Consider the following 56,300-nt stretch of genomic DNA (forward strand, 5'->3'; position numbering starts at 1 on the left):
GTTGTTTCATACTATAAAGGTACAAAAATATGATGAAATGAGCAAACTTTGAACAATGAGTTTTGCAGAGGTCTCATTACATGGACGAAAACAAATCCACCGCCTAACATATCTTGCCGTTACTTTACATTCTCAACAGAGTTTATTATTTGGGCTCGTAAATCTCCTAAGGTACCTCATTATTTTAATTATGCTTTGATGAAAAAGCTGAATGGAGATAAACAGATGACCGACGTGTGGCAATTACCTTCTATAGGAAAGTGGGAAAAATCGTGCGGTAAGCATCCTACTCAAAAGCCTTTGGGTGTATTGGTTAGAATTATTCAGGCGAGCTCTGAGCCTCATTCGTGGATTCTCGATCCATTTAGCGGTAGTGGTAGTACGGGTATTGCTGCAAATCTGTTAGGCAGAAACTATCTTGGTTTGGAAAAGGCTGAAGACTTTTTGCTCATGAGTAAAAAACGAAGGGAAGAAATGGAAAATCCAAGTGTCCGAATTAATTATCTAAAACATTTAGAGAAAAATGGAATGATATCTCAATCAGAAGATTTTCTTTTGTCGGACAGTTCTGTATTACAATATGGAATCCCTTGGCTTTAAATACGTAAAGTTGGTATTGGATGGTGTAACCGTTACATATTGGTTTTGTGGGTATAACACCCCACCCCCTACAATAGGGAGTGGGGGAGAAAGCTATAAACACTTAGTGTATATGGTTTGTGATGCCAATAATGTGCCATGCTATGTCATGGATTTCTTCCTGACTTTAAATTTGTCAAATCCTAATCCATAAACGCCAATGACCGAACTTTGAGATACGAAAGCAGCAGGATCTATTTCGTCAATGGTTTGGAATATCATCGCAGATTCGGTTTGTTTGGCTAATACGAATAACATTTTAATGTTGCGTCCAGAATAGAAACCATTGGCATTGATGGTGGTACATCCTCGTGGCACTTGAGTGTTGATGGCACTCCCAATCTCTTTGTATTTATCTGAAATAATGAAAAACTGGACAGAACGTCGACTCATGTTCACTACCTTGTCTACACAAGCGGAGGAGACGATGAGGACTACGTATCCATATAATACTTGCTGCCAGTCATGTAACACCAAGTAACTCGAGGTAATAATAGATATGTCACAACACAAAATAATCTTGCCTAAGGAGATGTCATGATATTTGTGAATCATTGCGGCAATGACATCCGTTCCGCCTGTGCTACCATTGCAGGAGAGTCCCAATCCAACGCTACTACCCAAGAGCACTCCGCCTAACACCGCCGCCATAAAAGGTTCATCACGAATAATGGCTTGGTCATTAGTTAGATGTCTCATGAGCGAAACGAATAGTGAGAAAACAATGGCGGCATAAATGGTCTTCAGACAGAAACGCCAACCTAAAATTTTTAGCGCGAAAGAAAGCAGAAACGCGTTGAATGCTAAATAACTTAATTCTACAGGGATGTTCATTCCCCAAAACAGTACGGAGGAGATTCCTGCAATTCCTCCAATTCCAATATGATTGGGTAATAGAAAAACCGTCCATCCAATACTGCCGATGAGCATGGCTAAGGTCAAAATAATATAATCTTTTAGCTCTGTTGACTTTTTTCTCTGCATGACTACTTATTTTATTGTGCAAAAAATAATTGTTATCTTATTTATTAGAAATGTGGTGCAAAGTTACAAAAAAGTTGTTTATCTTTTCGATAATTGTCATCTAAAAACAAGTTATTGCTTTGTTCAATGAAGTGGTGGTTCTCTGCGATACCTCTTTGTTATGTACTATCAAATCCGCAAACGTATGAGGACTCGCTTGAACACTAATAAAAACGTCAATGGTGTGATAAAAAGCTCGTGTTGTTAGGGAAATTGAAAAAATATGTCTAAATTTGAATGCTCATTATCTTAACGATTAAATAAATAAAAAATGGAAGAGAATAATCAACCACAAGGTTTGCAGCTTGAGTTATCCCCAGATGTTGCGGAAGGGAAGTATGCCAATTTGGTTTTAATATCACATTCAAACACAGAATTTGTTTTAGACTTTACCAGTATGTTACCTGGTTTGCCGAAGCCACAGGTTGTGAGTAGGGTGGTGATGGCTCCCGAGCATGCTAAACGTCTTCTATTGGCTTTACAAGAAAACATGTACAAATACGAGCAACAGTTTGGTAAAGTATTATTGCCCGAAGCTGCAGGTAAAACCATAGCTCCTTTCGATAAACATAAGGGAGAGGCGTAGCCCATTGAGTTTTGAGGACTTACCAAGTAGATGCACTTTGGTGGACATCCCTATTTCATACATTGCATTGTTGCGGTAAGCGTCAATAAATGCCTAATTTAGCAAGTTAAAAGTTATTTTTAGTTAAAAATAGAGAACTCGTAAAAAACAGAAACATACTTAGTAGGTGGTATTCATATTTTTTTGTACCTTTGCAGCCCGAAAAGGCTTATTTTGTCTTGTCGTAAAAGATGGAATGCCTGAATCGCACTGTTTTGATAATATACAAATAAATATATAAATAAAAAAGTAAAATTATGCCTACTATTTCACAATTAGTAAGAAAAGGCAGACGTGTGATTGAAGAGACGAGTAAGTCACCAGCGTTGGACAATTGTCCTCAGCGTCGTGGTGTCTGTGTTCGTGTTTATACAACCACACCAAAGAAGCCTAATTCAGCAATGCGTAAAGTTGCTCGTGTACGTTTGACCAATCAAAAGGAAGTGAACTCTTACATTCCTGGAGAGGGACACAATTTGCAAGAGCACAGTATTGTGTTGGTTCGTGGAGGTCGTGTTAAAGACCTTCCAGGTGTTCGTTATCATATTGTACGTGGTACATTGGATACGGCAGGTGTAGCAAATCGTACACAGCGTCGTTCTAAGTACGGTGCAAAACGTCCTAAGGCTGCAAAGAAGTAAACATGGCAGCAACGGGTTTCTAAATCACCGAGTTCTGCAGTTGGTAAGAATGTAGCAGATACATAACTTCAGAACGTGAAGTGCAAAAAGCTTCGAGAACTCGATGATTTAGAAATTTTACTTCAAAGAAATATTCATCGTTTTGCTGGAGAATTATTATCAAGGTTGAGTAAATGCTCAGGAGTGAGTGTTGAAGAACAGTAAATAACAGCCTCCGCAGACATAAATTAATAAAAAAAATGAGAAAAGCAAAACCAAAGAAGCGTGTGATCTTGCCAGATCCAGTTTTTAATGACCAAAAGGTTTCAAAATTCGTTAATCATTTAATGTATGATGGGAAGAAGAGCATTTCTTATGCTATTTTTTATCAAGCTCTCGAAACGGTAAAGGAAAAGATGGCGAATGAGGAGAAGTCTCCCCTTGAAATTTGGAAACAAGCTCTTGATAATGTGACACCACAAGTAGAAGTAAAAAGTCGCCGTATTGGAGGTGCTACTTTCCAGGTGCCAACAGAAGTACGCCCAGAGCGCAAACAAAGTATTTCAATGAAAAACTTGATTCAGTTTGCACGTAAGCGTAGCGGCAAGAGTATGGCTGAGAAACTCGCAGCAGAGATTATGGATGCATACAACAATCAGGGTGGTGCTTATAAGCGTAAGGAAGATATGCACCGTATGGCAGAGGCAAACCGCGCATTCGCTCACTTCAGATTCTAACATAATAAATAAGGTAAAAGACAATGGCAAATCGCGATTTACATTTGACTCGTAACATCGGAATTATGGCGCACATCGATGCCGGTAAAACAACCACTTCTGAGCGTATCTTGTTCTATACAGGAAAAACTCATAAGATTGGTGAAGTGCATGATGGTGCTGCTACAATGGACTGGATGGCTCAGGAACAAGAGCGTGGTATTACTATTACCTCAGCTGCAACAACATGTAATTGGAATTACCTCGGCAAAAAATTTAAGATTAACTTGATTGATACTCCGGGACACGTTGACTTTACAGCAGAGGTTGAACGTTCGCTGCGTGTATTGGATGGTGCGGTAGCAACCTATTCCGCTGCAGATGGAGTACAACCACAGTCAGAGACTGTATGGCGTCAAGCTGATAAATATAACGTTCCACGTATAGGTTATGTAAACAAGATGGATAGATCTGGTGCAAATTTCTTTGAAACAGTGCAGCAGATGAGAGATATCTTAGGTGCTAATCCATGTCCTATCCAAATTCCTATTGGTGCAGAAGAAAACTTCAAGGGTGTAGTTGACCTTATTAAAATGAAGGCGATGTACTGGCATGACGAAACAATGGGTGCCGAGTACGATATTGCTGAAATTCCCGCAGAATTAGTGGATGAGGCTAATGAATGGAGAGAGAAGTTATTAGACTCGGCTGCAAGCTTCGATGACGACCTGATGGAGAAATACTTAGAAGGTGAAGAAGTTTCAGAAGAGCAACTGATCAAAGCTATCCGCAAAGGAACTTGTGCCATGGAGCTTACTCCAATGGTTTTGGGTTCTTCTTATAAGAACAAGGGTGTTCAGCCTTTGTTGGACTATATTTGTGCTTTCTTGCCTTCTCCATTGGATACAGAAGCTATTGTGGGCACGAACCCTGATACAGAGGAGGAAGAGGATCGTCAGCCTTCTGATGATGCACCTACTTCAGCATTGGCATTTAAGATTGCTACCGACCCATTCATGGGACGTTTGGTATTCTTCCGTGTTTATTCAGGAAAGATTGAAGCAGGTTCGTATGTGTACAACCCTCGCTCGGGAAAGAAAGAACGTATCAGTCGTTTGTTCCAAATGGATTCTCACAAGGAAATTCCTATGGATTCTATCGATGCTGGTGATATTGGCGCTGGTGTAGGATTTAAGGATATTCGTACAGGTGATACTCTTTGTGATGAAGCTCATCCTATTGTATTGGAGTCTATGTCGTTCCCTGATACGGTGATTTCTATTGCAGTTGAACCTAAGAGCCAGGCTGACATTGCCAAGTTGGACAACGGTTTGGTTAAGTTAGCTGAAGAAGACCCTACTTTCACTGTACGTACAGATGAGCAGAGTGGACAGACGATTATCTCTGGTATGGGTGAGTTGCACTTGGATATCATTATTGACCGTTTGAAGCGCGAATTCAAGGTAGAATGCAACCAAGGTAAGCCACAGGTGAACTACAAGGAAGCTATTACCAAAGACGTTACACTGCGTGAAGTTTATAAGAAGCAGAGTGGTGGTCGCGGTAAATTTGCTGACATTATCGTTACAGTAGGTCCTAAGGACGAGGATTACACAGAAGGCGACTTGCAGTTTATCAACGAGGTTAAAGGCGGTAACGTGCCCAAGGAATTTATTCCTTCAGTACAAAAAGGTTTCCAAGACTGCTTGAAGAGTGGTGTTCTCGGTGGTTTCCCTGTAACTGGTTTGAAGGTGACTTTAACGGATGGCTCGTTCCACCCTGTGGATTCTGACCAGTTGTCGTTCGAACTTGCTGCACACAACGCATTTAAGAACGCATGTCCTAAGGCAGCACCCGTGCTGATGGAGCCTATCATGAAAGTAGAAGTCGTTACTCCAGAGGAAAACATGGGTGATGTGATTGGAGACTTGAATAAGCGTCGTGGTTTGGTTCAGGGTATGGACGAAGCACGTAGTGGCGCACGAATTGTGAAGGCTATGGTTCCATTGGCAGAGATGTTTGGTTACGTAACTGCATTACGTACCATTACTTCAGGTCGTGCAACAAGTTCTATGGAATACGATCACCATGCACCGGTTTCAACTTCTATTGCTAAAGAAGTTTTGGAAGAGGTAAAGGGTAACGCAAATCTATTATAATTTAAGCTAATGAGAATGGAGAGCACGCTTTAGCGTATGACTCTTAAAACGTGCCTTCATTCTTCAATATATTCATTCAATTATAACAAACATGAGTCAAAAAATTAGAATTAAGCTGAAGTCTTACGACCACCAGTTGGTTGACAAATCAGCAGAGAAAATTGTGAAGGCAGTAAAGGCAACAGGTGCTATTGTTAGCGGTCCTATTCCATTGCCCACACACAAAAGAATTTACACAGTAAATCGAAGCACTTTCGTAAATAAAAAAGCTCGTGAGCAGTTTCAGCTGTCGAATTACAAACGTTTGATAGACATCTATAGTTCAACAGCAAAAACAGTTGATGCACTGATGAAACTTGACTTGCCCAGTGGTGTTGAGGTTGAAATTAAAGTATAATTAATGAGCTTTCTGAGTAAAGAAGTGATAGAGTTTAAACGTTGAATGTAAATACGTTGAGATGAAATGTGAGGAAATTGATTGAGTAATCCACTCATTGACTCTAAAACTCTAAAACTCGTAAACTTGTAAACTCGTAAACTAACAAACTAATTATTAATATTTATTGAAATGCCAGGATTAATAGGAAGAAAAATCGGAATGACATCCGTTTTCAGTGCCGACGGTAAAAATATACCGTGCACTGTTATCGAAGCTGGTCCTTGTGTTGTAACGCAGTTAAAGACTGTTGAGAAAGATGGTTACAAGGCTGTTCAATTAGGTTTTGGAGAGGCAAAAGAGAAGAGAACTTCTAAGCCTCTGATGGGAACCTTCAAGAAAGCCGGCACAACACCTAAAAAGCACTTGGCCGAGTTCAAATTTGAAGAGGAGTATAACCTCGGTGATACTATTACAGTTGATCTGTTCAGCAATGCTGACTTTGTTGATGTAGTAGGAGTCTCTAAAGGTAAAGGCTTCCAAGGCGTTGTTAAACGTCATGGATTCGGTGGTGTAGGACAGTCCACACACGGACAAGATGACCGCGCTCGTAAGCCGGGAGCTATTGGTGCATGTTCATACCCTGCTAAAGTGTTCAAGGGAATGCGCATGGGTGGCCAGATGGGTGGTGACAGAGTAACTACCCAGAACCTGAGAGTATTAAAAGTAATCCCAGAACAGAACTTACTGATTGTGAAAGGTTCTTTCGCTGGATTCAATGGTTCAACTGTTTTAATTGAGAAATAATGGAAGTTAGCGTATTAAATATCAATGGTCAGGAGACCGGAAGAAAGGTTACGTTGAACGAATCAATCTTCGGAATAGAACCTAACGATCATGTGCTATATCTTGATGTAAAGCAGTATCTTGCCAACCAACGTCAAGGAACAGCCAAGACCAAAGAGAGAAGTGAATTAAGTGGTTCTACACGTAAATTAGGACGACAAAAAGGTGGCGGTGGCGCTCGCCGTGGTGACATTAATTCGCCAGTACTTGTTGGTGGCGCACGCGTTTTTGGTCCTAAACCTCGTGACTACGGTTTCAAACTGAATAAAAAAGTAAAACAGCTTGCTCGTAAATCTGCGCTTTCTTATAAGGCACAAGAAAATTCGATTTTAGTTGTTGAAGACTTCAATTTAGATGCGCCAAAGACTAAAGATTTTGTAAATTTCACTAAAAATCTTAAAGTTGATGGTAGAAAGACGCTTTTGGTTTTGCCAGAAGTAAATAAAAATGTATATTTGTCAGCTCGTAATTTGCAGCAGGCTGAAGTGATGACAGCGTCTACACTCAATACTTACAAAGTTTTGAATGCAGATGTTTTGATTGTGACAGAAAACTCGCTGAAGGCGATCGATGAAATCTTAATAAAATAAAGGAGACAATAGAATATGGCATTTATCATTAAACCTTTGGTCACTGAGAAGATGACTAAGATTACAGACAAGTCTTCTATTGAAAAAACTTACCGAGTAAAGGGCGAAGACCGTAAGAAAGTAGCGGAAATCAAATATGGATTTATTGTTCGTCCCGATGCAAGTAAGCTCCAAATTAAGAAAGAGATTGAAGGCCTGTACAATGTTACAGTAATAGATGTGAACACAGCTCGTTATGCGGGTAAGCGCTCAAGCCGCTATACTCGTGCTGGTCTGGTGAAAGGACAGAAGTCTGCGTTCAAAAAGGCTATCGTCACTTTGAAAGAGGGCGATACGATAGATTTTTACAGCAATATTTAAATAAAAAATGGCAGTACGTAAATTAAAACCGGTAACTCCGGGACAAAGACACAAGATTATTGGCACGTTCGAGGATATTACTGCATCCGTGCCAGAGAAGTCTCTCGTTTTCGGTAAGCGTTCTTCAGGTGGTAGAAATAACACTGGTAAGATGACCGTTCGCTATATTGGTGGCGGTCACAGAAGAAAATATCGCCTTATTGACTTCAAGCGTGAGAAAGATGGTGTTCCAGCTGTAGTGAAGACAATCGAATACGATCCGAACCGTTCGGCTCGTATCGCGTTGTTGTATTATGCTGATGGTGAAAAACGTTACATTATTGCTCCTAATGGACTGCAAGTGGGTGCAACATTAATGTCGGGTGCAGATGCTGCTCCCGAAGTTGGAAATGCACTTCCACTGGCAAAGATTCCTGTTGGTACGGTAATTCATAACATTGAATTACGTCCTGGACAGGGTGCTTTGTTAGTTCGTTCGGCTGGTAATTTTGCTCAGTTGACTTCTCGTGAGGGCAGTTATTGTGTGATTAAGCTCCCTTCTGGCGAATCTCGTCAGATTTTGAGTACTTGTAAAGCAACGGTAGGTAGTGTTGGTAACTCCGACCATGCATTGGAACAATCAGGAAAGGCTGGTCGTTCACGCTGGTTAGGTCGTCGTCCACACAACCGTGGTGTTGTTATGAACCCTGTGGATCACCCAATGGGTGGTGGTGAAGGTCGCCAAAGCGGTGGTCACCCACGTTCACGTAAGGGCTTGTATGCAAAGGGTCTGAAGACTCGTGCACCAAAGAAGCACTCTAACAAGTACATCATTGAAAGAGCAAGTAAATAACAAGTAAACAAAGAGTAAATTATGAGTCGTTCACTTAAGAAAGGTCCTTATATCAACGTTGCTTTAGAAAAGAAAATTCTCGCTATGAACGAGAGTGGCAAGAAGAGCGTTGTTAAGACATGGGCCAGAGCATCAATGATATCCCCTGAATTCGTGGGACACACTGTTGCAGTTCATAACGGAAATAAATTTATCCCTGTTTACGTTACAGAGAACATGGTAGGACATAAGTTCGGTGAGTTTTCTCCGACTCGACGTTTCGGTGGCCATGCTGGTAACAGAAAGTAAAAGGGACAAACCATTTAAAAAGTTTAATTAATAATGGGAGCAAGAAAGCATATAGCGGCTGAAAAGTTAAAAGAAGCCCGCAAAAATCTATACTTCGCAAAGCTTAAAGGCGTTCCTTCTTCCCCTCGAAAAATGCGCTATGTGGTAGACATGATTCGTGGTTTGGAAGTAAATCGTGCCCTTGGAGTATTGCGATTCTCCAAAAAGCAAGCAGCGCAGGATGTTGAAAAATTACTCCGTTCAGCTGTTGCTAACTGGGAGGCAAAGAATGATCGTAAAGCTGAAGATGGCGAGTTGTATATCAGCCGTGTCTTCGTTGATGAAGGCGTTACGATGAAGCGTATGAGACCGGCACCACAGGGTCGTGGATACAGAATACGTAAGCGTAGTAACCATGTTACATTGTTTGTTGATGCCAAAACTAATGACGAAAAATAATTAATAGAATGGGACAGAAAGTTAATCCAATAAGCAATCGACTTGGAATTATCCGTGGTTGGGATTCAAATTGGTTCGGTGGCAAGGACTTCGGTGACAACCTCGTTGAGGACAGAAAGATTCGTAAGTATCTGAATGAGCGTTTGGCTAAAGCAAGCCTTTCGCGCATTATCATCGAACGTACCTTGAAGCTCGTTACCATTACTATTTGTACAGCAAGACCTGGTATCGTCATTGGTAAAGGAGGTCAAGATGTAGATAAGTTGAAAGAAGAGTTGAAAAACCTCTTTCATAAAGACATTCAAATCAATATATTTGAAGTTAAGAAACCTGAGCTTGATGCAATCATCGTGGGTAATAACATCGCTCGCCAAGTAGAGGGTAAGATCGCTTACCGTCGTGCTATTAAGATGGCCATTCAGAATACGATGCGTGCTGGAGCAGAGGGTATCAAAATTCAGATTACTGGTCGTTTAAATGGTGCCGAAATGGCTCGCAAGGAGATGTATAAAGAAGGACGTACTCCTTTACATACATTCCGTGCCGACATTGATTACTGTCAGACAGAAGCACTTACTAAAGTAGGTCTGCTTGGAATCAAAGTTTGGATTTGCCGTGGCGAAATTTATGGTAAACAAGAACTTACCCCGAATTTCTCACAAGAAAAGGCAAATAATTCTCGTTCAAACTCTGGTAGAAACGGTCGTGGTAATCGTAGAAGAAACAATAACCGTTAAAAGTAGAAGCTATCATGTTACAGCCAAAAAGAGTAAAATATAGAAGACCTCAAGATGGGCGTGGAAATAAAGGAAACGCTCATAGAGGTACACAATTGGTTTTCGGTTCGTTTGGTATCAAGACTCTTGAGCCCAAATGGATTGATAGCCGACAGATTGAAGCTGCACGTGTTGCTGTGAATCGATACATGCAACGTGAAGGTCAAGTCTGGATTAGAATTTTCCCAGATAAGCCAATTACTCGTAAGCCTGCCGATGTCCGCATGGGTAAAGGTAAAGGTGATCCTATGGGTTGGGTTGCGCCGGTTACACCCGGTCGTATCCTTTTCGAGGTTGAAGGTGTGAGTTTAGATGTTGCAAAAGAGGCTTTGCGCCTTGCTGCACAGAAACTACCTGTGAAGACCAAGTTTGTTATACGACGTGATTACGATAAAAACGCTTAAGCTATGAAGATGACAGAATTGAAAGCACTCGCAGACAAAGACTTGCGCGAGAAGTTGGAGAATGCAGTAGAAGCATACAACCAACTTAAATTAAACCATTCAGTGTCTCCATTGGAGAACCCTTCGCAGATTAAGATTGCTCGTCGTGATATCGCTCGTTTGAAAACAGAACTTCATCAGCGAGAACTTAATAAATAACAATGGTTCAGATGGAAACAAGAAATTTAAGAAAAGTAAGACAGGGTGTCGTTTTGAGTAACAACATGGATAAGACCATTGTTATTGCTTCTAAATTTAAAGAGAAACACCCAATATATGGTAAGTTTGTTCAAAAGACAAAAAAATACCATGTACATGATGAGAAGAATGAGGCTAATGTAGGTGATACAGTACTCATTATGGAGACTCGTCCTTTGTCTCGTACAAAGCGATGGAGATTAGTTCAAATTGTAGAAAAAGCTAAGTAATTATGATACAGGCAGAATCAAAACTTACAGTATGTGATAACAGCGGCGCACGTGAAGCTCTTTGCATCCGTGTCCTTGGAGGTACTGGTCGCCGTTATGCAAGTGTGGGAGACGTTATTGTCGTTTCAGTCAAAAACGTTATTCCATCAAGTGATTTGAAAAAAGGTGCAGTATCTAAGGCTTTAGTCGTTCGTACCAAGAAAGAGATTCGTCGTGCAGATGGGTCATACATTCGTTTCGATGACAATGCATGTGTATTGCTGAACAATGCGGGTGAAATTAGAGGTAGCCGTATCTTCGGCCCTGTTGCTCGTGAGCTTCGTTCGGTGAACATGAAAGTCGTTTCTTTGGCACCAGAGGTACTTTAATATTTTAAAAGATTAATCAATGAGTAAGTTACATATTAAGAAAGATGATACCGTTATTGTTCTTACCGGACAGGATAAGGGCAAAACAGGTAAGGTGCTCAAAGTATTGGTCGCTGACGAACGTGCTATAGTAGAAGGTGTCAATATTGTTACAAAGAGTGCTAAGCCTTCTGCGAAAAACCCACAAGGGGGCATCGTGAAGCAAGAGGCTCCTATACATATCTCTAATTTGAGCTTAATAGACCCAAAGAGTGGTAAGGCTACTCGAGTTTCCGTTAGACGTGATGGAAAGAACGTGGTACGTATTGCTAAAAAGTCAGGGGAGGAAATCAAATAATGGATACAGCACAGTTTAAAAAAGCATATAAGGAGAAGATTGCTCCAGCATTAAAAGAACAGTTCAACTATTCTTCATCCATGGAAATCCCTGTTCTCAAGAAGATTGTTATCAATCAAGGATTAGGAGATGCTACAGAGGATAAGAAGATTATAGACGTAGCTGTGAATGAGATATCAACAATCACTGGTCAGAAGGCCGTTGCTACTTATTCTAAGAAAGACGTTGCAAACTTCAAACTTCGTAAAAAGATGCCTATTGGAGTCATGGTAACACTTCGCAGAGAGCGTATGTACGAATTTTTAGAGAAATTAGTACGTGTTGCTTTGCCTCGTATCCGAGATTTCAAAGGTATTGCGAGCAAGTTTGATGGTCGTGGCAACTACACCTTAGGTATTGAAGAGCAAATTATCTTCCCAGAAATAAACATCGATTCTATTGATCGTATTCAGGGAATGAATATCACTTTTGTAACGTCTGCCAAGACGGATGAAGAGGGTTACGCTTTGCTCAAAGGCTTCGGACTACCTTTTAAGAACGCTAAAAACGATTAATAGATATGGCAAAAGAATCAATGAAAGCTCGTGAAGTAAAGCGTGCCAAGTTAGTAGCTCGCTATGCTGAAAAGCGTGCCGCACTGAAGGATATCATTGCGAAGACAGATGATCCAGCTGAAGCTTACGAGGCTGCACGTAAATTGCAGTCTATTCCTAAGAACGCTAACCCTATTCGTTTGCACAATCGTTGCAAGGTTACGGGTCGTCCAAAAGGATATATGCGTCAGTTCGGACTCTCACGTATTCAGTTTAGAGAGATGGCTTCGGAAGGCTTGATTCCAGGAGTGAAAAAAGCAAGTTGGTAATTGTCTTACGTGATGAGTTACAATTACACAATACAAAAAAGAAGCTAATTTAATATTGTCGGGGTAGTCCCGATTAATTAAACATTTATAAAATGACAGATCCAATAGCAGATTATCTGACAAGACTCAGGAATGCAATTATGGCTCATCATCGTGTGGTGAACATACCTGCGTCTAATTTGAAAAAAGAGATCACTAAGATCCTTTTTGAGAAGGGATACATTTTGAACTATAAGTTCATCGAAGATGGTCCCCAGGGTACAATTAAAGTGGCTTTGAAGTACGATCCTACGACAAAGCAAAGCGCTATCAAGCATTTGAAGCGAGTGTCTACACCAGGTTTGCGTCAGTACACCGGGTATAAGGACATGCCGAGAGTAATTAACGGACTAGGTATTGCAATATTATCTACGTCACAAGGTGTAATGACAGATAAAGAGGCTACTGCCCAGAAAATCGGCGGTGAGGTTCTTTGTTTCGTATATTAATTGGAGGTTCGAATATGTCAAGAATAGGAAAATTGCCAATTAGCATTCCATCAGGAGTGACTGTTAATTTTGATGAGAAAACAAATATCATTAAGGTGAAAGGCCCTAAAGGTGAACTCACCCAAAAGATTGACCCTTCTATTAAGGTAATACAAGATAATGATACTTTGTCTTTTGAAGTAGATGAGAAGAGTCCTGTAGATTACAAGCAAAAGCAGGCTTACCATGGTTTATACCGTTCCTTAGTGAATAATATGGTAGTGGGCGTGAGCGAAGGCTATACCAAAACATTGGAGCTGATTGGTGTCGGTTTTCGTGTTTCTAATCAGGGGAATCTTGTAGAGTTCTCTTTGGGTTATACCCACCCAATCTTTATTCAGCTTCCTAAGGAAGTGAAGGTTGAGACTAAATCAGAAAGAAACCAAAACCCACTTATTACGTTGGAGTCTTGCGACAAGCAATTGTTGGGACTCATTTGTGCAAAAATTCGTTCTTTCCGTATGCCTGAGCCTTATAAAGGAAAAGGAATTCTCTTCCAAGGCGAGGTTATCCGCAGAAAGTCTGGTAAGACAGCTGCAGCTAAGTAATTTTAATGGTTTACGATTATGACAACAAAGAAAGTAGAAAGACGAATAAAAATCAAGTTTCGTATTCGCAAGAATGTAAACGGAACAGCTGAGCGTCCACGCTTAAGTGTATTTCGCTCTAATAAGCAAATCTACGCTCAGGTAATTAATGATATAACTGGTACAACTATTGCTTCTGCATCTTCGCTTGGACTTGAGAAGTTACCCAAGTCAGAACAAGCTCAGAAAGTAGGAGAGCTGATTGCAGAAAATGCAAAGTCAGCTGGTGTAACGACTGTAGTTTTCGACCGTAATGGTTATCTTTACCATGGTCGTGTAAAAGAATTGGCTGACGCTGCTCGCAAGGGTGGTCTTAATTTTTAAACGATTATGGCAATGAATAAAGTAAAAATAAATAGCGACGTAGAATTAAAAGATCGTTTGGTAGCTATCAACCGTGTTACGAAGGTAACTAAGGGAGGACGCACCTTCACTTTTGCTGCTATTGTCGTAGTTGGTGATGGCAACGGTGTGATAGGTTATGGTCTTGGTAAAGCTGGAGAAGTTACAGCTGCCATTGCTAAAGGTACTGAAGCTGCAAAGAAAAACTTGGTGAAAGTTCCAGTTTTGAAAGGTACTATTCCTCACGAGATCGAAGCTCGTTATAGTGGTGCTCAGGTGTTCTTAAGACCTGCTGCTGCTGGTACGGGTTTGGTTGCTGGAGGTGCAATGCGTGCCGTATTGGACAGTGCTGGTATAACAGATGTATTAGCTAAGTCGAAAGGTTCTTCTAACCCCCACAACTTAGTAAAAGCTACCATCTTGGCATTAAGCCAAATTCGTGATGCTTATACCATTGCTGGCATTCGTGGTGTCGATATGAATAAGGTATTTAACGGATAAAGGAGAAATAAAATGGCAACAATTAAAGTAAAGCAAATTAAGAGTAAGATTGGTGCACCTATAGATCAGAAACGAACACTTTCTTGTTTAGGATTGCGCAAGATTTCTCAAATTGTTGAAGTTGATGACACTCCAAGTATTCGTGGTATGATTCGTAAAGTGCATCATCTTGTTACAGTAGTTGAATAGTATAACTTTTAAGAAGCAAAAAGATGAAATTAAATAGTTTGAAACCAGCAGAAGGTTCTACGCATTCACGTCGTCGTATTGGTCGCGGTCCCGGCTCTGGCTTAGGAGGTACCTCTACACGTGGACACAAGGGTGCAAAATCTCGCTCTGGTTATAAGAAGAAAGTCGGTTTTGAAGGAGGTCAAATGCCACTCCAGCGCCGCGTTCCGAAAGGAGGCTTTAAGAATATCAATCGAAAGGAATATTTTGCAGTAAACCTTGGTACATTACAAGCCCTTGCAGAAGATAAAAACCTGACAAAGATTGGTATTGCAGAACTCGTTGCAGCAGGTCTGACAAACGGTAAGAAACTGGTGAAGATTTTGGGTACTGGCGAGTTAAAAGCTAAAATTGATGTAGAAGCTAACGCATTCTCTAAGACTGCTGAAGAAGCTATCAAGGCAGTAGGTGGTAACACAACTATAATCTAAGTAATGAAAAAGTTTATTGAGACACTAAAGAACTGTTGGAAGATTGAGGATTTGCGTCAGCGTCTCCTTATTACACTTCTGTTTACGGCCATTTATCGTTTTGGCTCGTTCGTAGTACTTCCGGGTATTAATCCTGCTTCCTTAGGACAACTCCAAAAGCAGACAGAAGGCGGCTTGATGTCGCTCCTCGACATGTTCTCTGGTGGTGCATTTTCTAATGCGTCAATCTTCGCATTAGGAATTATGCCATACATCTCAGCTTCTATCGTTATGCAACTTCTTGCTGTCGCTGTACCTTATTTTCAAAAGATGCAGCGAGAAGGAGAGAGTGGTCGGAAAAAAATAAGTATGTACACTCGCTATTTGACAGTATTTATCTTACTGTTACAAGCACCGAGTTATCTTATGAACCTGAAGTTCATGGCATCACAGGCCTTGTCAACGGGTATCTCATGGACTGTGTTCATGATTCCGGCTACCATTATCCTTGCAGCAGGAAGTATGTTCATCCTTTGGTTGGGAGAACGCATAACCGATAAGGGGATAGGAAATGGTGTTTCATTGATTATTATGATTGGTATTATCGCTCGTCTCCCTCAAGCGTTTGCACAGGAATTGGGTTCTCGCTTGCAGGCAATTAGCGGTGGTGGATTGGTCATGTTTATCGTTGAAATATTAATTCTCTTTGCAGTTGTATGTGCAGCAATCTTATTGGTACAGGGAACTCGTAAGGTTCCAGTACAATATGCCAAACGGCTTGTCGGCAACAAGCAATATGGAGGTGCGCGTCAGTACATTCCATTAAAGTTGTTTGCTGCAAACGTAATGCCTATCATTTTTGCACAGGCATTGATGTTTATACCGTTGCAAATTGTCCAGTATCAATCTGATAATGCATCTCCCATCTTGCGCTCTCTGATGGACACTCATAGTTTGTTGTATAACACAATCTATGTAATACTGATTATAGCATTTACTTACTTCTATACAGCTATTACACTGAATCCGACACAGATGGCTGAGGATATGAAACGTAACAATGGGTTTATTCCTGGGATTCGTCCAGGGAAAGAAACAGCAGAGTATATTGATGGAATCATGTCTCGTCTAACTCTTCCTGGCTCGTTGTTCATTGCATTCATCGCTATTATGCCAGCTTTGGCTCATCTCTTAAATGTTCAACAAGGATTTGCACAGTTCTTCGGAGGTACATCCTTGCTCATTTTAGTTGGTGTTGTGATTGATACTTTGCAACAGATAGAGAGCCACTTGCTCATGCGCCATTATGATGGATTACTGAACTCTGGTCATACTCGGGGCGGTAATGTGTCTGCCTACTAATCATCAACACTGAAAGAACTCTTATCTCTGATTGATGTTTTATGGCAAAGTGTTCTCAAGAGGATGGGCAAGCTTGAAATGCACTTGCTTATATGATTCAAAACAAGTAAGTCAAATATAGTTCGTGCATAAGGAAAAAATATCATGCTCGTCTATTGTGGTAGAAGATTAGCAATGAAACATTCAGTTAAGATTAGGAATTAACTTTTAGAAAGAAAATAATTATTATGGCAAAACAATCCGCTATTGAGCAAGACGGAACAATTGTTGAAAGTTTATCAAATGCAATGTTCCGTGTAGAACTTGAAAACGGTGTAGAGATAATTGCGCACATCTCTGGAAAGATGAGAATGCACTATATCAAGATTCTCCCTGGCGATAAAGTAAAGGTCGAAATGAGTCCTTACGACTTGACAAAAGGTAGAATCGTTTTCAGATACAAATAATCAAGTAAAGATATGAAGACAAGAGCATCACTAAAGAAACGCACACCCGACTGTAAGATAGTACGTCGTAAAGGTCGCTTGTTCGTTATCAACAAAAAGAACCCTAAGTTTAAATTACGTCAGGGCTAAATCAAGAAATGGTGGATTTCTTGTTCAATGTGAATTGAACAACTACCGCCCAATTTAAAACAATTATTTAATTAATTATCAACAAATGGCAATAAGAATTGTTGGAGTAGATTTGCCCCAAAATAAGCGTGGCGAAATCGCATTGACCTATATCTATGGTATTGGTCGAAGTAGTTCAGCAAAGATATTGGATAAGGCAGGCGTCGACCGTGATTTGAAGGTTAGCGAGTGGACTGACGACCAAGCTGCAAGTATCCGTGAAATTATCGGCGCTGAATTCAAAGTAGAAGGTGATCTCCGTTCAGAGGTCCAAATGAATATCAAGCGACTGATGGATATTGGTTGCTATCGTGGAGTTAGACATCGTAATGGTCTTCCTGTTCGCGGTCAGAGCACTAAGAATAATGCTCGTACACGTAAGGGTAAGAAGAAGACTGTTGCTAATAAGAAGAAGGCTACTAAGTAACATTTAGTTGTTAGTTGAACGTTGGAATCTTCAAGGTTCTGATCTTTAAAACTTCTAACTTTTAAACTAAAAGAAATTATGGCAAAGAAAACAACAGCTTCTAAGAAAAGAAATGTGCGAGTTGATGCTATCGGTCAATTACATATCCATAGCTCATTCAATAATATTATCGTTTCTCTTGCAAACAGCGAGGGACAAATTATCTCATGGTCTTCTGCAGGTAAGATGGGCTTCCGAGGTTCTAAGAAGAACACTCCTTATGCTGCTCAAATGGCGGGTGAAGATTGTGCAAAAATTGCTTATGATTTAGGTTTACGCAAGGTTAAAGCTTACGTAAAGGGTCCAGGCAATGGTCGTGAATCTGCTATCCGTGCCGTTCATGGTGCAGGAATTGAGGTAACCGAAATTATTGATGTAACTCCATTACCACATAATGGTTGTCGTCCACCTAAGAGACGTAAAGTATAAATTTATTCACTGGAGAATTGATGTGATGATTAATTCTCCAGTATATTCATTATTTTATTATATATTATGGCAAGATACATAGGTCCGAAATCTAAGATTGCACGCCGATTTGGTGAACCCATTTTTGGCGCTGACAAAGTTTTGTCCAAGAGAAACTTCCCTCCTGGACAGCATGGCAACAACCGTCGCAGAAAAATGTCTGAGTACGGAGCCATGTTGGCAGAGAAGCAAAAGGCAAAGTACACTTATGGTGTACTCGAACGCCAGTTCCGTAATATGTTTGAGAAGGCAGCTAAAGCTGATGGCATTACTGGTGAGGTACTGTTGCAGAACTTAGAGAGTCGTCTTGACAATATCGTTTTCCGCTTGGGAATCGCACCGACTCGTGCAGCTGCCCGTCAGATGGTTGGTCATAAGCACATTGTGGTAGATGGAAAGGTTGTCAATATTCCTTCTTATGCAGTTAAACCTGGTCAGATTGTAGGTGTTCGCGAGAAAGCAAAGTCTCTCGAAGTTATTGAGGAATCTTTGGCAGGTTTTAACCACAGTAAATATCCTTGGATAGAATGGGATGAGAGCTCAAAGAGCGGTAAGTTTTTACATCAGCCCGAGCGAGCTGACATTCCAGAGAACATTAAGGAGCAGTTAATCGTTGAGTTGTACTCTAAATAAATCATTAAATTAATGGCGATATTAGCATTTCAAAAACCTGAAAAAGTAGTAATGCTGGAGGCTGATGATAAGTTCGGTAAGTTCGAATTCCGACCATTAGAGCCTGGCTTTGGTATTACCATTGGTAATTCATTGCGCCGCATTCTCCTTTCATCACTCGAAGGTTATGCTATCAACACTATGCGAATTGCAGGGGTTGAGCATGAATTTTCTTCAGTACCTGGTGTAAAGGAAGATGTAACCAACATTATCTTGAATCTCAAGCAAGTGCGATTCAAGCAAGTAGTAGAAGAATTCGAGAATGAGAAAGTTAGTATCACCGTAGAGAATTCTACAGAATTCAAAGCTGGTGATATTGGTAAGTATCTGACTGGATTTGAAGTGTTAAACCCTGATTTGGTGATTTGTCATTTAGATGCCAAAGCTTCAATGCAAATTGATTTGACCATTAATCAGGGACGTGGATACGTTCCTGCTGATGAGAATCGTCAATTCTGCACAGATGTTAATGTACTCCCAATCGATTCGATCTACACCCCAATCCGTAATGTTAAATACTCAGTTGAACCGTATCGTGTAGAACAGAAAACCGACTACGACAAACTGGTGATTGAAGTCACTACGGATGGTTCCATATCTCCTAAGGATGCGCTGAAAGAGGCTGCAAAAATTCTCATCTATCACTTCATGTTGTTCTCTGATGAAAAGATTACACTTGAGAATCCTGATCAGGATACCAACCAAGAGTTTGATGAGGAAGTGTTGCACATGCGTCAATTGCTGAAGACTAAGTTAGTGGACATGAACTTAAGTGTTCGTGCACTCAACTGTCTGAAGGCAGCCGATGTTGAGACACTTGGTGACTTAGTGCAATATAACAAGACAGACCTCTTGAAGTTCCGCAACTTTGGTAAGAAATCGCTTTCAGAGCTTGATGATTTGCTCGAGAGTCTGAATCTATCATTTGGAACCGATATTTCAAAGTACAAACTGGATAAGGAATAAGATGAGTTTTTAGTTGATAAGTTTTTAAGTTTAGAATTCTTTCTTCTTAATGGATAAGTTAAGATTATCATTCTAAAAACTTGCAATGCTGAAAAAACAAGCGATTCCAACTCCACAAATGAACAAAACAAAAAATGAGACACAATAAAAAATTCAACCACTTAGGTCGTACTGCATCTCACCGCAACGCTATGCTTGCAAACATGGCTTGCTCGCTGATTATGCACAAAAGAATCACTACGACCCTCGCCAAAGCCAAAGCTTTGAAGAAATATGTAGAGCCACTGATTACACGCTCTAAGGACGATACCACTAATTCGCGCCGTGTTGTATTCCGTTATTTGCAAGACAAAGTTGCTGTTTCGGAGCTTTACAAAACCGTTGCTCCTAAAGTAGGTGACCGCCCAGGTGGTTATACTCGTGTTATAAAATTAGGTACTCGTCAAGGCGATGCTGCTCAAATAGCATTTATTGAGTTAGTAGACTTTGATGAAAATATGGCAAAAACAGAAAAGACTGCTAAGAGAACTCGTCGTAGTCGTCGTTCTACTGGTAAGAAAGATGAAACTGCAAAGGTTGAAAATTCTGTTGAAACAGCTGACGCTACTGAAGCAGTATCTGCTGAAGATGCACCAAAGGAAGTTTCAGAAGAAAAAGCACAAGAAGAAAAAGCAGCTGAGTAAGTTTTCCGTATCTCTTTCAATATTAACGCTCTCATCCAATTTGGTTGAGAGCGTTTTTATTATTCTCTCTTCTGAAATTGCAACGTATAGAAGTATATTTCAGCTTCTACTCCTTAATAATGAAAATTCTTATTTGCGTGTCATTATTTTGTAGTATATTTGTCATGTAAAACCTTTGTTGTCATAAAAATGTCTAATCGCAAGCGTTCTTTTAGTCGAACGTCTCATCATACTGAAAATGATTATTCTTTCGATGTTATATTTAAACTTTACTATCCTAAAGTCAAGAACTTTGTGTATGGGTTTGTTGGCGTGGAGAGTGAAGCTGAAGATATTGCGCAGGATATTTTTCTTAAATTATGGATGAAGCGAAACAACATCCAAATCATGACAAATTTTGAAGCCTATCTTTATACTATGGCACGTAACTGCACTCTTAATGCCTTAAAATCCTCCAGTGTACGGCATAAGATTCAATCATTAACCGATGCAGATGTTGAAGACGATGCCGATGTAGAAGGCATCATCTTTAGTGAAGAATTACAAGAACTTATCAACCGCGTGACAAGCCAAATGCCTGACCAGCGGCGCAGAATCTTTACAATGAGTAGGTTGGACGGTATGAGTAATGAAGAAATTGGGCACAGGTTGAATATCAGTAAACGAACTGTAGAAACGCACATCTCCCAAGCACTTGCGCAAATTAGGCGACTGCTCGTATGTTTTATCCTCTTTCACTATCTCTAAATTTGTCCATAACGACCGTGAATATATAGCTCGGAATGCTGATTTTTGGAAATTGACGAGCTACAGCAATTGCATCGGACTGTCTATCAAATGTTGAAGTCAGTCTTGAATTACCATCGCCCTTTATGCCTCACTTATCTCCAGCGGGAACGTTATGTTGGTTTTTTCTCATTTATTACACCTCCTTTCTGCACCCAGTTTTGACAAACATGTCATAGCACCTTATATTTACTGTGCAAATATTCAGACAAAGACAAATTTCTATATAATAGTGCTAATAACTGACAGGATAACGGAGCTTAGTGTAAATATTGTCATATTTACACATATTTAACGTATGTATCCGTCTGTATTCTCAAATAATTTGTTATTTTCGCATCGAAATTTCACGAAATATCAAACATCATTATGTTATTGTCAGCCAAATTTGAAAATATTTACTCGTTTAACGAGGAAACGCGTATCTTGTTCACAGCCAGCAAGAGCGACCAATTGCCGTTGCAAGTGTCACGGGCAGAAAAACGGGATGATATATCCGTGCTCCGTATGGGATTGATTTATGGTGCCAATGCTTCCGGAAAGTCAAACATCATAAAATGTTTGGCTATTATCAAGGAGTTTGCCTTGAGTGGTTGGAACACTCTCAAATATAATTATTTCAAGATGACGGATGAACCCAAAGAGTGTTCGAGTATCGAATTGGAGTTTAAGGTAGACAGCCAGTTCTTTGCTTACGGTGTGGCATTTTCGAAAGGCGGCTTGCTTGAAGAATGGCTATATAGGACTGGTAGTCGCAATGACGTCATGATCTTTGAGCGTAAACGCAATGGTGATAGTTGGGATAATACTATTGCATCTCAGTTCCTAAAAAATGAGGATGGACAATTTTTGAAGTTCTTGATTGACGGCACACCTACCAAGGGTACTTTCTTAAGTGAGTATATCAAGCGTAACGGAAAGGGAATAGATGCGATTAAATTAGCTCGTAAATGGTTTGAGAATCTGAATATTATCTTCCCCAATACACATAGAACAGATTTCCCCTTCCGAGTTGTGAACGATACTCAGTTCAGAACTGTGATGCGCGAACTGCTAAATTATTTTGGAATAGGTATCTCAGACCTTCGTCGCGTAGAGTCTAAACCTGAAGAATTGGGCATTCCCGATGAAATCCGACAAAAGATAGAGGAAAGTCTTGAAGGTAAAGATTCCGAAACTGGTGTGGTGATTCATAATGAGAACCGCTTCATCTTTGCAGAGAAAGATAAGTCGAAGAATCTGAAGTGGCATGAGCTGAAAACCATCCACAAAAAAGAAGGCAGTAACTCGGACTATATATTCGAAATGTTCGAAGAGTCTGATGGCACGTCACGCTTGTTTGACTTCATTCCAATGCTTATAGATATGCGTGCTAATGATGCAGTCTATGTGATTGATGAAGTTGACAGGAGTTTACACCCAATGTTGACATTGAAACTGTTGGAGATGTACAACAGTTTGCTTAGAAGCGATTCACAAATGCAGTTAATTTGCACCACCCATGAGTCCAATCTACTTTCTACCGCCCCTATCCGTCAGGATGAAGTCTGGTTTGTAGAAAAGGACAAAAAAGGAGCAAGCCATTTATCTTCACTATGTGAGTACAAGCCAAGAGAGAATGTACAAAAAGGTTATCTGAATGGTCGCTATGGAGCAATTCCATTCTTTGGCGAACTGAATAATATACATTGGGACGATGCGAAGCAGGAATAGTTTGATGCGCAAACGTCGGGAGGCATTTCGTGACGCTCGCCTTATAGTCATAGCCTCCGAAGGCAAAGACACGGAGCGGATATATTTTAAGGCATTAGCCAAAGAATATACTAATCTGCGCGTGCACGTACATATATTAGAACGGAGTGAGAATGAACAGAACAACTCTAGCCCAGAACATGTATTAAAACAACTCAATGACTACAAAAGCAAATATGACTTAGAGGCGGATGACGAACTTTGGTTAGTAGTCGACAAAGATCGCTGGACAGAGGCTATGTTGTCTCATGTAGCCACGGAATGTTCGCAGGAAGTTGCCATGCATATGGCTTTAAGTAATCCTTGTTTCGAGCTATGGCTTTTATTGCATATGGAAGATGCAGCATCGCTGTCACCCGAAGAACAGGAGCAATGGATGAAGAATCGCAGAAAGTCTAAAAATGCCGACCCATATTTGAAGGTACGATTGCGTCAGAAGATGGGTTCTTACCATGAGTCATCCTACGATGCACTAACTTTGATAGCTCATATAGAAGATGCGATAGAGCGAGCAAGAGCATTAGATAAGAATCCTACTGACCGTTGGCCGCAAACTCTCGGTACGAGAGTGTATTTGCTGGCGAAAAGCGTGATGAACAGGAACTAATTTCCTGCTTGAGTCTACAGTGAATGCCAATCATATGGGCCAGAAATGATTTGGGAGGCAGAAAGCATAACTGTGTCTATAAATCACTTTTAGAATGCCCAAGAGAGCATTGACAAAGGCAACCGTTATTTTTGTCCTGTAATTTTACCAAAAAACGACCATTGAAAATTTGCGAAATAGAAAAAATTAATAGGCAAACGATGGACAAAAATGGGCTGATTTTAACAAAATACACGGTTTTTTTAGTCAGAACATTGACTTAACGGTCTTGGAAACATGTATTAGAGGTGTTATTCACATGCTTCAAGAGCCTTAAAGCATGCAAATAGGAGGCTTATCTCAATGCTTTAGTCGACAAAAAGTGGTAAAAATAGGAAAGAAAAGAGTTGACATTGGCGTAACATTCATTATAACAATGAATTACGAACCTTGTTCATTACTCGCGTATTTGCGACCAACTTTGTCGTTGGATGTTTTCACCCGAGTTATGAGAGGCACTTTGTAAAGAAAATTCAGCATTTATTACCTTTTAATAAAGCGTATCACTCATTTTATTTTTGATGTTTTTGAGGGCGTTTGTTTTCGTAAAAATGTCATATAATGAAGAAGCCGTGTAAAACTGCCTTGCCTTATAGAATGCGGATGTAGCACACAATTCGCTTTTTAATATTTATTAACTACGTGTGACGCTCTTTGCAGTTGTCTTATAGAAAAGCACCTAACTATGAATCAACAACCAGCCTACAAAATCATGAGATTTTTTGTTGACGGACTCATCCCAGCCCGTTATCATCATCGTATTATAAGGTGGCTGTCTGACTCCAAGGATAGTGAAGCCAAGGAGGAAGCGATGAAACAAATATGGAATGAAACTTCCAGTAGGATGGATATCCGCTCTTTGGATCAATCTTTTGATAGATTTAATCGGCAACGGTCAGTATCCATCGTGCATCCAGTGGCAACCAATCGATTAAGACATCTATTAAAATATGCAGCAATTCTTACACTTCCTATTTTGTTGAGCCTTGGTGTTTGGTGGATCACTTCCTATCAGAGCACAAAGAATATGGCTTTGTCCGATTTTTATGTTTCCCAGGGACATATTGGTACGCTCACTTTGTCCGACGGTACACAGGTTAAGCTCAATGCAGGGTCTACTTTATCCTATCCTCAGCACTTTAGTACCTTTGCACATAGCCGAGAGGTGTATTTAGATGGCGAGGCTTTTTTTAAGGTGACTCATCAATCAAAGCAGCCATTTATCGTCCACATTGGTAATTTGAAAGTCAAGGTGTTGGGTACACAGTTTAATATTAAAGCTTATCCTGCAGAAGAAAACATAACCACTACCTTAGCTCAGGGTAAAGTCCTCGTGTATGAAAATAAACAAGCTATGACTATTCTGCCCGATGAGCAGGTGGTGTATAACCGTGTAAACGGCATGATGAAAAAGCAGCGAGTAGAAAATTACGATTATAGTCAGTGGATGCACGGTAGACTTTACTTTAACCAAGCTCCTCTTAAAACAATTATAGCCGATTTGCAACGACGATACAACATTCGATTGAACATCGCATCAGATGTTGATTTGAGCCAGAAATATACCATGGCATTCCGTGAAGATGAGACCATAGACGATGTCATGCACGTGCTTTGCAATATTTCTGACCATTTACATTTTACAAAACAAAATAACATTATCATAATCTATACCAAGAAAGGAGGTCGCCAAGCAGATATTCACAAGTAAACGCAATCAGGTAATTATGCTTAATATTGATGCTTGTTTAGCAGTCAAGCGTACTAATTTCCTGTAGACAAATAAGAAATAAATTCTAACAACTAAATCTATTTTATCTAAACAAAGGTATGAAACCTAAGACTAAAAAAACACTTCTAACAATGATGCCATGGAATAAGCTGTTTCTTGTAAGTGCATTGTTGCTGATTTCATTGGCAGGTTTTTCTCAAAATCAAGTCATCAAGTTGCAGAAGCGTGAGGCAACTCTCAAGACCATGATTACTGCCATAGAAAAACAAACAAATAAGTCTGTTGATTACGGACAGAATGTAATGAATCTTAAAAAGGTGGTGAGAGTAAGTGCTACCCAGATGAAGCTATCCGACTTGTTGAAGGAGCTTTTTATGGGCACCAACATAGAATATACCATCACCGACCGACACATTTTAATCAGTCAAAAGAACAAGCCTCAGACACAAAACACCCTTCAAAGTGGTGCAACGATTCGTGTAAAAGGACAGGTGACAGATGAAAATGGCGAATCGCTCCCAGGCGTTACGGTGAGAGTGAAGGGCAGCAAGAATGCAACTGCAACCGATATTGATGGAAACTATAGCCTCAATGTTCGTAGCAATGATATACTCGAATTCTCGTATGTTGGATTTGCTACTCGCGAATTCAAGGCTTCTGATGTCACCTCTACTACCGTCTTAAGCGAAAGTTCCAAACAACTGGGTGAAGTGGTAGTAACGGCTCTCGGTATCAAGCGAGAGGAGAAAGCTTTGAGCTACAATGTACAACAAGTAAAGAGTGAAGAACTAACTCGTAACAAGGATGCCAACTTTGTCAACTCGCTCAATGGTAAGGTGGCAGGTGTAAGCATTACCAAAAGTGCCAGTGGCGTGGGTGGTGCCACACGTGTGATTATGCGTGGTGCAAAATCTATCGAAGGCAGCAATAATGTGTTGTATGTAATAGATGGTATCCCCTTGTTCAATTTCAATGGAGGTTCTGACAGTGGTGTTTTAGGAGAGGGACGTGTCAGCAGTGAAGGCATTGCCGACTTTAACCCCGAAGATATTGAGAGCATCAACGTTTTGGCAGGTCCTTCTGCCGCTGCCTTGTATGGTAGTAATGCAGCGAATGGAGCTATCCTCATTACCACTAAAAAGGGTAAAGAGGGCAAAATGGAAATATCCTTCTCGTCAGCAGCCGATTTTAGCTCTCCCTTGCTCATGCCTAAATTTCAAAACACTTATGGTAACAAAGCAGGGTCTTATGAGAGTTGGGGTGAAAAGCTTGCAACGCCCAGTTCGTACGACCCTGCAAAAGACTTCTTCCGTACAGGTACTAACTTTATCAACTCATTGACCCTAAACACAGGTAATGAGTATAATCAAACCTTTGCATCGGTAGCTTCCACTAACTCAAAGGGCATTGTGCCAAACAATACGTACGACCGATTGAACTTTACTGTTCGCAATTCTTCAAAACTCTTTGGTGGTAAGGTTCAATTAGATTTAGGCGCATCGTACATCAAGCAAAAAGACAACAATATGGTATCTCAAGGTGAGTATTGGAATCCTATTGTTGCTGCTTATTTGTTCCCACGTGGTGAGTCGTTCGATGCTATCAAAACGTTTGAGCGTTACGACAACACACGAAACTTCCCATTGCAGTATTGGCCCATATTAGATGGTAAATTTGCTAATCAAAACCCTTATTGGACAGCTTATCGTAATTTAGCTCCTGATGATAAAGACAGATATATGTTCAATGCAGGCCTCACTTATCACGTCTTAGATTGGTTGGATCTTGCTGGTCGTGTTCGTTTTGACAGAACTTTTATGACGAGCGAACGAAAAATCTACGCTTCTTCATACGATGTGTTTGCTAAGTCAAAGGGCGCATACGATTATTATAATTATAAAGATCATCAAACCTATGTCGACTTTATTGCCAGTATCAACAAGCGTTTTGGAGACTTTAGCTTAGCTTCCAACATTGGTTACAGCTATTCTGATTATGGCTCACTCACCAGAGGCTATGGTGGTAATCTGACGTTAGTACCCAATAAGTTCTCTTTGACGAATATCGATCCTACCGACAGTAAGATTCGTGAGACTGGTGGTGATAGCAAGGTGCGCAATGTGGCAGCCTTTGCCAGTGCCGAATTAGGCTACAAGAGTATGCTCTATCTTACCCTAACAGGCAGAAACGATTGGAATTCGCGCTTGGTTAATTCTTCTGAAGAGTCGTTCTTCTATCCTTCAGTTGGTTTGTCAGGCATCATTTCTGAAATGGTAAAATTACCCAAAGCCATTTCTTATCTCAAAGTAAGAGGTTCGTTCACCGAAGTAGGTTCTCCTGTATCACGTTCGGGTATGACACCGGGAACCATTACAACGCCTATTTTGGGAGGTAGCTTGAAATCAACCGACATCTATCCGTTCACCGATTATAAGGCAGAACGTACAAAGTCGTATGAGTTTGGTTTGACGGCACGGTTTTTCAAAAAGTTATCTTTCGACTTCACATGGTACAAATCAAACACCTACAACCAAACGTTTATCGGTGAATTGCCAGAAAGCTCTGGTTATAAAGCCGTATATCTACAAGCAGGAAATGTGGAGAACCGCGGTGTGGAGATGACCTTGGGTTATCATGACAACTTTGGCGAGTTAGGTTGGAACTCTTCGCTTACCTATTCGCACAACAACAACGAAATTATTGAGATGGTGAAAGATTACACCCATCCTTTGAGTCCTAAACCCATAAATATCCCACAAGTGTCTAAAGATAAAGGGCGTGTTATCTTAAAGGTTGGAGGTTCTATCAACGACATCTACGCAAATAAGTTCTTGGCTAAAGACAATCAGGGCTTTATCAATGTTACCTCTTCTGGTGGCTTCAACGTAGAGAATGTAGATCCCGTGTACCTCGGTAAGACCACCCCAGATTTTACGATGGGTTGGAACAACTCATTCTCTTATAAAGGCTTCGGACTAAGCTTCTTAATCAATGCACGTGTGGGTGGTGTTGTTACTTCTTCTACACAAGCATTGCTCGATAAGTTTGGTGTGTCGCAAGCCTCTGCCGATGCTCGTGATGCTGGTGGTGTGCTAATTCCAGAACAGGGAGTGTTCGATGCCAAAAACTATTATAACTTGATAGGTACTGGCGAAACAGCCTTGGCTGGCTATTATACCTATAGTGCAACCAATGTTAGATTGCAAGAGTTAACTTTCAGTTACAGGTTTAATTCTCGTTGGTTCAATAATGTGGTGAAAGATTTAACACTCTCGTTTGTGGCTAACAATCCTTGGATGATTTATTGCAAGGCACCTTTCGATCCAGAGGTGACTCCTTCTACAGGTACTTATGGACAAGGAAACGATTACTTCATGCAGCCCAGTCTGAAGAGTTATGGATTTAGTGTAAAATTTAAATTCTAATCAACTATGAAATTTCTAAGATATAAACAATATATGATAGGTTTATTGGCTTTGTCATTGTTTGCTTCGTGCGACTTTGAGAAAATCAATACCAACGAGTTCGAGATGCTTCCCGAAGAAGGTAAAATGGACGGTATCTCTGTCGGTGGTCCTATAACAGCTTTGCAAAAGTGCGTAGTACCTGTTGGTACACAAGACGACGGAACGAATGTTGCCAACGAATATCAAGTAGCTTATCATTTGGCTGCCGATTGTTGGAGTGGTTACTTTGCCCAAAACAACAACTGGAACAGCGGTCGTAACAACTTAACCTATTTCTTGATGGACGGTTGGGTGTCGGCATCGTACACTTCGGCATATACCAAAGTGATACCGTTGTGGCAAGACATCAAGATAAAGACCGAGAAAGACTTCCCAGAGGCTTATGCTTTGGCACAAATTCTCAAAGTATCTACTTGGCATAAGGCTACTGATATGTTCGGCCCCATTCCTTACAAAGAGGCTGGAAAGGGACTTATTAGTGTACCTTACGACAGTCAGGCAGACGTGTACAAATGCATGTTTGAAGATTTGACGAATGCCATTGGCGTGCTAACAAATGCTCTCGAGCATGGTACTACCAAATTATTGCCCAATGCCGATGCCGTATATGGAGGCAATGTAAAGAAATGGATAGTCTATGCCAACTCCTTAATGCTTCGCTTGGCGATGCGTGTATATTATGCCGATGAGGCGATGTCAAAGAAGTATGTACTGCAAGCGGTGAACAATCCTTACGGTGTGATGCAGTCTAAGGGCGATGAAGCAAAAATGGAAAAGGGTGCAGGACTTACCTTTATCAACAACATTGAGATTTTATCGAACCAATACAATGAGTGTCGCATGGGTTCATCGATGCAGGCTTATTTAGGTGGATACGAAGATCCACGACTTCCCAAGTACTTTACAGAGTCTGAAGCTTATTACGCTCAGGACTTGGGACAATACGGAAAATACCTGGCAGTACCAACTGGTAACATTACGGAGCAGAACGATGTATATAAAATGGCGTCAAGACCCAATGTAACCAAGACAACCGCCACTTATTGGATGCGCGCCTCTGAAGTGTATTTCCTTTTGGCAGAAGCAGCGTTACATGGCATTTCTGTCAACGGTTCTGCTGAAGACTTGTATCGCAAGGGTATTGCCATGTCGTTCGAAGAGAATGGCATTCCTGCCAATGAGGTAGACAACTATATGAACTCTGGCCGTACACCGATGAAATATGAGCTAAGTATGTGGTATCCTAACGTGAATGTTTCAGAGCCTCCAGTTACAAAAGCTACCGTAAAGTGGGGTGGCAGTAACGAAGAGAAGTTAGAGAAAATCATGATTCAAAAATGGATTGCATTGTATCCTAACGGACAGGAAGCTTGGAGTGAATATCGTCGTACGGGCTATCCAAAGCTACACAAGGTAATGGCGAATTACAGCAACGGTGAGGTTGATACCAATATCGGTATTCGCAGAATGCGTTACCCTGCCAATAGGGCTACATCTGATGAGGACAAGCAGAACTTGGACAAAGCGCGTCAGATGCTACGTGACGGACAGGATAAGGCTGGTACTCGCCTGTGGTGGGATAATAAGAATAAATAATATACTTAAAATTGAAAAATAATGAAACGTTTTAAATATCATCAACTATTTCTCGCTCTTGCGATAGGAATGTTCATGACCTCCTGTAGTGATATGTTAGAACCCGAAGCAAAAGAGTTTGACCATGTAGGTGGTTATAACACCATGAACAATGAGCAGAGCGAACAATATTACGCTGATTTAAGAGCTTATAAGAAAACGGCTAATAATTATGGTCGCCCTGTAGCATTCGGTTGGTATTCTAACTGGTCACCAGCAGGCACTTACCGTAGAGGCTATCTTAGTTCGATGCCCGACAGTATGGATATTGTGTCTATGTGGAGTGGTGCCCCTAACAGATTTCAAATCACACCTGCACAAAAGGCTGACAAAGAGTTTGTGCAAAAAGTGAAAGGAACCAGACTTTTGGAGGTTACCCTGCTTTCATACATCGGAAAGGGTAGAACTCCTGATTATGTGTACCACGAAGTGGAGAAAAAAGCAGAACAGGAAGGTTGGAGCAAAGACGAGAAACGACTGAATGAGGCAAAGAAACAAGCTCGTTGGAAGTTCTGGGGTTACAATGGCAAACGTGGATCGGAAAGCCATAAACAAGCGTTGGCAAAGTTTGCGAAAGCACTCTGCGACTCCTTGGTTGCTAACGATTGGGATGGTTATGACATCGACTGGGAAATAGGAAGTGGTGTCTTTGACATGGATGGAACTTTAGAAACCAATGAAGACTTAATTTATTTGATTAAGGAAATGAACAAGTATATTGGTCCAAAGAGTGACCCGGAGGGCAATGGCCACAAACTAATTTGTATTGACGGACAATTCCATGGTCTAACCAAAGCCTTGGATGGCTATGTTGATTATTGGATTGCACAATCGTATGGCTGGGTGCCCAGTTTGGATTACTATGATTTCGATACCAAAAAACTGATTATCACAGAGAATTTTGAATCGAGTTTTAGTAGTGGTGGTAAGCTGTTAAAACAGGCAGCCTTGATGCCAACCAACGGATGTAAAGGTGGTGTAGGTGCTTATCGTTTTGACAACGACTACGACAATACGCCTAATTACAAGTGGATGCGCCAAGCTATTCAGATTAACCAGAAGGTTTATAATGAATGGAAAGCCAACCAAAAGAAAAAGTAAGTTTAGTGAATCATCAAAAATGAGATAACAATGAAAAACAAACATATATGTCGTTCTCTTTTAATGGGAGGGTTAGCCCTCTTGTTAGGAGCATGCAATAATGAGAGCGAAAGTGATTTGCTCGCTGAAAAGGTTTACTTCGAGAGCAGTGAATATCAGGTAACGATGAAAGAAGAAAAAGATGTCATGGATGTAAATATCACCTCTCGTCTTAGTAATCTTCTGTCGTCGGATGTGAATGTATCGTATGAGGTAGCAGAAGAGTCATTGGTAAAAGAGTATAATGCGAAGCATGGTACAGGCTATTTACCGTTCAATGCACAAAATGCGAAAATAAACACACCGCAAGCTGTGATTGAAGCAGGTGCGACGCACGCCAAACCAGTGGTACTTACCCTGTCTGGATTGAATAGTCTTGAAGCAGGAAAGTCTTATATCTTGCCTGTTCGAGTAAAATCAAGTAGCGTTCCTACAGTGGCTGGTGAGGATATAGAATATGTTATTTTAGCGAAACCAATCTTAATTAACAAGGTGGGTACGTTCACAAATCACTATATTTCTGTAAAATTCCCAGCAGGAACTTTCTTTAAGTCGTTTACCTATGAGGCTTTAGTTTATTCTACAGGTTGGGGATCGAATAATACCATTATGGGTTGCGAAGGTATCATGATATTACGCGTTGGTGACGAAGGCGGCGGCATTAGTAGAGGTATTTTACAAATTGCAGGAAACCAGCATTACGAATCACCTGACAAACTGCCCGCAAACAAATGGTGTCATGTCGCCATCACTTACGATCAACCTTCTGGAAAGACTGTTCTGTACTTGAATGGTACCAAGTGGGCTGAGTCTACTTGGAATATTGCTGGCTTCGATCCTAATAAGGATGTAGGCTTTAACATTGGTAAGTTGGCAGGATTCCCTTGGGGCGAACGTCCATTCCGTGGTTATATGAGCGAATTGAGAGTATGGAGTGTAGCTCGTACCGACAAGCAAATCAAACAATTTATGTTAGGAGTAGATCCTAAATCAGACGGACTTGAATTGTATTATAAGCTTGATGGCTCTGAGAAAGTCGAGGGCGATATCATCAAAGATGCAGCCAAGAATTTGGATGGTAAGACAAACGGTATTGATATTGCTCCCTTAAATGAACCGATCTCTATCAAATAATTTTTGAGAGTGACATAAAACGTAAAAAGGAGGTGCGCGCATGGTCGTTCACCTCCTTTTTAATGTGCTTTCTTATCTACACATGAAAACCATTATTCTTTCCTTGTCATCATGTGAAGTCTACAGATAATCACTTTTAAGGTTGTTTTTGTGGAAAAGTCAACTTAATTTCTTATTTTTGCGTGTAGATATTTATGTAGAACATAAAAAATGAGAATATGGAACTTATTGTATTTCTGGTATTTTTAGCAATAGCCTTATTAGGCTGGGGATGTGGTGCTTTGCACGATAAAGTTTTTAATTATCAGCCTCTGCCTGAAGAGCATGTCGATGATTCATCTGCTGCGCACGAAGAGTTGAGTTTGCGAGATATCTTGAAAACCAACAGTATAAAAGGTTATCAAGCGATTTAATTTTTTTGCTCAATATGAAGCTGGTGGGGATTGTCCCAATCCATTCTATTTTGCAGAATAACAAGAATTTAGGGGAAATCCTACGGCTCATGGGGAAATTCCCTCTTGAGGTTACGAAGAGTTTTTGTATATTTGTATCGTGCGTCGAGTGTGATTCTATACTCCGTCTATAAATCAAGAAAACATGAAAAAAAACTTACTTATTTCGTTGGCTATCCTCATTGTATGCAGTGGTTGCGGTACTTATGCGGGAAGTGGAGCTTATGCAGGTTCCTCTTTAGGGTCGATATTGGGGAGTGCTATTGGAGGAATCTCTGGAGGCCCTCGTGGAAGTGATTTAGGAACGATAATTGGAATGGCAGGCGGTGCTGTGGTTGGTGGAGCTATCGGAGCAAATGCAGATAAAAAGCGAGAAGCTGATTTAGACCAGTATCAACGAGATAAGGAGATAAGAGCGCAGAAGAGAGCGCAACGCCAACAAATCAAGAAGCAGAAACAAGAAAACATGTACGATTATCAGCGAGAGGGTTGGGACGCAAGTGGATATGACGAAACAAACAGTGGGGATGACCGTCTCTTGGATTTTGAGAGACAAGGCGATGAAGATTCACTCATGATTCAGTATCCAACGAAGAAGACTCCTGCCACCTCCAGCGTAGAGAAGTTAGCCAAAGGTCTCACTTATGCGCCAACCATGGAAATTAGAAATGCACGACTGATAGACCAAAATCAGGATGGAGCCATATCGCGAGGGGAGGTTTGCAGAGTGGTGTTTGAAGTTTACAATCAGGGTACTCAGACTTTATATAATGTCGAACCGATAGTTTTAGAAACTACCAACAACAAGCATCTTACCATTTCCCCGAGTGTTCGTGTAGAACAAATCGAACCGGGTACAGGAATCCGCTATACTGCCATGGTGAAGGCTGACAATAGAATAAAGTCGGGGCGTGCAAAGATATGCGCCACTGTGGTGCAAGGAGGTCGTACGATTTCGAAAGTTTGTGAGTTTGATGTCATTACGAAGAAATAAATCGAAGTAAACCACAATTTCAACGAATGACATAAATATGTCAATGAGCGTACGTTTCAATAACGAATAACGCCAACTAAACAGCGATTGTAAAATTGGTGGTTCACTGTATGGAATGATAATTATTGCTGAATTTTCTTTACAAAGTGCCTCTCATAACTCGCGTGAAAACATCCAACGATAAAGTTGGTCGCAAATACGCGAGTTATGAGCAAGTTTCATAATCCGTTGTTATTTAATTCGTTATGCTTACGGTGTCGCTTTTCTTTCCTATTTTTATCACTTTTTGGCAGTTAAAGCATTGAGATAAGCCTCCTATTTGCATGCTTTAATGCTCCTGAAGCATGTGAATAACACCTCTAATACATGTTTCCAAGACCGTTAAATCAATGTTTTGATTAAAAAAACCGTTTATTTTGTTAAAATCAGCCCATTTTTGTTGGGTGTTTGCCTATTGATTTTTTCTATTTTGAAGATTTTAGATGGCCGTTTTTTGGTAAAATTACACAACAAAAATGTTATTTTGAGATTGCTGTCGTTGTTCAGTTGTAATAGCCCTCAAATGTTACGCAAGGGGAGTCGTAACCGCATTGTGGTAGGGGAGTACGGCTCGTGTGTCCACCCAACCAAGATGTAACATCAATTCAATTGGCGTTTGATTGGCCGCACGAATCGTGTGCCTCTGCGCCTCAGCACAAGCAATATGTTGGTGTTTTTCATACCTTCCTTTGTACATTAACAAGTCAATATTTGTTTGGGGAAATCGTGCTGTATAGGCATAATCCCGTTGTTGGTATGTTAATAAACGTTTAATCTGTAAATTTCTGTTTGGAAAAATTTGCTAAAATTGAAGGTTTAGTTTATTTTTGCAAAATACGATTATTCAACAAACGCTTATAGTTTATTTCGTAATGAGGAGTTTGGACTTTTGTAGTGTTTGTTTTTATTCGTAAAAGTTATGAATAATAAGTGAATGATTTGAGAAGACTTTAACTTAACAATGAGGTTATGAAACAAAGATTAACAATGTTGCTTGTAAGTTTGTTTCTCTGTGTAGGTTTGGCTAATGCCCAGACACAGATCAATGGTACTGTTACATCCGGCGATGATGGGCAGCCAGTGATTGGAGCATCGGTCATGATCACAGGAACAAAGACAGGCGTGGTAACTAACGTAGATGGTAAGTTCTCGCTTACCTCTACCAAGAAAAATCCTATGATTACGGTTTCGTACATAGGAATGAAGTCACAAACCCTGCGCGGTACGCAAAACATGCAGATCGTATTGCAATCGGACGCACAGAAAGTAGACGAAGTAGTGGTGACTGGTATGCAGAAGATGGACAAGCGTCTCTTTACTGGTGCGGCTACTAAGGTGGATGCCGAAAAGTCCAAACTTGATGGTGTTGCCGACATCAGCCGTTCACTCGAGGGACGTGCCGCAGGTGTGAGTGTCCAGAATGTGTCAGGAACTTTTGGTACGGCACCGAAGATACGCGTGCGTGGTGCTACCTCTATTTATGGTAGCAGTAAGCCTCTGTGGGTGGTCGATGGTGTTATCATGGAAGATGTCACAGAAGTCAATGCAGACCAGTTATCATCTGGAGATGCTGCAACGGTTATTTCATCAGCCATTGCAGGTCTGAATGCTGACGACATTGAGAGCTTCCAAATCTTGAAAGACGGTTCCGCCACCTCTATATATGGCGCGCGCGCTATGTCAGGTGTGATTGTTGTTACTACCAAAAAAGGTACAGCTGGTAAGACACATATTAATTATACGGGTGAATTTACCATGCGTTTGAAACCCAGTTATAGTCAGTTCAATATCATGAACTCACAAGAGCAAATGGGTATATACAGAGAGCTTGAAGCCAATGGTATGATTTCATTTGGTCGCACTCATCGCGCATCCACAAGTGGTGTGTATGGCAAGATGTACCAATTGATGAACACATACGACCCCACCACAGGCAAATTCTTGCTTCCAAACACAGAAGATGGAAGAATAAAGTATCTGCAAGCGGCCGAAATGCGCAATACCAATTGGTTTGACGAGTTGTTCAGCAACGCTGTATCAATGAATCACTCCATCAGTATTTCTTCGGGAACAGAGAAGGCACAGTATTATACCTCTTTCTCTATGATGAACGACCCCGGATGGACTGAACAGAGCAACGTGAGACGATACACCTTCAGCACCAATGCATTGTACAACATGAGCAAGCACTTGTCGCTCAATCTGATTGGAAATGCTGCTTATAGAAAGCAAAAATCACCGGGTGCCATGAACCAGCATGTGGACAATGTGACAGGAGCCGTGACTCGCGACTTTGATATCAACCCTTATTCTTATGCTATCAATACATCAAGAACGTTGGATGCCAATGAATTCTACGTTAGAAACTATGCGCCATTCAACATTCACCATGAGTTGGCGAACAACTTTAATGACTATGATGTCATTGACACTAAAGTTCAGGCAGAACTAAAATATAAGCCTATTACGAAAGTAGAGTTGGCAATGTTGGGCGCTTACAAGTTCTCTACGACAACACAAGCCAATCAGATAAAGGACAACTCTAACGTTGCTTTGGCTTTCCGTGCCATGGACGATGCCACCATGCTTTATGGCAACCAGCGTCTTTACACAGACCCTGACGTGCCTAACAGCTTGCCATTCTCGGTACTGCCCAATGGTGGTTTCTATCGCGAGACAAAGTACAAGATGAACAGCTGGGACTTCCGTGCCACAGCAAGCTATAATGATGTGTATGCCAACGACCATATTGTGAACTTGTTTGGAGGTATGGAAGTGAACAATACCGACCGTAACCGCAGCTATTTCAACGGTGTGGGTATGCAATACGAAATGGGATTGCTCGGTTCGTACGATTACAGATATTTCAAACAGTCGCGCGAAGAGAACGAAATTTACTATGACTTGTCTAACGGACATAGTCGCGAAGTGTCTTTCTTCGGAACGGGTACCTATTCTTGGAAAGGTCGCTACACCATCAACGGAACTGTGCGTTACGAGGGTAGCAACCGCTTGGGTAAGGCTCGTAGTGCTCGATGGCTGCCCACATGGAATATCTCTGGAGCATGGAACATGCACGAGGAGCCATGGTTTGAAAAAGCTTTCAAGAACAGTCTCACACATGCCACATTCAAAGCGTCTTACTCTTTGACGGGTGACAAACCTGCTGTGACCAACGCTGCAGTAATTATCCAGAGCTACAACCCTTGGAGACCATTTACAGTTGACAAGGAATCGGGACTTGAGATATGGGATTTTGCCAACGATGAACTTACTTACGAGAAGAAACATGAGCTTAATCTTGGTATGGACTTGGGCTTCCTCAACAATCGTATCAATGTTACTTTCGATTGGTATCGTCGTAACAACTATGACTTGATAGGTCCGCGCATCACCAATGGAACCAAGGGTACTATTGTAGAATATGCCAATGTGGCTTCCATGAAGTCGAATGGAGAAGAGCTTTCTATATCCAGCAAGAACATTGTGAGCAAAGATTTTACATGGAACACAGACTTCATCTTCTCTCATGTTAAGACAGAAGTGACCTCATTAAAGAATCGTCGAAACCTTATTCAGATGATTACAGGTTCTGGCTTTACGCTCGAAGGTTATCCATATCGCTCATTGTTCTCCATGGATTTCCAAGGGTTGAACGAGAATGGTATACCAACCTTTATCAATGAGAATGGTGAGAAGACTACCAGTGGCATCTACTTCCAATCTCGTAACATTGAGCATTTGAAGTATGAAGGTCCTGTCGATCCTACCTATACAGGTTCTTTGGGCAATACTTTCTCTTATAAAGGATGGCATCTCATCGTCTTTGCAACTTACGCTTTTGGAAATAAGGTGCGTCTTGACCCTGCTTTCTACTCTTGGTATTCAGACCTTGACGCTACACCAAAAGAGTTCAGAAACCGTTGGACAAAAGCAGGCGACGAGATGACAACCAACGTACCTGCCATCCCTGACTTGCGTCAACGCCAACAAGACCAAAGATTGAGCTACGCATACAATGCTTATAACCGTTCTACAGAACGTGTGGCAAAGGGCGACTTTATACGCATGAAAGAAATTTCACTGTCGTATGATTTCCCACAGCGATGGGCTAACTATTTACATTTGAACAAGGTCAACCTCAAATTGCAGGGTACAAACTTGTTCCTTATCTATGCGGACAAGAAGCTCAACGGTCAAGACCCAGAGTTCTTCAACGCTGGTGGTGTAGCTGTGCCAATGGCTCGACAGCTTACAATGACACTCAGAGTTGGACTATAAATTCCTTTAACAAGTTAAGAATATGAAAAAGATATATTTATTCCTTTCGGCAGTCTTCGCGTTGGGCATAACCTCATCATGCAATGACTATCTCGACAAATTGCCTGATGACAGAGCCGAAGTGGACAACGTGGATAAAGTCCAGAAACTTCTTGTTTCGGCTTATCCCAAACAAGACCCAACTTATATTTTTGAAATGAGCAGCGACAATGTCGATGACAACGGAACAAACTTTGGTTATTCTCCCAAAGAAGAACAACTCTACCGTTGGAAAGACGTTGAAACAGAGGGTAACGATGACCCGAAATATATTTGGAACCACTGTTACACCGCCGTGGCTTCAGCTAACCTTGCTCTTCAGGCCATCGAGAACTTGGGGACACCAGTCGAACTCAATGGTGCCAAGGCAGAGGCTTTGCTTTGCCGCGCCTACTCCATGTTCCGTCTTTCTACGGTGTTCTGCATGGCTTGGGACCCCGCAAAGGCTGAACAGTATCTCGGTTTGCCTTATCCTAAGGTGCCTGACGTGTCGGTGAACACTCGTGGTACGCTCAAGCAACTCTACGAAAATATCAATGCAGACATTGAGACAGCGTTGCCACTATTGGACGACACTTACCTTAAAGTGCCCAAATATCATTTCAACGCAAAGGCAGCTTACGCTTTCGCGGCTCGTTTCAACCTGTTTTATCTCAACTACGATAAAACAATCAAGTACGCAAACGAGGTTTTGGGCAGCAATCCATCAGGTGTGCTCAGAAACATGAACGAATATGCATCACTGACGATAGATGCATTCTCTAACAAATATATCAGCACTTCAGAGAATGCCAACTTGCTAATTCTGCCCTCAGTTTCGCGTTTAGCCCGCACAGGTTCACGTTTCAACCACAACATGACCATGACGGATTGTGAAACATTTTGGACACCCATGCCATGGGCTCCACGTGGTGGGTCTTCCAATAATTGTCTTGTGGAGGCACGCAAGCTTTATGGCAATAACCAAAAGGTTTGGATTCCAACCGTCAACGAGTATTTCGAAGTGACCGACAAGATTAACGACACAGGATTTCCACATATCGTGAGACCCGTATTCACCACAGACCAAGTGTTGCTTGAGAGAGCAGAAGCGTATGTGATGAAGAAAAAATACGCAGAAGCCTTGGCTGACATGAATGCTTGGATAACCGCACACACCAAACCAGTGCAAGGAACAGCCAAGCGACCTACGCTCACCCAAGAAAGTCTGAATAAATTCATTAACGAAGTTCCTCTCGCAAAGGATACCATTACCACTAATCGTGATCGAAGTATTAAAAAGACTTTGCACCCACAAGGGTTCACTTTGGAAGAAGGAACACAGCTCAACATGATATACATGTTGCTGCAAATGCGTCGCATAGAGACTTTCTGGCACGGCGGACGCTTCCTTGATATCAAACGTTTCGGCATCACCATATGTCACCTCTTAGATGGAGAAGACCCCATTTTCTTCAAACCGGGCGACTTGCGAGGCGCTATCCAATTGCCGCTCGATGTAATCGATGCAGGACTGGAAGCAAATCCAAGAGAAGCAAACACAAGTAAGACTCCTAAAAAATGAACACAATGAAATATATCAAAATCATCATGCTGCTGGCACTCATTGCGGTGACCAACGCCTGCAAGGAAGACGACGTTGATACAAACAACTCTGTCTTCACCAAGACTACCATGCAGCAATCAGAGTTTGACAAATGGTTAGAGGCCAATTACGCCAAACCTTATAACATCGAGTTCAATTATCGTTACGTTGACAAGCTCACCAATAACAATTATAACGTTGTTCCAGCTAACGAAAAGAACTCAAGAGCCATGTCCATCCTTTTGAAGCATGTATGGCTTGACGCTTACACCGAACTGATGGGTAAGGATTTCCTGAAGAAGAACTGCTTCCGAGTTATCCAGCTCATTGGCTCTCCAGAGTATGACGGACAAAACAAAATTATCCTTGGTACCGCTGAGGGTGGCATCCAGATTACGCTTTTCCGTATCAACAATCTTGATCTTGACAATCTTTATGTTAACCAAGACGACCCATTGAAGAGCCATCGCGACTTGCCACTTGACCTCAACTACTGGTATTTTCATACCATGCACCATGAGTTTTGTCATATCCTGACGCAGAAAAAGGAATATTCAACAGAGTATCGTACGGTTTCCGTTGGTAAATACCACACCACCGACTGGATTAACGTTTCTGACGAGCAAGCTCTACACGAAGGTTTCATCAGTGGTTATGCCAGCGAACAGTACAATGAGGACTTTGCCGAAATGTATTCCACATACGTCACCTCTACTCCCGCTGCATGGAAGAAGCTGATGAACGAGGCTTTGATTGTTCAAAAAGACCAAGACGGCAACATCCTCTATCAAAAGGACAAAAATGGCAATGATGTGTATAAAAAGGATGCGAAAGGTAATCTAATCCCATTGTATGACAAAGATGACAATCTCGTGCCAGCTACCGATGCTAAGGGTAATATCATGTGGGAGAAAGACAAAGACGGGAAATATATTTATATTCTCGACAGCAAGGGCAATCGTATCCCACGTTATTCTATCCACAAAAACGTGAAATATCAATTTGATGAAGATGGTTCCTTGTTTGCATATTTTGTGTTCAAAGGCAATGCCTATCCCGTTACAGCTCATGGTGGTGATCCTATTTACCAAGTCGACGAAGATGGGAATACTATATTTGATAAAGACGGCAACCCTGTACCAGAGTATTTCAAGGTACCTGTATTTGAGTATGAGCGCGCACCACAAGTCGACACCACTGGGCTTGATGCCATCCTTAAAAAACTTGACATCCTCAGATCATACTTCCTTAACACTTGGGGTATTGACATTGACAAGCTTCGCGACATTGTCACAAGAAGGGCGTCAGAGATTCATCAACTTGATTTGAAAACATTAAAATAAGGAAACGCAATATGAAAAAGATATTCAATCTCTTTACTTTCCTTGCGGCGCTCCTCCTTGCGACGGCTTGCTCGCCAGAGGTCGATGACTTGTTTGACAAGTCTTCATCGCAGCGCATGAGCGAGGCCATCAATAATACAAAGGATATCCTCACAACACCAGCAGACGGCTGGGTTATGCACTATTATGGTTCGTCCATGTATGGCGGCTACAACGTACTTTGCAAGTTTGATAAAAACGACCGCGTCACTGTGGCAAGTGAAGTTGCTGGCAAAGACTCCACGTTCACGTCACATTACAAGATAGAACAGAGTCAGGGTGTGATACTCTCTTTTGATGAGTACAATGACATCTTCCACTATTTCTCCGACCCGCACAATCCAGATGGAAACGGTGTTGACGGAAAAGGTATGTTAGGCGACTTGGAGTTTCGTGTAATGAAAGCCTCTGCCGACAGCATCATTCTTAAGGGCAAGAAGCACAACAGCCGCGTGGTCATGTTACCATTGAAGAAAAGTACCAATTGGTCTAATTACATTGACGCCGTCCAGAAGCGCTTTGCCAGCATGAAATACAATATTTATGAAGTAGTCATTAAAGGCAAAAGTTACAGGGCTTTGCGCAGCCACCACACTATCTCGTTTACCAACCCAGACAGCCAAGATGAAACACGGCTCAACTTCGTGGTTACTGCTAAGGGAATTAAACTGTACAACCCAGTAACCATAGCTGGTGAAACGTTCTCAGAGTTTATTTATTCTGATGACGATAAATGGGTAGACGCCAACAACAAAAACGTGCTATTGAAGCCTGTTGTACCTCCTATTACCGAACAGTTTGTAAATACCAATTGGTTCTTTGCTTTCAGCAATTTCAGCGCTTACGGTCAAAAATACTGGAATATGATTAAACCTGGAGCTGCAAGCATGGGAGAAAATATCATTAGCGCAGGTCTTGGTACAGAGCTGATCAATAAAGACAAGGGACCACAATTTGGTTTAACATTCGCAAGCAAAGGCGGTGAAGGAACTTTTTGGTGCCAGTACTATTTCACCTATAAAATCATTGGCAAAGACCAAATAAGCATTGGCTTTGAGGGAAAGGGCAATGGCAACGCCAATTTCTATGCCAAAAACGCGGGCTATTTACCTTGTGTGCTACCCTTTGTCAATAATGTCAATAAGAAGTTTGTAGACCGTGTGTTCAAACTTGAGACTGACAATCTCAAGAATCCGACCTACATCAAGTTTACTGAAGTTGACAATTCTGAAAACACTTTCACGGTTACTCGGAACAAAGTTGTAGATTTCTTTGCCAACTAAGGACAGAAATTAATCATCATTTAACGTTCCTCACAAGGTTGTTCATTTGCAAGAGTGGAAAATTTTGTGAGGAATGTTTTTTAGATTGCCTAATGAGTGATGTTATGTCAGATGTGGCATGAAATAATTATCGTGTTTTCGCTCATGACGAGAAGCTAAAGCATTCACTTGGATGTAATCAGCTACTTATTTCTTCCATTCCAAAGGTAGTTCGTGGTGGAAAAGAAAGAAATGGAATGCAAGGAGAAATCTATAGAATGGCGAGGGCTTACTTTGTAGAATGATAAAAACAAAGATTTTCAGTAGGATTCTGTATCTTAATGCTCAGCAAATCAGATTTAATGCTTATCTTTGCTTTTAGAATATAGAAGTTTGCGTATTGAAGAAGGCTTGACGCTTTTAGTTGTGCGAGCTTCGCAAAAATAACATCACATGAAGTTAGTCAGACCCAAGAAAAATTTAGGCCAACACTTCCTGACCGATTTGAATATTGCAAAGCGAATTGCCGATACGGTGGATGCTTGTCCAGATATACCCGTTCTTGAAGTAGGACCAGGGATGGGCGTGATGACCCAGTATTTGGTGGAGAAGCCTCGTGAAATCAAAGCTGTTGAAATTGATAGAGAGTCGGTAGCGTTCCTGCATACCCACTTTCCAAAACTGCAGGGCAATATTATAGGTCAGGATTTTCTTCGCATGGATTTGCAAGAAGTCTTTGATGGACGTCCTTTTGTCTTAACGGGGAATTATCCTTATGACATCTCCTCCCAAATCTTTTTCAAGATGCTTGAAAACAAAGAGTTCATTCCTTGCTGCACAGGAATGATACAACGAGAGGTGGCTTTGCGCATTGCTTCGGAGCCAGGGCATAAGACTTACGGCATTTTATCAGTATTGATACAGGCTTGGTACGATGTAGAATATCTTTTCACTGTTGATGAAGGTGTGTTCAATCCGCCCCCCAAAGTAAAAAGTGCAGTTATCCGAATGACTCGTAATGCGACCACTGATTTGGGATGTAATGAGCAATTGTTCAAACGATTAGTGAAAGCCGTCTTCAATCAACGTCGAAAAATGCTCCGTGTAAGCCTGCGACAGCTATTTACAGGCAACAATGCCTCTGCCGAATTTTATGCGGGAGAGTTGATGACCATGCGCCCCGAGCAACTCTCTATCCAACAGTTTGTTGACCTGACTAATCGGGTAGAGGTAGAATTGCACCGAGTTCAGGCTTCAAAACAGTAGCCTTCCTTCAAATCAACATCAAGGCACGGAGGGTAGAAAGCGAAGAAGGCTCAGCTGCTGTCATCTGAAATGCTCGCTGCAGGTGGGATGTGCGAACGCACAACTCCGTTAGTAGAAACCATGGCGAGCGTACTCGTGATGGATATTTTGCACTTCCCTCTCTTCTTTCGAGCCGATTCGACAGGACGAATGTAAGCTGTTCATCCAGCTGACCCGCCTTTGTCTGCTCCCATAATTATTTCTATAAAACAGTTGTATAATTCGGAATAAATCCCTATTTTTGCATAAAAGAGACTTCGCCTTAGCAATTTCAGGCAAGCCTGATTGCGTTCGGCTCGTATTCTTTTTGCATAAGATAGGCTGCGCCTCACCAAAATAAGTAAACTTTTTTTGGTTTCGGCTTGCACTATTTTTACATAAATAGGTTATTGAAACGTCCTTTTTATGGATGAATTTTCTTGAACAGCCTCCATTTTTGAAAACAATAAAACTAATACAATACAGAATATGATAGACGTAAATGCTACATTGAAAGAGGCAGAAGAGCGTATGCAAATGGCTGCCACATACTTAGAAGAGTCTTTGAGTCGCGTCCGTGCAGGACGAGCAAACGTAGCTATCTTGGATGGAGTCATGGTAAACTCGTATGGTTCCATGGTGCCACTTAACCAAGTTGCAAACGTTTCGGTACCCGATGCACGTACCATCGCCATTAAGCCATGGGACAAAAAAGCCATCAAGGACATTGAAAAGGCGATTATGGACTCTGATGTGGGTATTACTCCCGAGAATAACGGAGAGATTATTCGCTTAGGTATTCCACAACCCACCGAAGAGCGACGCCGTGACTTAGTGAAGCAATGCAATAAAATTGGTGAGAAAGCCAAGATTGAAGTGCGTAACGTGCGTTCTGAGATTAAAGACAGACTGAAGAAAGCCGTTAAAGATGGGCTTTCAGAAGATGCTGGAAAGGATGCCGAGAATGAATTGCAGAACGTTCACGATAAATATATCAAGAACGTAGACCGTCTGCTTGAGGAGAAAACAAAAGAAATAATGACCGTCTAAAAGCGATGTGTTGGCGAATGGAAAAGCAAACAAACCGCTTGTCCATTCGTCAATTTCCTTGCTTTCTTTTTACACATCAACTTGAATCACATTCATGCACGGATTGGTTGTTAAGAATACGGGTAGTTGGTACACCGTAAAGACAGACAGTGGACAACTGATAGATTGTAAGTTAAAAGGTAACTTTCGTCTCAGGGGCATACGTAGCACTTCGCCCGTTGCCGTTGGTGACTTTGTGCAAATAGTTACCAACGCTGAGGGTACGGCAATGATTACGGCAATTGATGACCGAAAAAACTATATCATTCGCAAATCCCCCAATCTGTCAAAACAAAGCCAAATTATTGCTGCCAATCTTGACCAAGCTTTTTTATTGGTCACCATTAAATATCCCGAAACATCTACTATTTTTATCGACCGCTTCTTGGCTGGGGCAGAGGCTTATCGCATACCCGTGGTGTTGGTTTTTAACAAGACCGATTTGCTGAATGAAGAGGAACACCATTATCAACAAATGATGATGAACCTCTATGAAACCATCGGTTATCATTGTGTTGAAATCTCCGCAGAGACAGGACAAGGAATGGAGGTTATCGATGCACTATTGGCTCAAAAAGTAACCCTATTGAGTGGAAACAGTGGGGTAGGAAAGTCTACACTCATCAATGTACTCATCCCTCATGCCGAACAACGCACCGCCGAAATTAGTGATGCGCATGGCACAGGCATACACACCACCACCTTTAGTGAGATGATAGCACTTCCACACGGTGGTTATGTGATTGACACGCCAGGTATCAAAGGCTTTGGAACTTTTGATATAGAGCCAGAAGAACTGACCAGTTATTTTAAGGAAATCTTTGCCTTTTCGAAAGATTGCAAGTTCAATAATTGTACCCATACGCACGAACCGGGGTGTGCAGTGCGCACGGCTGTCGAAAACCATTATATCTCCGAAAGTCGCTACCAGAGCTACCTTAGCATGCTGGACGACAAGGAAGAGAACAAATATCGTGAGCCCTATTAGCCAAAGATTCTCTGCAATTCTTCTTACCTCTGTGCTTTTAGCAATCTATTGCATTGCTATCACCTAACAATTCCAAAGGGTTATGGGTCTAAAGTGATAGCGTTCGGTTTTCAATCCCTTGTTCTTTATTTTTTCTTCTATCACGAGAGGGAGTCCGTATCAACAATCATGTGCCCTTTGCCTCCTTCGGCAAGACAGTCTGAGAGTCGATGAGCTGTCTTTTTTCACCTTCTTTTCACATGTATGAATTTTTAGTTTCAGCCATTAAGCTTTTGCTAAAAATGCTTTGTAGACTTGGCACGTTCAATGATTTTTTGTATATTTGGGTCATCCTTCACCTACTAATTTAATGATGATTATGGAAAATAAGGAAATAAATTTTGTTGGGATGAGCATCAACGGTTTTGTGATGTTGCTTGTCTTTTTTGTGCTTTTAGCCATTAGTATCTGTTTGTTTGTCATGGGCATCGATACCAGCGTCGCCCTCTCCGTGATAGGCAGCGTGCTTTTTGTTTTAGACTTAATCCTCTTGGCTGGTTTTGTACAGATAGAGCCCAATGAAGCCAGAGTAATGATGTTCTTTGGAAAGTATAAAGGCACCTTTAAGAAAGTCGGCTTCCATTGGGTGAATCCTTTTATCACCACAAAGAAACTATCGCTACGCGCACGCAATCTGAATGCCGACCCCATTAAGGTTAATGATAAAGTGGGCAATCCTGTGATGATTGGTTTGGTGTTGGTGTGGCGCCTGAGAGATACCTACAAAGCGGTTTTTGAAATAGATTCGCAAACTATGGCTAACGGTATGCAGGGAGAAACGCTCAAAAATGTGAATTCAATTATGCGTGCCTTTGAAAATTTTGTTATGATTCAAAGTGAAGCAGCACTTCGACAAGTCGCCGGTCAATATGCTTATGATTCGAATGAAGTAGATAAGGATGAAATCACTTTGCGCGATGGTGACGAATCTGTCAATAAAGAATTGGAAACGAAGTTAGCCGAACGTTTGCAGATGGCAGGTATCGAAGTGATAGAGGCGCGTATCAATTACTTGGCTTATGCGCCAGAGATAGCAGCTGTGATGCTACGACGTCAGCAAGCTGATGCGGTGATTATGGCGCGTGAAAAGATTGTAGAGGGTGCGGTATCTATGGTAAAAATGGCAGTCGATAGACTCTCGTCAGACCAAGTTGTTAACTTAGATGATGAAAAGAAAGCGGCCATGGTAAGTAACTTAATGGTGGTTTTGTGTAGTGATGATACAGTTCATCCAGTTGTAAATACTGGAAATTAAGATAGTTAGCGAAGGTGGAAGGCGCTGTTTATTGCTTTCTACAGCACCTATCTCTTTGAAGCAGTAAGTGTAGAATCATACGTTGAACACTATCACCAACTACAAAAATGCCAAGAAAGACAAATATCTCTCTTGGCATTTTTGTGTTTTACACGCTTTGTAAGCGCAGTCTTACTGAACCAACTTTAAGTCTGTGTTAGTTCCTTCACCTGCTTCTTCAAAATCTTTAGATACTAAGCGCAGGGTTGTGTCATCGAGTTTGAGGAATGTAACCGAGTCTTCCTTGTGCTCCTGAACACGAACATACTCTTTACCATTGTGCTGAATGAGGTGTGCAATACCCGTGGTTCGAGCCATAGTTTCTGTTCCTTTAGGGGTAACGGCTACTTGCTCGTAAGCAAACTCTGTGATAGAATCTCCATAAAGCTTCAGACTGTACTTGTATGTACCGTCAGCAGCAGGGCCTTCACCAGCATAAGCCATGGTATCTGTGTTTACTACCGTTGCAGAATCTAATGCTGCATCTTGAGAATCTCCTGCGGTTGACTTCTTTCCGTTTGATTGACATGCAGCAAGCATCAAGCCAGCTGCAAACATAATAGCTAATTTTTTCATTTTTATCTTCGTTAGTTTAATAATGATATAATAACTCAAATGTACGAATAATATTTTATATATCCAAGTTAAAAGTCATAAAATTACACTTGAAGGTCATGGGGCTTACATGAAGAAACGTGGTTTATGATGAAAAATCATCTTTATTCTTTTGTTTCAACAACAATGCTAATGCGGTGAAACGGCTGCTGCTTTTTGGTAAAGGCAGGAGTCGTTTTTGTCCTATTGTTTTACCAAAAAACGACCATCTAAAATCTTCAAAATAGAAAAAATGAATAGGCAAACACACTACAAAAATGGGCTGATTTTCACAAAATTGACGGCTTTTTTAGTTCAAACATTGACTTTACGCCCTTGGAAACACTCTTTAAGGGTGTTATTTACATAACATAGAGGCATTAAAGCATGCAAATAGGAGGCTTATCTCAATGCTTTAGTTGCCAAAAAATGGTAAAAATAGGCAAGAAAAGCGGCATGATAGATGTAATATATTCAATAACAATGTGTTACAAACCTTTCTCATAATTCGCGTATTTGCGACCCACTTTACTGTTGGATGATTTCACGCGAGTTATGAGAGGCTCTTTGTAAAGAAAATTCAGCATTAATGAGCCTTCCATGTGGCATACATCAATATGACTTACGTTGCTTCGTTGGAGTTGTTCGTTGTATAAATATGAGTCTTCATTGAAAGAGCTGCGCATGGAAGTCAAAAATCGTGATGTATAGACAGTATGCGATATTTTGAGAGAACACAGTGGTTCTCTCCTCGTAGACCATAAAATCGCCTTGTAATCATCGCATAACCTGAAATAAATCATTATCTTTGCACTATCAACCACAACATAGATGAAAGGGTTATTGCATTGATGAACATAGATGAAATAAAGGATAAACGTATTGCGGTGTTGCTCTCAGGCGGCGTTGACAGTTCGGTGGTCGTGTACGAGTTGGTACGTATGGGCATACAACCCGACTGCTTTTACATAAAAATTGGACCCGAAGAGCAAGAAGAATGGGATTGCACATCGGAAGAAGATTTAGAGATGGCGACTCATGTAGCAGCCAAATACGGTTGTAAGTTGCAGGTGGTAGACTGTCACAAAGAGTATTGGAATGAGGTGACTCGCTACACTATGGAGAAAGTGAAGGCGGGGTACACGCCCAATCCCGATGTGATGTGCAATCGACTTATCAAGTTCGGTGCCTTTCATGAAAAGATGGGGTATCAATACGATTTGATAGCGACGGGGCATTATGCTCAAACCGAGATAATAGAAGGTAGGAAGTGGCTTACTACAAGTCCTGACCCTGTGAAAGATCAAACAGATTTCTTGGCGCAAATCTATGATTGGCAGCTCAAGAAAGCCCTGTTCCCCATAGGGCATTATCAGAAGGGTGAGGTGCGTAAGATTGCTGAGCGTGAACACCTTATCAATGCCAAACGGAAGGATAGTCAGGGTATTTGTTTCTTAGGGCAAATCAATTACAACGAATATTTGCGGAGGTATGTCGGTGAAAATCGTGGAAAGGTCATTGAACTGGAAACGGGAAAACAGATAGGCGAGCATCGTGGATTGTGGTTCCACACCATTGGTCAGCGTCATGGGTTAGGCTTTGGAGGCGGTCCTTGGTTTGTGGTGAAGAAAGATGTCGCCAACAATATATTATATATTAGTAAGGGTTACGACCCCCAAACCGCCTATCAAAAGGACTTCAAGATACATGACTTCCATTTTTTGACAATGCCTATAGACATGCATCATGTTACCTTTAAGATTCGACACACCCCAGAATTTCACTCAGGTATCATCGAACAAACAGCACCAGATAGTTATACTGTTCATGCAGAGACCGCAATACATGGTGTTGCACCAGGACAGTTCTGTGTGGTTTATGATGAGCAGCACCATTGTTGTATTGGTTCGGGAGAGATTACTGTATGATGACAACGGTTTTACAACAGGAATTTCCTCTCAATGGGAGTAAAAATGCGGAACACTAATTTGTGCAACAATACCAAAATGTTCTTTCTGAACATGAGTGACTCTTTGCAGCCCCGCTATTGTAAACGAGCTCTTCGTCGCGCTTTGAGCAACATGTAATACATAGTTTCTTATCTTTTCTAAATATTTTTCAGCAATGAAAGCAGACATCGATCTTATTATTCACATTCTAAATAAAGCGGGCGTCAAGCCTACTTCCAATCGCATATTGGTGTTGCGCACCATCATTGAAATGAATCGACCTGTGAGTCTCTCCGACTTAGAGAACAACCTGTTGACCTTAGAGAAATCAAGTATCTTCCGTGTCTTGCGACTCTTTTTAAGGAAAGGAGTCATTCACTCCATAGAAGATGGTAAAGGCTTGGTGCGGTATGAAATCTGCACGACCGATAACACGCATGTAGATGACGACATGCACGTCCACTTTTATTGTGAAGTCTGCGAGAAAGTTTTTTGTTTTAAGACGCTACATGCACCAATTCTTGAGTTGCCCGAAGGTTTTCAGGTTCATGCTGTCAATTACATGTTGAAAGGCTTGTGTCCAGACTGTCAAGCGAAGAAAGATTTCCACAGATAACAAAACATTTGAATTTCCGCCCTTTCGAACACGATAAGGGTTTGACACCGAGTTGCATCCCCGTATGGTTACCTTTGCATACAAAACAATTAAATGTATGTACAGACCATTCTTTTATAAGATTATTTTAGGGGGGATGTTTCTTTCAGCTTGTCAAAGCAATCCCCAACAGCATTCAAATTCACCAACGGAGAAAGCAGAGGAGGCTTCGCATGAGCATGCTAACTTGATAGAGTTAGACCAGAAGAAAGCGCAAGCTGCTGGAGTTGTGGTGCGAGAGATAAAGCCAGCTGCCTTTCATGGCGTACTGAAAGTGAGTGGTAAGGTGTTGCCAGCTTATGGTTCAGAAAAGACCGTAGTGGCTACGGTGGCAGGTATTGTGTCAATGCTGCACCCTCTGACCGAGGGAATGTCGGTGGGTAAAGGCACGAGTGTGTTCCGCATTTCCTCTGATCAACTTCCTGAAGGAGATGTTGCACAACGGGCTCGAATTGCTTACGAGACGGCTTTGGCAGATTATAAGCGAAAGAAAGACTTGGTAGCTGATAAAATTGTGACGCAGAAAGAATATTTAGATGCCAAAGCCAACATGGAACGAGCTGCACTCGCTTATAAGGCTTTGGGAAGAAGTAATTCGAGTGGAGTCGCAGTGGTTGCACAGATGTCAGGGTTTATCAAAGAGTGCTTGGTAAAACAAGGTGACTATGTGGACGTAGGGCAGCCACTCATGACGATTTCACAAAACAAGCATCTTTATCTGCGAGCAGAAGTGCCAGAAAGTAGTTATGGTATGTTGAGTCAAATTACATCTGCCAACTTCAAGACCTCTTATAGTCAACAGGTGTATCAGCTGTCCTCTATGGGTGGGAAACTATTGACTTATGGTAAGGCCTCCAGTATGGAGTCGGCTTTCATACCCGTCACGTTCGAATTTGATAATCGCAATGGAGTTGTTCCTGGTGCGTTTGCCGAGATTTATTTGTTGACAACCCAACGCCCCAATGTATTGAGTGTTCCTATATCTGCCATTACAGAAGAGCAAGGAGTTTATTTTATTTATATTCAAGAAGAAGCGACTCACTATCGAAAGCAGGAAGTGAAGTTAGGTGAGTCGGATGGTACACGAGTAGAAATCCTATCGGGATTAAAGAGTGGAGAGAAGGTAGTGATACAAGGAGCAATTCATGTAAAGCTCGCCGCATCTACAATGGAGATACCAGGTCATTCGCATTAATAGGGGGAGAGGAACGTTATGTTAGATAAAATTATAAAATTTTCATTACACAATCGTCTTCTGATATTGGTGTGTGCTGTGGTACTCGTCCTCATGGGCTTGTACAGCGTCCACCGAACAGAGGTGGATGTATTTCCTGACCTCAATGCACCCACTGTGGTGGTAATGACGGAGGCAGAGGGAATGGCGGCAGAGGAAGTGGAACAGTTGGTTACTTTTCCCATTGAGACTTCCGTGAATGGCGCCACAGGTGTGCGCAGGGTACGCTCTTCATCAACAACAGGATTTTCGGTAGTATGGGTTGAGTTTGATTGGGGGACAGACATTTATCGTGCACGCCAAATTGTTTCGGAAAAGCTTTTGACCGTTTCAGAGTCATTACCCAGCACAGTACGCCGACCCACCTTGGGACCGCAATCGTCTATCTTGGGCGAGGTGATGATAGTAAGCCTGACATCGGATAGCACTTCCATGTTAGATCTCCGTACTTTAGCCGACTGGACGATTCGTCCACGACTGCTCTCCATTGGTGGTGTTGCACAAGTTGCAGTCATTGGAGGTGATCAGAAAGAATACCAAATACAGGTGAATCCCCGTAAGATGAATCACTATGGGGTGAATTTGGCAGATGTGATGGCAGCCACTCGAGGCATGAATAAGAATACGAATGGCGGTGTACTCTACGAATTTGGGAATGAATATGTAATTCGAGGGATGATGCCGACTCCTGCTCTTGAGCGCATCGGCAAGACTGTGGTGAAGAAAACAGGCGATTATCCCGTGACTTTGTCTGATGTTGCAGAGATAAAAATTGGTTCGGAAAGTCCCAAATTAGGTGTCGCCTCCGAAAAGGGGAAGCCTGCAGTGTTGCTCACCGTTACCAAACAACCCAATACTGGAACCATAGAATTGACGGAAGTCTTGGATAAGGCGATTGAAGATTTGCAGAAAGACTTACCGGCGAATGTCCATGTGTCTACAGATGTGTTTAGACAGTCGAGCTTTATCCAAAGCTCTATTGACAATGTAAAGGATTCACTCCTTGAGGGTGCGTTTTTTGTGGTGATTGTACTGTTCTTGTTTTTAGCCAATGTACGTACCACCATCATTTCTTTGGTTACCATTCCGTTGTCACTCTTGGTCTCCTTGTTAGTGTTACACCAGTTAGGAGAGAGTGTTAATACCATGAGTTTAGGCGGTATGGCTATTGCCATAGGATCGTTGGTAGACGATGCTATCGTCGATGTTGAAAATGTTTGGCGCAAGTTGCGAGAGAATCATCTCTTGCCTAAAGCCGAGCGGTTGGGTATCCTGAATGTTGTTTACCATGCTTCCAGAGAGGTACGCTTGCCCATCTTGAACTCTACACTGATTATCGTTGCCAGTTTTGTGCCTTTGTTCTTTCTTAGCGGTATGGAAGGCAGAATGTTAATACCCTTAGGCATCGCCTTTATTGTGGCATTGTTTGCATCAACCGTTGTGGCGCTTACCCTCACTCCCGTGCTGTGCAGTTATTTACTTAATGTACACATGAATCAAAACAATGTGAAATGGAAAGAGCCGAAGGTTGTAGATTGGTTGAAGCGACATTACGCAACTGGATTGTCTTGGGTACTCTACCATAAACGAGTAGTGCTATGGAGTGCCTGCGGTGTGCTATTGGCAACCTTGTGTATTTTCTTTTCCTTAGGACACAGTTTTTTACCACCTTTCAACGAGGGATCGTTTACCATCAATGTGAGTTCCATGCCAGGCATATCCTTAGAGGAGTCCAATAAGATTGGTCAGCAGGCAGAAAAGCTTTTACTTTCTATTCCAGAGATAAAGACGGTAGCACGTAAAACGGGACGTGCAGAGTTGGATGAGCATGCGTTGGGCGTGAATATGTCGGAGATAGAAGCACCCTTTGAGTTGACAAATCGTTCACATCAGGCGCTCTTAAATGATGTAAGAGAAAAGCTGTCTACCATAGTGGGGGCTAACATTGAGATAGGGCAACCTATTACTCACCGTATTGATGCGATGCTCAGTGGTACAAAAGCGAGCATTGCCATAAAATTGTTTGGTGAAGACCTCAATAAGATGTATATGCTTGGTGGTCAAATAAAATCTGCCATTGAAGATGTAGATGGCATAGAAGATCTTAATTTAGAGCAGCAAGTGGAGCGTCCTGAGCTGAAAATAGTGCCTCGACCTGAAATGTTGGCGCGCTATGGAATCACAGAACCAGAGTTCAATGATTGTATTGCGGTGTTCTTAAAAGGCGAGCAAGTGTCACAGGTGTATGAAGGAAACAAAAGTTTTAACCTCATCGTACGCTCGGATGAAGAGAGCCGACGTACGATGGCGGATATACGAAACCTAATGGTGGATACCTCTAACGGTACTAAGATTCCATTGAGTAACATTGCAGATATTATCTCTTCCACAGGTCCCAATACCATTCATCGTGAAAACGTGGCTCGTAAAATAGTGATTTCAGCCAATGCCAATGGGCGAGATCTGGGAAGTGTTGTGAACGATATTCAAAAAGAAATCAATGTAAAAGTGAATCTTCCTGAAGGGTATCATATTGAATATGGTGGACAGTTTGAAAGCGAGAAATCTGCCAGTAAGACCTTATTGCTCACCTCTTTGCTGAGCATTGTCGTCATCTTTTTGCTTTTGTATATGCAGTTTAAGAATGCGGTAGAAAGTGGTGTCATTCTTCTGAACTTGCCTTTTGCACTCATTGGAGGCGTGTTGGTTCTTTGGATGACATCTGGCGAAGTGAGCATTCCTGCCATTATCGGGTTTATCTCTTTATTTGGAATTGCCACACGAAATGGGATGTTGCTTATTACTCGCTACAACTCGTTAAGGGAAGATGAGGGACTGACCGTACGGGAGAGTGTGCTAAAAGGTTCTTCAGACCGTCTAAATCCCATCTTGATGACTGCCCTAACCTCGGCGTTGGCGCTTGTTCCACTTGTTTTTCGTGGTGATTTGCCCGGTAATGAGATTCAAAGTCCTATGGCAACAGTCATCTTGGGCGGACTCTTAAGCTCTACTTTCTTAAACGCCTTTATTATACCGATTGTTTATGAGTGGATTTGTCGGAAAGAAATAAGTAATGAATTTATATAAAATGGTCATGATAAAAAGAACAACTATTTTGTGGGCAATCCTACTTTGCGTTTTGTATAGCCAAGCGCAAGGTATTGACGATGTGCTTAAAAGCATTGAAAAGAACAATATAGAATTGCAGGCAGCACAAAAAGACATAGCGAGCGAGGTCGAAGAAATAAAACAAAGCAATACCGTTGAAGGCCTTTCTGTGGAGTATAGTCCATTTATGAGGAGTGGCATTCCTGGCGTTTCCAGTTCCGAACTCATCGTCGCGCAAGAGTTTGATTTCCCTACATTGTATGGCGCCAGGCGATTATTGGCAAAGAAACAGCATCGTGTATTGAACTTGGAGTATCAGACAAAGCGAAGAGATCTGCTACTCGAGGCAAAAATTAAATGTTTGGATTGGATTCAGTTGAATCAGTTGAAGAACGTTTTGGCAGACCGTTTAGAGAAAGCGCAGCGGCTTTTGGAATTGTATCAAAAGCGGTTTGCACATGGAGAGGCTACTATCCTTGAACTGAATAAATTAAAGATGGAACAAATGTCTCTACATGCTGATATTGCCAAGAATGAGGCTTCCCGACAGCGAGTATACCAAGAGTTACTGATACTTAATGGAAATCAACCCCTTCTCTTAGAACATTTGGCTTATCCTTTGGTCATGACCAAGTTTAATGCGGATTCGCTACGCACTCACTTATTGCAAACAGATGCGGAAGTTCTTGCTGCTAAAGGTTATAGAGAAGCGGCTCAACAGCAACTGAAAGTCGATAAAAATAGTTGGTTGCCACGTCTTACTATTGGATATCGACGCAATACTGATGGAGATTTGATTAGTAATGGAGTGCAAATAGGATTTTCTTTGCCGCTTTACACAAACCAACACAAAAAGAAAGCAGCGCAGGCTGCCTTAGAAGGAGCGTTGCTAAGAAAAGCCAATGTGCAAATGAAAGTAAGTAATGAATGGAGGGCACGCCAGAATGAACTCGAACAATTGCGCACTTCTTTGAGCACCTATGATTTGAGTTTTTTACGTCAATCGCTACAAACTCTTCGAAAGATTGTTGAAATTGGCGAGATGTCCTTATTGGATTATTATACGGAGGTCGATAAAATCTATGAGAAATGGCAAGATTATATAAATATATATTGCTGTCCGGTAAAACTTTATTAAACAAAATAATTTAGGGCTGACACTTCTCACGAGGTGTCAGCCCTTTTGGT

At 41.4% G+C, this 56,300-nt stretch carries 59 protein-coding genes and 1 pseudogene; 57 read left to right on the plus strand and 3 right to left on the minus strand.

Features of this window, described 5'->3' with window-relative positions; genetic code table 11:
- Positions 1 to 72: 72 nt before the first annotated feature.
- A pseudogene (locus tag DEM91_RS04285) lies at positions 73 to 600 on the plus strand (DNA-methyltransferase); the annotation flags it as partial.
- Positions 601 to 741: 141 nt separating this feature from the next.
- On the opposite strand, the gene DEM91_RS04290 reads toward DEM91_RS04285, so the two are convergent.
- Positions 742 to 1,623 (minus strand): YitT family protein, encoded by an 882-nt coding sequence (locus DEM91_RS04290; RefSeq protein ID WP_249858120.1) that lies wholly within the window; start codon positions 1,621 to 1,623, stop codon positions 742 to 744.
- A 310-nt stretch (positions 1,624 to 1,933) separates the two neighbouring features.
- Between DEM91_RS04290 and DEM91_RS04295 the strand changes: the two genes are divergently transcribed.
- The 34 genes from DEM91_RS04295 (at position 1,934) to DEM91_RS04460 (ending at position 21,299) form a co-directional block, all read left to right on the plus strand.
- Positions 1,934 to 2,248: a DUF3467 domain-containing protein gene (locus DEM91_RS04295; protein WP_025071460.1), complete on the plus strand. Its 315-nt coding sequence runs from the start codon at positions 1,934 to 1,936 to the stop codon at positions 2,246 to 2,248.
- 296 nt (positions 2,249 to 2,544) lie between these two features.
- Positions 2,545 to 2,928: a 30S ribosomal protein S12 gene (gene rpsL, locus DEM91_RS04300; RefSeq protein ID WP_025071461.1), complete on the plus strand. Its 384-nt coding sequence runs from the start codon at positions 2,545 to 2,547 to the stop codon at positions 2,926 to 2,928.
- A 239-nt stretch (positions 2,929 to 3,167) separates the two neighbouring features.
- A complete protein-coding gene (gene rpsG, locus DEM91_RS04305) occupies positions 3,168 to 3,644 on the plus strand; it encodes a 30S ribosomal protein S7 (RefSeq protein WP_008124685.1) in 477 nt (158 codons plus the stop codon).
- A 23-nt stretch (positions 3,645 to 3,667) separates the two neighbouring features.
- Positions 3,668 to 5,782 (plus strand): elongation factor G, encoded by a 2,115-nt coding sequence (gene fusA, locus DEM91_RS04310; protein WP_249858121.1) that lies wholly within the window; start codon positions 3,668 to 3,670, stop codon positions 5,780 to 5,782.
- 91 nt (positions 5,783 to 5,873) lie between these two features.
- Complete coding sequence (rpsJ, locus tag DEM91_RS04315) at positions 5,874 to 6,179, plus strand: 30S ribosomal protein S10 (protein WP_008124681.1); 306 nt, start codon at positions 5,874 to 5,876, stop codon at positions 6,177 to 6,179.
- A 171-nt stretch (positions 6,180 to 6,350) separates the two neighbouring features.
- Positions 6,351 to 6,965 (plus strand): 50S ribosomal protein L3, encoded by a 615-nt coding sequence (gene rplC, locus DEM91_RS04320; protein ID WP_103003813.1) that lies wholly within the window; start codon positions 6,351 to 6,353, stop codon positions 6,963 to 6,965.
- On the plus strand, positions 6,965 to 7,594 hold the full coding sequence (gene rplD / locus DEM91_RS04325; protein ID WP_249858122.1) for a 50S ribosomal protein L4: 630 nt from the start codon (positions 6,965 to 6,967) through the stop codon (positions 7,592 to 7,594). The genes rplC and rplD overlap by 1 nt, the downstream gene beginning before the upstream one ends.
- Before the next feature lie 15 nt (positions 7,595 to 7,609).
- Positions 7,610 to 7,954, plus strand: a complete 345-nt coding sequence (gene rplW, locus DEM91_RS04330) for a 50S ribosomal protein L23 (RefSeq protein ID WP_008124675.1) — start codon at positions 7,610 to 7,612, stop codon at positions 7,952 to 7,954.
- A gap of 7 nt (positions 7,955 to 7,961) precedes the next feature.
- A complete protein-coding gene (gene rplB / locus DEM91_RS04335; RefSeq protein ID WP_249858123.1) occupies positions 7,962 to 8,786 on the plus strand; it encodes a 50S ribosomal protein L2 in 825 nt (274 codons plus the stop codon).
- A 21-nt stretch (positions 8,787 to 8,807) separates the two neighbouring features.
- Positions 8,808 to 9,074 (plus strand): 30S ribosomal protein S19, encoded by a 267-nt coding sequence (gene rpsS / locus DEM91_RS04340; protein ID WP_025071464.1) that lies wholly within the window; start codon positions 8,808 to 8,810, stop codon positions 9,072 to 9,074.
- A 33-nt stretch (positions 9,075 to 9,107) separates the two neighbouring features.
- A complete protein-coding gene (rplV, locus tag DEM91_RS04345; protein ID WP_008124669.1) occupies positions 9,108 to 9,512 on the plus strand; it encodes a 50S ribosomal protein L22 in 405 nt (134 codons plus the stop codon).
- An 8-nt stretch (positions 9,513 to 9,520) separates the two neighbouring features.
- Positions 9,521 to 10,249 carry a 30S ribosomal protein S3 gene (rpsC, locus tag DEM91_RS04350; RefSeq protein ID WP_008124667.1) on the plus strand — a complete coding sequence of 243 codons (729 nt, stop codon included), beginning with the start codon at positions 9,521 to 9,523 and terminating at the stop codon, positions 10,247 to 10,249.
- Between the two features lie 14 nt (positions 10,250 to 10,263).
- Positions 10,264 to 10,692 (plus strand): 50S ribosomal protein L16, encoded by a 429-nt coding sequence (gene rplP / locus DEM91_RS04355; protein ID WP_008124666.1) that lies wholly within the window; start codon positions 10,264 to 10,266, stop codon positions 10,690 to 10,692.
- A gap of 3 nt (positions 10,693 to 10,695) precedes the next feature.
- On the plus strand, positions 10,696 to 10,890 hold the full coding sequence (gene rpmC / locus DEM91_RS04360) for a 50S ribosomal protein L29 (RefSeq protein WP_008124663.1): 195 nt from the start codon (positions 10,696 to 10,698) through the stop codon (positions 10,888 to 10,890).
- Positions 10,891 to 10,892: 2 nt separating this feature from the next.
- Entirely contained in the window at positions 10,893 to 11,159 is a 267-nt protein-coding gene (gene rpsQ, locus DEM91_RS04365; protein ID WP_025071466.1) for a 30S ribosomal protein S17, read from the plus strand.
- Between the two features lie 2 nt (positions 11,160 to 11,161).
- Complete coding sequence (gene rplN, locus DEM91_RS04370) at positions 11,162 to 11,527, plus strand: 50S ribosomal protein L14 (protein WP_008124658.1); 366 nt, start codon at positions 11,162 to 11,164, stop codon at positions 11,525 to 11,527.
- Positions 11,528 to 11,546: 19 nt separating this feature from the next.
- Entirely contained in the window at positions 11,547 to 11,864 is a 318-nt protein-coding gene (rplX, locus tag DEM91_RS04375) for a 50S ribosomal protein L24 (protein ID WP_025071467.1), read from the plus strand.
- Positions 11,864 to 12,418: a 50S ribosomal protein L5 gene (gene rplE, locus DEM91_RS04380; RefSeq protein WP_008124655.1), complete on the plus strand. Its 555-nt coding sequence runs from the start codon at positions 11,864 to 11,866 to the stop codon at positions 12,416 to 12,418. Before rplX ends, rplE begins: the two co-directional genes overlap by 1 nt.
- A 5-nt stretch (positions 12,419 to 12,423) precedes the next feature.
- Positions 12,424 to 12,726 carry a 30S ribosomal protein S14 gene (gene rpsN, locus DEM91_RS04385; RefSeq protein WP_008124653.1) on the plus strand — a complete coding sequence of 101 codons (303 nt, stop codon included), beginning with the start codon at positions 12,424 to 12,426 and terminating at the stop codon, positions 12,724 to 12,726.
- Positions 12,727 to 12,818: 92 nt separating this feature from the next.
- Positions 12,819 to 13,214 carry a 30S ribosomal protein S8 gene (rpsH, locus tag DEM91_RS04390; RefSeq protein ID WP_008124651.1) on the plus strand — a complete coding sequence of 132 codons (396 nt, stop codon included), beginning with the start codon at positions 12,819 to 12,821 and terminating at the stop codon, positions 13,212 to 13,214.
- Positions 13,215 to 13,228: 14 nt separating this feature from the next.
- Complete coding sequence (gene rplF / locus DEM91_RS04395; protein ID WP_103003811.1) at positions 13,229 to 13,801, plus strand: 50S ribosomal protein L6; 573 nt, start codon at positions 13,229 to 13,231, stop codon at positions 13,799 to 13,801.
- 18 nt (positions 13,802 to 13,819) lie between these two features.
- Positions 13,820 to 14,164: a 50S ribosomal protein L18 gene (rplR, locus tag DEM91_RS04400; RefSeq protein ID WP_008124647.1), complete on the plus strand. Its 345-nt coding sequence runs from the start codon at positions 13,820 to 13,822 to the stop codon at positions 14,162 to 14,164.
- Positions 14,165 to 14,170: 6 nt separating this feature from the next.
- Complete coding sequence (gene rpsE, locus DEM91_RS04405) at positions 14,171 to 14,683, plus strand: 30S ribosomal protein S5 (protein ID WP_025071469.1); 513 nt, start codon at positions 14,171 to 14,173, stop codon at positions 14,681 to 14,683.
- A 12-nt stretch (positions 14,684 to 14,695) separates the two neighbouring features.
- Entirely contained in the window at positions 14,696 to 14,872 is a 177-nt protein-coding gene (gene rpmD, locus DEM91_RS04410; protein ID WP_008124644.1) for a 50S ribosomal protein L30, read from the plus strand.
- A 23-nt stretch (positions 14,873 to 14,895) separates the two neighbouring features.
- Positions 14,896 to 15,342, plus strand: coding sequence for a 50S ribosomal protein L15 (rplO, locus tag DEM91_RS04415; RefSeq protein ID WP_008124642.1), 447 nt, complete (start codon positions 14,896 to 14,898; stop codon positions 15,340 to 15,342).
- Between the two features lie 3 nt (positions 15,343 to 15,345).
- Positions 15,346 to 16,683 carry a preprotein translocase subunit SecY gene (gene secY, locus DEM91_RS04420; RefSeq protein ID WP_249858124.1) on the plus strand — a complete coding sequence of 446 codons (1,338 nt, stop codon included), beginning with the start codon at positions 15,346 to 15,348 and terminating at the stop codon, positions 16,681 to 16,683.
- Between the two features lie 227 nt (positions 16,684 to 16,910).
- Entirely contained in the window at positions 16,911 to 17,129 is a 219-nt protein-coding gene (gene infA, locus DEM91_RS04425) for a translation initiation factor IF-1 (RefSeq protein ID WP_004350199.1), read from the plus strand.
- Positions 17,130 to 17,141: 12 nt separating this feature from the next.
- Positions 17,142 to 17,258 carry a type B 50S ribosomal protein L36 gene (gene ykgO, locus DEM91_RS04430; protein ID WP_004350205.1) on the plus strand — a complete coding sequence of 39 codons (117 nt, stop codon included), beginning with the start codon at positions 17,142 to 17,144 and terminating at the stop codon, positions 17,256 to 17,258.
- Between the two features lie 85 nt (positions 17,259 to 17,343).
- Entirely contained in the window at positions 17,344 to 17,724 is a 381-nt protein-coding gene (gene rpsM, locus DEM91_RS04435) for a 30S ribosomal protein S13 (protein WP_008124629.1), read from the plus strand.
- Positions 17,725 to 17,802: 78 nt separating this feature from the next.
- Entirely contained in the window at positions 17,803 to 18,192 is a 390-nt protein-coding gene (rpsK, locus tag DEM91_RS04440) for a 30S ribosomal protein S11 (protein WP_008124626.1), read from the plus strand.
- A gap of 66 nt (positions 18,193 to 18,258) precedes the next feature.
- On the plus strand, positions 18,259 to 18,864 hold the full coding sequence (gene rpsD / locus DEM91_RS04445) for a 30S ribosomal protein S4 (RefSeq protein ID WP_025071471.1): 606 nt from the start codon (positions 18,259 to 18,261) through the stop codon (positions 18,862 to 18,864).
- Between the two features lie 12 nt (positions 18,865 to 18,876).
- The gene (locus DEM91_RS04450; RefSeq protein ID WP_025071472.1) at positions 18,877 to 19,869 is read left to right on the plus strand and encodes a DNA-directed RNA polymerase subunit alpha; all 993 of its coding nucleotides are present in this window, start codon (positions 18,877 to 18,879) and stop codon (positions 19,867 to 19,869) included.
- Between the two features lie 134 nt (positions 19,870 to 20,003).
- Positions 20,004 to 20,552: a 50S ribosomal protein L17 gene (gene rplQ, locus DEM91_RS04455; RefSeq protein WP_249858125.1), complete on the plus strand. Its 549-nt coding sequence runs from the start codon at positions 20,004 to 20,006 to the stop codon at positions 20,550 to 20,552.
- 189 nt (positions 20,553 to 20,741) lie between these two features.
- Positions 20,742 to 21,299: an RNA polymerase sigma-70 factor gene (locus tag DEM91_RS04460; RefSeq protein ID WP_229039350.1), complete on the plus strand. Its 558-nt coding sequence runs from the start codon at positions 20,742 to 20,744 to the stop codon at positions 21,297 to 21,299.
- On the opposite strand, the gene DEM91_RS12655 is transcribed toward DEM91_RS04460, so the two are convergent.
- Positions 21,277 to 21,426: a DUF2188 domain-containing protein gene (locus tag DEM91_RS12655; RefSeq protein WP_195253366.1), complete on the minus strand. Its 150-nt coding sequence runs from the start codon at positions 21,424 to 21,426 to the stop codon at positions 21,277 to 21,279. The genes DEM91_RS04460 and DEM91_RS12655 overlap by 23 nt on opposite strands.
- A gap of 281 nt (positions 21,427 to 21,707) precedes the next feature.
- On the opposite strand from DEM91_RS12655, the gene DEM91_RS04465 reads away from it, so the two are divergent.
- The 17 genes from DEM91_RS04465 to DEM91_RS04545 all read left to right on the plus strand — a co-directional run bounded on the left by DEM91_RS04465 (position 21,708) and on the right by DEM91_RS04545 (position 47,533).
- The gene (locus DEM91_RS04465; protein WP_195253362.1) at positions 21,708 to 23,051 is read left to right on the plus strand and encodes an AAA family ATPase; all 1,344 of its coding nucleotides are present in this window, start codon (positions 21,708 to 21,710) and stop codon (positions 23,049 to 23,051) included.
- The gene (locus DEM91_RS04470; RefSeq protein ID WP_229039351.1) at positions 23,035 to 23,697 is read left to right on the plus strand and encodes an RloB family protein; all 663 of its coding nucleotides are present in this window, start codon (positions 23,035 to 23,037) and stop codon (positions 23,695 to 23,697) included. Before DEM91_RS04465 ends, DEM91_RS04470 begins: the two co-directional genes overlap by 17 nt.
- Positions 23,698 to 24,421: 724 nt before the next feature.
- Positions 24,422 to 25,447 (plus strand): FecR family protein, encoded by a 1,026-nt coding sequence (locus tag DEM91_RS04475; protein ID WP_195253971.1) that lies wholly within the window; start codon positions 24,422 to 24,424, stop codon positions 25,445 to 25,447.
- Between the two features lie 152 nt (positions 25,448 to 25,599).
- On the plus strand, positions 25,600 to 28,893 hold the full coding sequence (locus DEM91_RS04480) for a SusC/RagA family TonB-linked outer membrane protein (RefSeq protein ID WP_249858141.1): 3,294 nt from the start codon (positions 25,600 to 25,602) through the stop codon (positions 28,891 to 28,893).
- Positions 28,894 to 28,899: 6 nt separating this feature from the next.
- The gene (locus tag DEM91_RS04485) at positions 28,900 to 30,531 is read left to right on the plus strand and encodes a RagB/SusD family nutrient uptake outer membrane protein (RefSeq protein WP_249858126.1); all 1,632 of its coding nucleotides are present in this window, start codon (positions 28,900 to 28,902) and stop codon (positions 30,529 to 30,531) included.
- 21 nt (positions 30,532 to 30,552) lie between these two features.
- On the plus strand, positions 30,553 to 31,671 hold the full coding sequence (locus DEM91_RS04490) for a glycoside hydrolase family 18 (RefSeq protein ID WP_249858127.1): 1,119 nt from the start codon (positions 30,553 to 30,555) through the stop codon (positions 31,669 to 31,671).
- Positions 31,672 to 31,701: 30 nt separating this feature from the next.
- Positions 31,702 to 32,844 (plus strand): DUF1735 and LamG domain-containing protein, encoded by a 1,143-nt coding sequence (locus DEM91_RS04495; protein ID WP_025071477.1) that lies wholly within the window; start codon positions 31,702 to 31,704, stop codon positions 32,842 to 32,844.
- A gap of 218 nt (positions 32,845 to 33,062) precedes the next feature.
- A complete protein-coding gene (locus DEM91_RS04500; protein ID WP_008124599.1) occupies positions 33,063 to 33,257 on the plus strand; it encodes a hypothetical protein in 195 nt (64 codons plus the stop codon).
- 184 nt (positions 33,258 to 33,441) lie between these two features.
- Positions 33,442 to 34,290 carry a hypothetical protein gene (locus DEM91_RS04505; protein WP_249858128.1) on the plus strand — a complete coding sequence of 283 codons (849 nt, stop codon included), beginning with the start codon at positions 33,442 to 33,444 and terminating at the stop codon, positions 34,288 to 34,290.
- A gap of 1,008 nt (positions 34,291 to 35,298) precedes the next feature.
- The gene (locus DEM91_RS04510; protein ID WP_249858129.1) at positions 35,299 to 38,610 is read left to right on the plus strand and encodes a SusC/RagA family TonB-linked outer membrane protein; all 3,312 of its coding nucleotides are present in this window, start codon (positions 35,299 to 35,301) and stop codon (positions 38,608 to 38,610) included.
- Positions 38,611 to 38,632: 22 nt separating this feature from the next.
- Complete coding sequence (locus DEM91_RS04515; protein ID WP_249858130.1) at positions 38,633 to 40,213, plus strand: RagB/SusD family nutrient uptake outer membrane protein; 1,581 nt, start codon at positions 38,633 to 38,635, stop codon at positions 40,211 to 40,213.
- Positions 40,214 to 40,218: 5 nt separating this feature from the next.
- Entirely contained in the window at positions 40,219 to 41,577 is a 1,359-nt protein-coding gene (locus DEM91_RS04520) for a substrate import-associated zinc metallohydrolase lipoprotein (protein ID WP_249858131.1), read from the plus strand.
- 11 nt (positions 41,578 to 41,588) lie between these two features.
- Entirely contained in the window at positions 41,589 to 42,899 is a 1,311-nt protein-coding gene (locus DEM91_RS04525) for a DUF4302 domain-containing protein (protein ID WP_249858132.1), read from the plus strand.
- A 432-nt stretch (positions 42,900 to 43,331) separates the two neighbouring features.
- A complete protein-coding gene (gene rsmA / locus DEM91_RS04530; protein WP_249858133.1) occupies positions 43,332 to 44,144 on the plus strand; it encodes a 16S rRNA (adenine(1518)-N(6)/adenine(1519)-N(6))-dimethyltransferase RsmA in 813 nt (270 codons plus the stop codon).
- A 507-nt stretch (positions 44,145 to 44,651) separates the two neighbouring features.
- Positions 44,652 to 45,212: a ribosome recycling factor gene (gene frr, locus DEM91_RS04535; RefSeq protein WP_025071483.1), complete on the plus strand. Its 561-nt coding sequence runs from the start codon at positions 44,652 to 44,654 to the stop codon at positions 45,210 to 45,212.
- A 94-nt stretch (positions 45,213 to 45,306) separates the two neighbouring features.
- Positions 45,307 to 46,239 (plus strand): ribosome small subunit-dependent GTPase A, encoded by a 933-nt coding sequence (rsgA, locus tag DEM91_RS04540; RefSeq protein WP_249858134.1) that lies wholly within the window; start codon positions 45,307 to 45,309, stop codon positions 46,237 to 46,239.
- 358 nt (positions 46,240 to 46,597) lie between these two features.
- Positions 46,598 to 47,533: an SPFH domain-containing protein gene (locus DEM91_RS04545; RefSeq protein ID WP_249858135.1), complete on the plus strand. Its 936-nt coding sequence runs from the start codon at positions 46,598 to 46,600 to the stop codon at positions 47,531 to 47,533.
- Positions 47,534 to 47,704: 171 nt separating this feature from the next.
- Here DEM91_RS04545 and DEM91_RS04550 read toward each other — a convergent pair whose 3' ends face one another.
- Positions 47,705 to 48,148 carry a hypothetical protein gene (locus DEM91_RS04550; protein ID WP_025071484.1) on the minus strand — a complete coding sequence of 148 codons (444 nt, stop codon included), beginning with the start codon at positions 48,146 to 48,148 and terminating at the stop codon, positions 47,705 to 47,707.
- An 869-nt stretch (positions 48,149 to 49,017) separates the two neighbouring features.
- On the opposite strand from DEM91_RS04550, the gene mnmA reads away from it, so the two are divergent.
- From mnmA to DEM91_RS04575, 5 genes are all read left to right on the plus strand, one after another.
- Positions 49,018 to 50,094, plus strand: a complete 1,077-nt coding sequence (gene mnmA, locus DEM91_RS04555; RefSeq protein ID WP_249858136.1) for a tRNA 2-thiouridine(34) synthase MnmA — start codon at positions 49,018 to 49,020, stop codon at positions 50,092 to 50,094.
- Positions 50,095 to 50,290: 196 nt separating this feature from the next.
- On the plus strand, positions 50,291 to 50,731 hold the full coding sequence (locus tag DEM91_RS04560; RefSeq protein WP_249858137.1) for a Fur family transcriptional regulator: 441 nt from the start codon (positions 50,291 to 50,293) through the stop codon (positions 50,729 to 50,731).
- A 97-nt stretch (positions 50,732 to 50,828) separates the two neighbouring features.
- Positions 50,829 to 51,965 carry an efflux RND transporter periplasmic adaptor subunit gene (locus DEM91_RS04565; RefSeq protein WP_249858138.1) on the plus strand — a complete coding sequence of 379 codons (1,137 nt, stop codon included), beginning with the start codon at positions 50,829 to 50,831 and terminating at the stop codon, positions 51,963 to 51,965.
- Positions 51,966 to 51,983: 18 nt separating this feature from the next.
- Positions 51,984 to 55,091 (plus strand): efflux RND transporter permease subunit, encoded by a 3,108-nt coding sequence (locus DEM91_RS04570; protein ID WP_249858139.1) that lies wholly within the window; start codon positions 51,984 to 51,986, stop codon positions 55,089 to 55,091.
- Between the two features lie 7 nt (positions 55,092 to 55,098).
- On the plus strand, positions 55,099 to 56,250 hold the full coding sequence (locus DEM91_RS04575; RefSeq protein ID WP_249858140.1) for a TolC family protein: 1,152 nt from the start codon (positions 55,099 to 55,101) through the stop codon (positions 56,248 to 56,250).
- The last annotated feature ends 50 nt before the right edge of the window (positions 56,251 to 56,300 follow it).

Origin of the sequence: Prevotella sp. TCVGH, assembly GCF_023522295.1 — a bacterium.
GTDB classification, from domain to species: Bacteria; Bacteroidota; Bacteroidia; order Bacteroidales; family Bacteroidaceae; genus Prevotella; species Prevotella timonensis.

Coding starts and splice junctions, on each gene's coding strand:
- DEM91_RS04570 (WP_249858139.1), top strand. CDS start 51,984: ATGTTAGATAAAATTATAAAATTTTCATTACACAATCGTCTTCTGATA.
- rplB (WP_249858123.1), top strand. CDS start 7,962: ATGGCAGTACGTAAATTAAAACCGGTAACTCCGGGACAAAGACACAAG.
- rpsQ (WP_025071466.1), top strand. CDS start 10,893: ATGGTTCAGATGGAAACAAGAAATTTAAGAAAAGTAAGACAGGGTGTC.
- rpsG (WP_008124685.1), top strand. CDS start 3,168: ATGAGAAAAGCAAAACCAAAGAAGCGTGTGATCTTGCCAGATCCAGTT.
- DEM91_RS04500 (WP_008124599.1), top strand. CDS start 33,063: ATGGAACTTATTGTATTTCTGGTATTTTTAGCAATAGCCTTATTAGGC.
- DEM91_RS04510 (WP_249858129.1), top strand. CDS start 35,299: ATGAAACAAAGATTAACAATGTTGCTTGTAAGTTTGTTTCTCTGTGTA.
- rpsC (WP_008124667.1), top strand. CDS start 9,521: ATGGGACAGAAAGTTAATCCAATAAGCAATCGACTTGGAATTATCCGT.
- rpsH (WP_008124651.1), top strand. CDS start 12,819: ATGACAGATCCAATAGCAGATTATCTGACAAGACTCAGGAATGCAATT.
- rpsM (WP_008124629.1), top strand. CDS start 17,344: ATGGCAATAAGAATTGTTGGAGTAGATTTGCCCCAAAATAAGCGTGGC.
- mnmA (WP_249858136.1), top strand. CDS start 49,018: ATGAACATAGATGAAATAAAGGATAAACGTATTGCGGTGTTGCTCTCA.
- DEM91_RS04465 (WP_195253362.1), top strand. CDS start 21,708: ATGTTATTGTCAGCCAAATTTGAAAATATTTACTCGTTTAACGAGGAA.
- rplE (WP_008124655.1), top strand. CDS start 11,864: ATGGATACAGCACAGTTTAAAAAAGCATATAAGGAGAAGATTGCTCCA.
- DEM91_RS04490 (WP_249858127.1), top strand. CDS start 30,553: ATGAAACGTTTTAAATATCATCAACTATTTCTCGCTCTTGCGATAGGA.
- rsgA (WP_249858134.1), top strand. CDS start 45,307: ATGCACGGATTGGTTGTTAAGAATACGGGTAGTTGGTACACCGTAAAG.
- frr (WP_025071483.1), top strand. CDS start 44,652: ATGATAGACGTAAATGCTACATTGAAAGAGGCAGAAGAGCGTATGCAA.
- DEM91_RS04480 (WP_249858141.1), top strand. CDS start 25,600: ATGATGCCATGGAATAAGCTGTTTCTTGTAAGTGCATTGTTGCTGATT.
- rpsN (WP_008124653.1), top strand. CDS start 12,424: ATGGCAAAAGAATCAATGAAAGCTCGTGAAGTAAAGCGTGCCAAGTTA.
- DEM91_RS04520 (WP_249858131.1), top strand. CDS start 40,219: ATGAAATATATCAAAATCATCATGCTGCTGGCACTCATTGCGGTGACC.
- DEM91_RS04495 (WP_025071477.1), top strand. CDS start 31,702: ATGAAAAACAAACATATATGTCGTTCTCTTTTAATGGGAGGGTTAGCC.
- rplN (WP_008124658.1), top strand. CDS start 11,162: ATGATACAGGCAGAATCAAAACTTACAGTATGTGATAACAGCGGCGCA.
- DEM91_RS04545 (WP_249858135.1), top strand. CDS start 46,598: ATGGAAAATAAGGAAATAAATTTTGTTGGGATGAGCATCAACGGTTTT.
- DEM91_RS04525 (WP_249858132.1), top strand. CDS start 41,589: ATGAAAAAGATATTCAATCTCTTTACTTTCCTTGCGGCGCTCCTCCTT.
- rplQ (WP_249858125.1), top strand. CDS start 20,004: ATGAGACACAATAAAAAATTCAACCACTTAGGTCGTACTGCATCTCAC.
- fusA (WP_249858121.1), top strand. CDS start 3,668: ATGGCAAATCGCGATTTACATTTGACTCGTAACATCGGAATTATGGCG.
- rplO (WP_008124642.1), top strand. CDS start 14,896: ATGAAATTAAATAGTTTGAAACCAGCAGAAGGTTCTACGCATTCACGT.
- rpsL (WP_025071461.1), top strand. CDS start 2,545: ATGCCTACTATTTCACAATTAGTAAGAAAAGGCAGACGTGTGATTGAA.
- rpsK (WP_008124626.1), top strand. CDS start 17,803: ATGGCAAAGAAAACAACAGCTTCTAAGAAAAGAAATGTGCGAGTTGAT.
- DEM91_RS04290 (WP_249858120.1), bottom strand. CDS start 1,623: ATGCAGAGAAAAAAGTCAACAGAGCTAAAAGATTATATTATTTTGACC.
- DEM91_RS04575 (WP_249858140.1), top strand. CDS start 55,099: ATGATAAAAAGAACAACTATTTTGTGGGCAATCCTACTTTGCGTTTTG.
- DEM91_RS04450 (WP_025071472.1), top strand. CDS start 18,877: ATGGCGATATTAGCATTTCAAAAACCTGAAAAAGTAGTAATGCTGGAG.
- secY (WP_249858124.1), top strand. CDS start 15,346: ATGAAAAAGTTTATTGAGACACTAAAGAACTGTTGGAAGATTGAGGAT.
- rplW (WP_008124675.1), top strand. CDS start 7,610: ATGGCATTTATCATTAAACCTTTGGTCACTGAGAAGATGACTAAGATT.
- ykgO (WP_004350205.1), top strand. CDS start 17,142: ATGAAGACAAGAGCATCACTAAAGAAACGCACACCCGACTGTAAGATA.
- DEM91_RS04295 (WP_025071460.1), top strand. CDS start 1,934: ATGGAAGAGAATAATCAACCACAAGGTTTGCAGCTTGAGTTATCCCCA.
- rpsE (WP_025071469.1), top strand. CDS start 14,171: ATGGCAATGAATAAAGTAAAAATAAATAGCGACGTAGAATTAAAAGAT.
- rplR (WP_008124647.1), top strand. CDS start 13,820: ATGACAACAAAGAAAGTAGAAAGACGAATAAAAATCAAGTTTCGTATT.
- rplX (WP_025071467.1), top strand. CDS start 11,547: ATGAGTAAGTTACATATTAAGAAAGATGATACCGTTATTGTTCTTACC.
- rpmD (WP_008124644.1), top strand. CDS start 14,696: ATGGCAACAATTAAAGTAAAGCAAATTAAGAGTAAGATTGGTGCACCT.
- rplC (WP_103003813.1), top strand. CDS start 6,351: ATGCCAGGATTAATAGGAAGAAAAATCGGAATGACATCCGTTTTCAGT.
- DEM91_RS04460 (WP_229039350.1), top strand. CDS start 20,742: ATGTCTAATCGCAAGCGTTCTTTTAGTCGAACGTCTCATCATACTGAA.
- rsmA (WP_249858133.1), top strand. CDS start 43,332: ATGAAGTTAGTCAGACCCAAGAAAAATTTAGGCCAACACTTCCTGACC.
- rplF (WP_103003811.1), top strand. CDS start 13,229: ATGTCAAGAATAGGAAAATTGCCAATTAGCATTCCATCAGGAGTGACT.
- DEM91_RS04565 (WP_249858138.1), top strand. CDS start 50,829: ATGTACAGACCATTCTTTTATAAGATTATTTTAGGGGGGATGTTTCTT.
- DEM91_RS04475 (WP_195253971.1), top strand. CDS start 24,422: ATGAATCAACAACCAGCCTACAAAATCATGAGATTTTTTGTTGACGGA.
- rplD (WP_249858122.1), top strand. CDS start 6,965: ATGGAAGTTAGCGTATTAAATATCAATGGTCAGGAGACCGGAAGAAAG.
- DEM91_RS04485 (WP_249858126.1), top strand. CDS start 28,900: ATGAAATTTCTAAGATATAAACAATATATGATAGGTTTATTGGCTTTG.
- DEM91_RS04560 (WP_249858137.1), top strand. CDS start 50,291: ATGAAAGCAGACATCGATCTTATTATTCACATTCTAAATAAAGCGGGC.
- DEM91_RS04550 (WP_025071484.1), bottom strand. CDS start 48,148: ATGAAAAAATTAGCTATTATGTTTGCAGCTGGCTTGATGCTTGCTGCA.
- DEM91_RS04505 (WP_249858128.1), top strand. CDS start 33,442: ATGAAAAAAAACTTACTTATTTCGTTGGCTATCCTCATTGTATGCAGT.
- rpsS (WP_025071464.1), top strand. CDS start 8,808: ATGAGTCGTTCACTTAAGAAAGGTCCTTATATCAACGTTGCTTTAGAA.
- rpsJ (WP_008124681.1), top strand. CDS start 5,874: ATGAGTCAAAAAATTAGAATTAAGCTGAAGTCTTACGACCACCAGTTG.
- DEM91_RS04515 (WP_249858130.1), top strand. CDS start 38,633: ATGAAAAAGATATATTTATTCCTTTCGGCAGTCTTCGCGTTGGGCATA.
- rpsD (WP_025071471.1), top strand. CDS start 18,259: ATGGCAAGATACATAGGTCCGAAATCTAAGATTGCACGCCGATTTGGT.
- rpmC (WP_008124663.1), top strand. CDS start 10,696: ATGAAGATGACAGAATTGAAAGCACTCGCAGACAAAGACTTGCGCGAG.
- infA (WP_004350199.1), top strand. CDS start 16,911: ATGGCAAAACAATCCGCTATTGAGCAAGACGGAACAATTGTTGAAAGT.
- rplV (WP_008124669.1), top strand. CDS start 9,108: ATGGGAGCAAGAAAGCATATAGCGGCTGAAAAGTTAAAAGAAGCCCGC.
- rplP (WP_008124666.1), top strand. CDS start 10,264: ATGTTACAGCCAAAAAGAGTAAAATATAGAAGACCTCAAGATGGGCGT.
- DEM91_RS04470 (WP_229039351.1), top strand. CDS start 23,035: ATGCGAAGCAGGAATAGTTTGATGCGCAAACGTCGGGAGGCATTTCGT.